37 protein-coding genes and 4 pseudogenes (1 of these 41 running past the window's edge) are annotated in these 57,671 nt (G+C 73.6%); 21 read left to right on the forward strand and 20 right to left on the reverse strand.

What is annotated here, in order from left to right; genetic code table 11:
- Positions 1–355 precede the first annotated feature (355 nt).
- Positions 356–544, reverse strand: coding sequence for a hypothetical protein (locus tag ACGF4F_RS26715; RefSeq protein WP_393081430.1), 189 nt, complete (start codon positions 542–544; stop codon positions 356–358).
- A 637-nt stretch (positions 545–1,181) separates the two neighbouring features.
- Here ACGF4F_RS26715 and ACGF4F_RS26720 point away from each other — a divergent pair.
- The 6 genes and pseudogenes from ACGF4F_RS26720 (at position 1,182) to ACGF4F_RS26745 (ending at position 6,520) form a co-directional block, all read left to right on the forward strand.
- Positions 1,182–2,132, forward strand: coding sequence for an NADP-dependent oxidoreductase (locus ACGF4F_RS26720; protein WP_393081433.1), 951 nt, complete (start codon positions 1,182–1,184; stop codon positions 2,130–2,132).
- Positions 2,133–3,503: 1,371 nt separating this feature from the next.
- Positions 3,504–3,782: a type II toxin-antitoxin system Phd/YefM family antitoxin gene (locus ACGF4F_RS26725; RefSeq protein ID WP_393081436.1), complete on the forward strand. Its 279-nt coding sequence runs from the start codon at positions 3,504–3,506 to the stop codon at positions 3,780–3,782.
- Positions 3,779–4,189: a type II toxin-antitoxin system VapC family toxin gene (locus tag ACGF4F_RS26730; RefSeq protein ID WP_393081439.1), complete on the forward strand. Its 411-nt coding sequence runs from the start codon at positions 3,779–3,781 to the stop codon at positions 4,187–4,189. The genes ACGF4F_RS26725 and ACGF4F_RS26730 overlap by 4 nt, the downstream gene beginning before the upstream one ends.
- A gap of 243 nt (positions 4,190–4,432) precedes the next feature.
- Positions 4,433–4,603: pseudogene (locus ACGF4F_RS26735) on the forward strand (GntR family transcriptional regulator); the annotation flags it as partial.
- A 122-nt stretch (positions 4,604–4,725) separates the two neighbouring features.
- A complete protein-coding gene (locus ACGF4F_RS26740) occupies positions 4,726–5,244 on the forward strand; it encodes an NUDIX hydrolase (RefSeq protein ID WP_393081442.1) in 519 nt (172 codons plus the stop codon).
- 31 nt (positions 5,245–5,275) lie between these two features.
- Positions 5,276–6,520: a hypothetical protein gene (locus ACGF4F_RS26745; RefSeq protein ID WP_393081445.1), complete on the forward strand. Its 1,245-nt coding sequence runs from the start codon at positions 5,276–5,278 to the stop codon at positions 6,518–6,520.
- 87 nt (positions 6,521–6,607) lie between these two features.
- Here ACGF4F_RS26745 and ACGF4F_RS26750 read toward each other — a convergent pair whose 3' ends face one another.
- From ACGF4F_RS26750 to ACGF4F_RS26800, 11 genes are all read right to left on the reverse strand, one after another.
- Complete coding sequence (locus ACGF4F_RS26750) at positions 6,608–12,100, reverse strand: amino acid adenylation domain-containing protein (RefSeq protein ID WP_393081448.1); 5,493 nt, start codon at positions 12,098–12,100, stop codon at positions 6,608–6,610.
- Entirely contained in the window at positions 12,100–15,219 is a 3,120-nt protein-coding gene (locus ACGF4F_RS26755; protein WP_357445588.1) for an amino acid adenylation domain-containing protein, read from the reverse strand. Before ACGF4F_RS26755 ends, ACGF4F_RS26750 begins: the two co-directional genes overlap by 1 nt.
- A 55-nt stretch (positions 15,220–15,274) precedes the next feature.
- Complete coding sequence (locus tag ACGF4F_RS26760) at positions 15,275–15,463, reverse strand: MbtH family protein (RefSeq protein ID WP_357445585.1); 189 nt, start codon at positions 15,461–15,463, stop codon at positions 15,275–15,277.
- 1 nt (position 15,464) lies between these two features.
- Positions 15,465–16,418: a TauD/TfdA family dioxygenase gene (locus ACGF4F_RS26765; RefSeq protein WP_393081452.1), complete on the reverse strand. Its 954-nt coding sequence runs from the start codon at positions 16,416–16,418 to the stop codon at positions 15,465–15,467.
- Positions 16,419–16,524: 106 nt separating this feature from the next.
- On the reverse strand, positions 16,525–22,014 hold the full coding sequence (locus ACGF4F_RS26770; RefSeq protein ID WP_357445578.1) for an SDR family NAD(P)-dependent oxidoreductase: 5,490 nt from the start codon (positions 22,012–22,014) through the stop codon (positions 16,525–16,527).
- 57 nt (positions 22,015–22,071) lie between these two features.
- Positions 22,072–25,575, reverse strand: a complete 3,504-nt coding sequence (locus ACGF4F_RS26775; protein ID WP_393081455.1) for an amino acid adenylation domain-containing protein — start codon at positions 25,573–25,575, stop codon at positions 22,072–22,074.
- Positions 25,572–27,869: a lantibiotic dehydratase gene (locus tag ACGF4F_RS26780; RefSeq protein WP_357445572.1), complete on the reverse strand. Its 2,298-nt coding sequence runs from the start codon at positions 27,867–27,869 to the stop codon at positions 25,572–25,574. Before ACGF4F_RS26780 ends, ACGF4F_RS26775 begins: the two co-directional genes overlap by 4 nt.
- Positions 27,866–30,937: a thioesterase domain-containing protein gene (locus ACGF4F_RS26785; RefSeq protein ID WP_357445569.1), complete on the reverse strand. Its 3,072-nt coding sequence runs from the start codon at positions 30,935–30,937 to the stop codon at positions 27,866–27,868. Before ACGF4F_RS26785 ends, ACGF4F_RS26780 begins: the two co-directional genes overlap by 4 nt.
- The gene (locus tag ACGF4F_RS26790) at positions 30,934–34,392 is read right to left on the reverse strand and encodes an AMP-binding protein (RefSeq protein WP_393081460.1); all 3,459 of its coding nucleotides are present in this window, start codon (positions 34,390–34,392) and stop codon (positions 30,934–30,936) included. The genes ACGF4F_RS26785 and ACGF4F_RS26790 overlap by 4 nt, the downstream gene beginning before the upstream one ends.
- 339 nt (positions 34,393–34,731) lie before the next feature.
- A complete protein-coding gene (locus ACGF4F_RS26795; RefSeq protein ID WP_357445563.1) occupies positions 34,732–35,127 on the reverse strand; it encodes a DUF2267 domain-containing protein in 396 nt (131 codons plus the stop codon).
- Positions 35,128–35,282: 155 nt separating this feature from the next.
- Positions 35,283–35,681: an NUDIX domain-containing protein gene (locus ACGF4F_RS26800; protein ID WP_393081464.1), complete on the reverse strand. Its 399-nt coding sequence runs from the start codon at positions 35,679–35,681 to the stop codon at positions 35,283–35,285.
- A gap of 60 nt (positions 35,682–35,741) precedes the next feature.
- Between ACGF4F_RS26800 and ACGF4F_RS26805 the strand changes: the two genes are divergently transcribed.
- Positions 35,742–37,913 (forward strand): molybdopterin-dependent oxidoreductase, encoded by a 2,172-nt coding sequence (locus ACGF4F_RS26805; protein ID WP_393081467.1) that lies wholly within the window; start codon positions 35,742–35,744, stop codon positions 37,911–37,913.
- Positions 37,914–38,037: 124 nt separating this feature from the next.
- On the opposite strand, the gene ACGF4F_RS26810 is transcribed toward ACGF4F_RS26805, so the two are convergent.
- From ACGF4F_RS26810 to ACGF4F_RS26820, 3 genes are all read right to left on the reverse strand, one after another.
- Complete coding sequence (locus tag ACGF4F_RS26810) at positions 38,038–39,405, reverse strand: hypothetical protein (protein WP_393081470.1); 1,368 nt, start codon at positions 39,403–39,405, stop codon at positions 38,038–38,040.
- Between the two features lie 76 nt (positions 39,406–39,481).
- Positions 39,482–40,300, reverse strand: a complete 819-nt coding sequence (locus ACGF4F_RS26815) for a sugar phosphate isomerase/epimerase family protein (protein ID WP_357445551.1) — start codon at positions 40,298–40,300, stop codon at positions 39,482–39,484.
- The gene (locus tag ACGF4F_RS26820) at positions 40,300–41,337 is read right to left on the reverse strand and encodes a zinc-binding alcohol dehydrogenase (RefSeq protein WP_357445548.1); all 1,038 of its coding nucleotides are present in this window, start codon (positions 41,335–41,337) and stop codon (positions 40,300–40,302) included. Before ACGF4F_RS26820 ends, ACGF4F_RS26815 begins: the two co-directional genes overlap by 1 nt.
- Positions 41,338–41,458: 121 nt before the next feature.
- On the opposite strand from ACGF4F_RS26820, the gene ACGF4F_RS26825 reads away from it, so the two are divergent.
- The 5 genes from ACGF4F_RS26825 (at position 41,459) to ACGF4F_RS26845 (ending at position 45,972) form a co-directional block, all read left to right on the forward strand.
- Positions 41,459–42,850: an ABC transporter substrate-binding protein gene (locus ACGF4F_RS26825; RefSeq protein ID WP_393081474.1), complete on the forward strand. Its 1,392-nt coding sequence runs from the start codon at positions 41,459–41,461 to the stop codon at positions 42,848–42,850.
- Positions 42,847–43,803 carry a carbohydrate ABC transporter permease gene (locus ACGF4F_RS26830; protein WP_393081477.1) on the forward strand — a complete coding sequence of 319 codons (957 nt, stop codon included), beginning with the start codon at positions 42,847–42,849 and terminating at the stop codon, positions 43,801–43,803. Before ACGF4F_RS26825 ends, ACGF4F_RS26830 begins: the two co-directional genes overlap by 4 nt.
- Entirely contained in the window at positions 43,803–44,669 is an 867-nt protein-coding gene (locus ACGF4F_RS26835) for a carbohydrate ABC transporter permease (protein WP_393081480.1), read from the forward strand. Before ACGF4F_RS26830 ends, ACGF4F_RS26835 begins: the two co-directional genes overlap by 1 nt.
- 181 nt (positions 44,670–44,850) lie before the next feature.
- Positions 44,851–45,456 carry a class I SAM-dependent methyltransferase gene (locus ACGF4F_RS26840; RefSeq protein ID WP_357445537.1) on the forward strand — a complete coding sequence of 202 codons (606 nt, stop codon included), beginning with the start codon at positions 44,851–44,853 and terminating at the stop codon, positions 45,454–45,456.
- A 24-nt stretch (positions 45,457–45,480) separates the two neighbouring features.
- Positions 45,481–45,972 carry a hypothetical protein gene (locus tag ACGF4F_RS26845; RefSeq protein ID WP_393081484.1) on the forward strand — a complete coding sequence of 164 codons (492 nt, stop codon included), beginning with the start codon at positions 45,481–45,483 and terminating at the stop codon, positions 45,970–45,972.
- A 3-nt stretch (positions 45,973–45,975) separates the two neighbouring features.
- On the opposite strand, the pseudogene ACGF4F_RS26850 reads toward ACGF4F_RS26845, so the two are convergent.
- Positions 45,976–46,687 (reverse strand): annotated as a pseudogene (locus ACGF4F_RS26850) (type VII secretion protein EccB); the annotation flags it as partial.
- 394 nt (positions 46,688–47,081) lie between these two features.
- Here ACGF4F_RS26850 and ACGF4F_RS26855 point away from each other — a divergent pair.
- Positions 47,082–47,845 (forward strand): annotated as a pseudogene (locus ACGF4F_RS26855) (replication-relaxation family protein).
- Positions 47,846–48,731: 886 nt separating this feature from the next.
- Here ACGF4F_RS26855 and ACGF4F_RS26860 read toward each other — a convergent pair.
- On the reverse strand, positions 48,732–49,073 hold the full coding sequence (locus ACGF4F_RS26860; protein WP_357445531.1) for a hypothetical protein: 342 nt from the start codon (positions 49,071–49,073) through the stop codon (positions 48,732–48,734).
- Positions 49,070–49,237, reverse strand: coding sequence for a multiple cyclophane-containing RiPP AmcA (gene amcA / locus ACGF4F_RS26865; RefSeq protein ID WP_357445528.1), 168 nt, complete (start codon positions 49,235–49,237; stop codon positions 49,070–49,072). The genes ACGF4F_RS26860 and amcA overlap by 4 nt, the downstream gene beginning before the upstream one ends.
- A gap of 356 nt (positions 49,238–49,593) precedes the next feature.
- Here amcA and ACGF4F_RS26870 point away from each other — a divergent pair, with 356 nt between their 5' ends.
- Both ACGF4F_RS26870 and ACGF4F_RS26875 read left to right on the forward strand, forming a co-directional pair.
- Positions 49,594–50,799, forward strand: coding sequence for a helix-turn-helix domain-containing protein (locus ACGF4F_RS26870; RefSeq protein ID WP_393081696.1), 1,206 nt, complete (start codon positions 49,594–49,596; stop codon positions 50,797–50,799).
- Positions 50,800–50,809: 10 nt separating this feature from the next.
- Positions 50,810–51,547, forward strand: a complete 738-nt coding sequence (locus ACGF4F_RS26875; RefSeq protein WP_357441435.1) for a 5-formyltetrahydrofolate cyclo-ligase — start codon at positions 50,810–50,812, stop codon at positions 51,545–51,547.
- A 231-nt stretch (positions 51,548–51,778) separates the two neighbouring features.
- Here ACGF4F_RS26875 and ACGF4F_RS26880 read toward each other — a convergent pair.
- A pseudogene (locus ACGF4F_RS26880) lies at positions 51,779–52,015 on the reverse strand (type VII secretion protein EccB); the annotation flags it as partial.
- Between the two features lie 255 nt (positions 52,016–52,270).
- Here ACGF4F_RS26880 and ACGF4F_RS26885 point away from each other — a divergent pair.
- The 6 genes from ACGF4F_RS26885 (at position 52,271) to ACGF4F_RS26910 (ending at position 56,718) form a co-directional block, all read left to right on the forward strand.
- The gene (locus ACGF4F_RS26885; protein WP_357441436.1) at positions 52,271–52,540 is read left to right on the forward strand and encodes a metal-sensitive transcriptional regulator; all 270 of its coding nucleotides are present in this window, start codon (positions 52,271–52,273) and stop codon (positions 52,538–52,540) included.
- Between the two features lie 126 nt (positions 52,541–52,666).
- On the forward strand, positions 52,667–54,067 hold the full coding sequence (locus ACGF4F_RS26890; protein ID WP_393081489.1) for a rhodanese-like domain-containing protein: 1,401 nt from the start codon (positions 52,667–52,669) through the stop codon (positions 54,065–54,067).
- Positions 54,068–54,158: 91 nt separating this feature from the next.
- Positions 54,159–54,749 (forward strand): rhodanese-like domain-containing protein, encoded by a 591-nt coding sequence (locus tag ACGF4F_RS26895; RefSeq protein ID WP_357441438.1) that lies wholly within the window; start codon positions 54,159–54,161, stop codon positions 54,747–54,749.
- Complete coding sequence (locus tag ACGF4F_RS26900; protein WP_357441439.1) at positions 54,746–55,657, forward strand: sulfite exporter TauE/SafE family protein; 912 nt, start codon at positions 54,746–54,748, stop codon at positions 55,655–55,657. The genes ACGF4F_RS26895 and ACGF4F_RS26900 overlap by 4 nt, the downstream gene beginning before the upstream one ends.
- A complete protein-coding gene (locus ACGF4F_RS26905) occupies positions 55,596–56,204 on the forward strand; it encodes a class I SAM-dependent methyltransferase (protein WP_357441441.1) in 609 nt (202 codons plus the stop codon). The genes ACGF4F_RS26900 and ACGF4F_RS26905 overlap by 62 nt, the downstream gene beginning before the upstream one ends.
- Positions 56,205–56,436: 232 nt before the next feature.
- Complete coding sequence (locus tag ACGF4F_RS26910) at positions 56,437–56,718, forward strand: hypothetical protein (RefSeq protein WP_393081494.1); 282 nt, start codon at positions 56,437–56,439, stop codon at positions 56,716–56,718.
- 18 nt (positions 56,719–56,736) lie between these two features.
- Here ACGF4F_RS26910 and ACGF4F_RS26915 read toward each other — a convergent pair whose 3' ends face one another.
- Positions 56,737–57,671, reverse strand: partial view of a zinc-binding dehydrogenase gene (locus tag ACGF4F_RS26915; RefSeq protein ID WP_357441640.1) — the 3' portion only. The gene runs 70 nt beyond the window's last position; only the last 935 of its 1,005 coding nucleotides appear in the window; the start codon falls outside the window, past its right edge; its stop codon occupies positions 56,737–56,739.

The raw sequence follows: 57,671 nt of genomic DNA on the forward strand, positions 1-57,671 counted from the left end.
TCCGGAAGAGCACGTGACCGCAGGCACGGAAATCTCATGTCCGCCAGCCCGGAGCAAACTGTCCGCCTACCCGGAGCATGCCGTGTCCGCTGGCAGACCGCTTTGTCGGTGTGAACGCGGGTACGGGACGTCGTCGGATCACGTCCGGTGTCGTCCTATGCCTCAGCACAGGGCGCGTCTGCTGCCTTGCGTCGCCTCCTGCCATCCGCTGGTGGTTGTCTCGTTTCTCTTCGCTGCTTCACCTTCGCTCTAGAGGGGCAGCCGCGCGTCGAGATGCACTTCGCGGGGACGGACGACCAGGTGTTGGTCGACGCCTCTTCCTGACCTGGTGACCCAGGGCCGGTCGGTCGCCGCGTCAACGACTGTCGCGCGGGTGCTGCGGCGGCGTTGGATCGTCCGGTGGTGGCGGTCGTAACTCTTCCAACACCTCGTCCGCCCGCTTCGGCTGCTTCGGGCCGAACGCGTAACGCACCAGCCAGAACACGATGAGCGCCCCAATGACGACGATCAGAAAGAAGCACGCTATCCCCCCGGTGATGCCCATATCGCGAAATTATCGTGTTGTGCACAGCGGGGATTCGGTTTCGAGGATGCTCGATCAGGTGGGCGGCGGCCTCGACCAAGGGTGACGACCTGGCCCGGCTGGGTGCGCGCGGATGATGGACTGGTTCGCCGTGTACGCGGCGGTGGTGATGGGTGGCGGCATCCTCCTCGAAGCGCTGACGAAGAACGGCAGGTGAAGCTGGACGGCACCGACGAGCTCGAGATCACGGCCGCTCTGTTGCTGGACGTCTGTAGCAGCTACCGCCTGGCTCCGGGGGCCAGCTGATTCGACCTACGCATTGCGAGTCAGCCCCCGAACGCTGGTCCACGGCCTGGTCCAAATGCCGGGCATGACGTCCCGTCCGCCGTCGTCCGCCCATGCTCGGTGGTTTGGCTGCTCGACGGGATCCTGCTCCTGTTCTGCCTCACGCCTTGGCTTCGCCGGCCGCCGCCACACGTCCGCCGCGTGCTGCTGCCCGGCGCCCCTGATCCAGCGCGCTTCTGCGCCGAAGGGGCAAGGGTTACGAAGTTCGACAGGTGCGCTGCCGAACCGCCAGATAATGCGGGAGTTCGCCTGCGGTTTATCCCCAGGGGCGGCCGGCGGGTTGATCGAAATGCGGGGAGGGAGCAGCACTCGGATGAGCACGATGCACGCCGTGAGAGCTCACACCAGAGGCGGGCCGGAGCAGCTCGTGTACGAGGAGGCGCCGCGGCCCGAGCCGGGGCCTGGTGAGGTGTTGGTGGCCGTGAAGGCTGCTTCCATGACACCCACTGAGCTCACCTGGCCGCAGACGTGGACGCACAGCTCAGACGGGTCAGGGCCTGAGCGCACTCCGATCATCCCGTCGCATGAGTTCTCCGGAGTCGTCGCGGCGTCCGGGACGGGGGTGGAGAGCCCCGCCGAGGGGGAGGCCGTCTACGGCTTGATCCCTTTCACCCGCGATGGCGCGGCGGCCGAGTACGTCGCACTGCCCGCGGCCGTCCTGGCGGCCAAACCCTCCACCGTTGACCACGACCACGCCGCAGCGCTCCCACTGGCGGCGTTGAGTGCCTGGCAGGCACTGGTGGACCACGCCGGCCTGCAGGCCGGCCAGCACGTGCTGGTGCAGGGCGGCGCCGGCGGCGTGGGGATCTTCGTGGTGCAGCTCGCGGCCGGTCTCGGTGCTCGTGTGAGCGCCACGGCGGCGGCGGCCGACCTGGAATTCGTCAAGGGTCTGGGTGCCGAGCAGGTTATCGACTATGCGCACGACCGCTTCGAGGATCATGTTCGCGACGTGGACGTGGTCGTTGATCTTGTCGGAGGAGCCACGCAGTCGCGGTCCTGGTCGGTCCTGAAACCGGGCGGTGTCCTCGTCACCCTCGTCACCCCACCCGACCAGCAGGAAGCAGCCCGGCATGGCGTTCGTGGGGTGTACTTCATCGTCGAGCCCAACCAGAACGCGTTGCGTTCCATCGCAGAGCTCGTCGATAACGGCCGGTTGAGGCCAGTGCTGGACCGCGTGCTGCCCCTCAGTGAGACGCGCTCAGGTTACGAGGCGCTCGAGACGGCCAAACGCCGCGGTAAGGTCGTCATCCACGTCGCTGACTAGTCACTGCCGTCGGTGCCGCTGTGGACGTGTGGCCCGTTGTTCGGTGACGGGGTCCAGTCGACCCGCAGGCCCGGACTACTCGCTTACAAGAGGAACATGCCGCTGGCGCGCCACCCCGGCTGCCTGGTAGTGGCCGATCTCCTCCATCTCGCACGCGCCTGCGCTACTTCCGTCTGAGCTCTGTGCGTCGCGTCCGCACGCGTCCGGCAACGGCTGCACGCTCGGAGCCTCGTCCATGCCAGCGCGCGTCAGCGTGCCGCCGTCCGGCCGCGTTGCTAATGTCAGCGTTGCTGTCGAAAGCCGTTCCGCCGGCGACCCCGGCCGACTCCCGCTAGGAGGTAGGGGGAAGCTGAGCCGCCGCCGTATCAGCGTGCCGAATCCCCACGGGCAGGCCGGGTTCGCCTGCCAGTCATCCATTCGCCCCGCGGGGTTCCTCCGGGGCATGGTGGTGTGCGACCGTGACCGGACGGGGTCAATCAAGCGGGCGGCCTCGCCGTCGGCCGACGGGGGCCAGACGAGGCACGGCCACGTCCGAACCTGCTCACGCCGCCGCCCGGGCCGGGCTCAGGGCACGGATGCGCCCGTCGCGCAGGCCGTAGTAGACGAGGGTGAGCAGTTGCGGGCCACCCCGACGGTGGCGAGGTTGCGTCCGCGTCGGTCAGCGATGCGGGCGCGGGCGTCGGTCAGCCAGCCGGCGGTGTGCCGAACGCCGTGCGCCGCCTCGACCGGCGCACCAGCGTGGAGCCTTGTTTAGTTATTTGACCGCGGTGCACAACCAGGTCGGACTCGCGGTGCCGTGGGGTGAGCCCGGCCTAGGAGGCCAGCTGCGCCGGACCGCCGAACCGGTCGACCTCGCCGATCTCGGCGGCGGAAGAGTGGGCCGGAGGTACCACCATGCGAACCACACCACCACGATCGCCGGTGACCCGCTACCGCTGAATCTGCCCAGCTCGCGCTCGTCGGGCGGTGCCCGATGATTCCGGCCCGACCAGCCGAACCGTCGGTCCGGTTCGCCGACGCCGAAGAGATCACCCTCTCAAGCTCCTCCTCGATCTTCACGACTCGCTCGAACTACGGCACCCGCCGGTCGACACCGCCTGGACCGCGTCGGCCCCACGCCGGCTTCCAGCCGACCTCCTTGTCCACCCGAGGAGCGGGCGGTGGTCGGTTGGGTTGCCGCATGGTGCGGGGAGCACCGGGTGGACCTCCTGATCGGCGCACCCGGACCGTCGGAACCCGTACGCGCTCACCGAACGGCCCGGAGTCGCAGTGGCCCTTTGCCTGGTGCCGCCGGTCTTGTTTCGGCGGGGAGGCAGCCCTGGTCACGCGAGCAGCTGGCAAGGTAGAACATTTAGTTCTACACTCTTGTCCATGGAACGCATCGGTGTCCGGGAGCTGAACCAGAACACGAGCCAGGTGTTGGCTCGGGTGAGCCGCGGCGAGACCGTCGAGATCACCGATCGTGGGCACCCGATCGCGCGACTTGTGCCGGTAGGCGACGACCGGTCGATGCTGGCCAAGCTGGTAGCTGCGGGACGGGCCGTTGCCCCGACCGGCGGCGGTCCCGTTCCGCTTCCACCGAAGCTCGGTGACGAGGATGTGGACGTGGCCGCCACGCTCGCCGGAATGCGAGACGAGGAGCGCTGGTGATCTACCTCGATTCCGCCGCCGTCGTCAAGCTGGTTCGGCAGGAGGCATGCACTGCTGACCTTGTCTCCTGGCTCAACACCCACGACGACGTGCCGCTGATCTCCTCCGCTCTCGTCGAGGTGGAGGTGCCCAGAGCGTTGCGCCGATCAGCTCCGCAAGCCTTGATCGGAGTGCCGGCGGCCGTCGGGCGGCTCTTCCGACTGGAGATCGACAGTACGATCCGCGCGACTGCAGCAGCGTTCGCCGAGCCGACGCTACGCAGCCTCGACGCCATCCACCTCGCCACCGCCCAGGTTCTGACCAACGAGTCCGGAACAGCACTCATCGCCTTCGTCACCTACGACCGGCGGCTGCTCGAATGCGCCAAGGCCGCAGGATTACCCGTAGCAAGCCCCGGCCAGAACTGACCCGCGACTCCCAAGGACGGGCCTCGGAAGGTGATCTCCCAAAGGCAGGCTTGTGGTGCGTGCGGCTGTCCCCTTGATGACCCCCTCCGTTTGGGTATCCGTTCGAGTGGGCCGCCAGGGACTCGAACCCTGAACCTATGGACTCTCGGCGAGCAGGTCGGGTCGGGCTTGATGCGAGGTCACGGGCGCTGAGGCGCTTCTCGGCTCGGTTCGGATGGCACGGTTGCTGTACTTCGATGCGGCGAGTGGCCACCCGGGCACAAGCGCCCTGGCGAGGTGACGCTGGCGCAGACGTACGACGTAGCGCGCGGCACCGTGCGGGCCGCGCTCGACGCGCTGCGCGAGGAAGGCCCGGTAGTAACCTTCACCGGGCGCGGGACGTTCGTCACGCCCGAGGATGACCGGAACCGTTGACACTTGACGGTCAGCTCCCCGGCCGGACCGAGCACCGAGCATTTGGAGCTGCCCGAGCCCGCCGCGACCGTGCACGATGGCGGCAACGCGGCCGGCCTCAATGAACAAGGCGGTGTGCACTGATGACTCCCGAGCTGCCCCGCGACCTGCCGGTGCTGGAACGCCGGGCGGTGCGGCTGGTGGTGCTCGACGCCGCCGAGCGGGTGCTGCTGTTCCACACCCGCGACCCGGAGCACCCCCGCCTCGGCGTCTGGTGGGAGCTGCCCGGCGGCGGGCTCGACGACGGGGAGACGTATCTCGACGCGGCGGTGCGGGAGCTGCGCGAGGAGACCGGCATCGTGGTCCCGCCGGCCGACGTGGGCGCGCCGACCTGGCGGCGGCGGGCCAGCTTCATCCACCGGCAGCGGCGCCACCTGCAGGACGAGGTGATCGTCCCGGTACGGCTGCCGGGGCCGGGACCGGACGTGGACGAGGCGCACCGGCTCGACTACGAGGTGGAGGACTACTTCGGGTTCCGCTGGTGGCCGGTCGCCGAGGTGGTCGCCGTCCGGCCGCGCTGCTATCCGGGGCGGCTGCCCGAGCTGCTGCCGGCGTTCCTGGCCGGCGAGGAGATCGACGAGCCGTTCGAGCTGTGGTCATGACGAATCCGCCGGCAACCGGCACAGTGGAGCGGTGAACCCTATCCACGGATCTCTCGCCCACTACGCCGAGCGGCTGCACCGTGCCGCCGGCGACGCGCACCACGTCGCCTCACCGCTCGGCGCCTGGCTGCTCCTCGCGCTCAGCGGCCCCGCCGCCACCGGTGACCTGCGCGGCGCGATGGAGGAGGCGCTCGGCACCGACGTGGACCAGGCCGCCGCGTTGGCCCACGCGCTGCTGTCGGCGCCGCACCCGCTGGTCGCCTCGGCCACCGCCCTGTGGGAGCGGACGCCCGCCGAGGGGCTGGCCGGCTGGCGCGCGACGCTGCCGGAGCGGACGCAGACCGGCCCGCTGCCGGATCAGCCGGCGCTGGACGCGTGGGCGCGGGAGCACACCGAGGGTCTGATCGAGCGGTTCCCGCTCACGGTCTCCCCGCAGACCCTGCTGATCCTGGCCAACGCCCTGGCCACCAGGGTGTCCTGGGCGGAGCCGTTCCAGGTGGCGCCCGCCGAGCAGCTCGGCGCGGGCAGCGCCTGGGCGGGCCGGCTGGAGCGGGTGCTGCGCGCCCCCGCGTACCGGCACTGGTGCGGGATCGCGACCACCGCCCGGGCCGGTGACGTGGCCGTGCACGCCGCGCCGGCCCGGCCGGTGTCCATCGCCGGCGGGGAGGCCGGCCTGCTGGTGGTGTCCGTCGCCGCCGACCCGGACGTGCCGGTGCCGGACGTCCTTGCCGCCGCCCAGGAGCTCGCCGCCGGTGCCGCCACCACCGGGGACGGGATCGGAGCGGGCCAGCGGTCGCTGTTCGACGTGCCGCTGGGCGACACGCCGCTGTGGACGATCCGGGAGGAGCCGGTGCGCACCTTCGCGTCCGACGGTCGGGAGGAGCGGGCGGGCGCTGTGCTGCCGTGCTGGTCGGCGGAGAGCCGGCACGACCTGACGCCGCCCGGGTTCGGCTTCGCCGTCGCCGCGCAGGCGCTCGGGGGGCTCATGGGGGTGGCGGATCCGCGGTACGAGGCGGCTCAGTCGGCGGTGGCCCGCTACGGGCGGTACGGCTTCGAGGCCGCCGCGGTGACCGCGTTCGCCACGCGGACGGCGCTGCCGCCGGAGGGCGTAGCCCGGGTGGCGGAGCTGCGGTTCGGCCACCCGTACGCGGTGGTGGCGGTGGCCACCGACAGCGCGGGCGGGCCGTGGCACGGCCTGCCGGTCTACTCGGCGTGGGTGGCGCAGCCGCAGGAACTGCCCGAGGACGAGCTGGCGGATCCGCCGGCACGGTGGTGAGCCCGGGGCCTCCGGAGGCCCCCGCGCGCGACGCGCGTAAGAAGGAAGGGCCCTTCTCCACTGGAGGCGTGGAGAAGGGCCCTTGTGTCAGGCCGCGACCGGCTCCCGTTCGGCGGCCCGGGCGGCGAGTCGGCGTTCCCGCTCCTGGGCGCCGATCAGGTCGTCCGGGAGCGAGTCATCCACCTCGAGGTCGAACCGGCGCAGCAGCCGGATCGCGAACCCGCCGAGGGTGACCAGCACGAGGGCCAGCCCGAAGCAGACGTACGCGAAGCCGATGCCCCGGCCGGGACCGGTGCCGATCACCGCGCCCACCGACCCGGCGAGCGCCCCGCCCGGGGCGAGCATCGGCTCGAACAGGGCGGTGGCGCCCGGCGCGAGCAGCACGAACCCGATGGGCAGGGTGGACCAGGCGATGGTCTGGTTGAGGCTGAACACCCGGCCGTGGAATCGCTGCGGCACCTTGACCTGGACGATGGTCGCGTAGATCGACTGCGCGGTGGTCATCGCCATGGCCAGCCAGCACATGCCGACGCAGATCATCACCAGCGAGGCGTCCAGGCCGATCAGCATGCAGCCGATCGCGGTGCCGAGGTTGGCCACGAGCACACCGATCATCCGCCGCCGGCGCGGGCCGCCCCAGAGCGACATGAGCACGCCGCCGGCGATCGCACCGACCGCCTCGGCCAACGCCACCTGGGCCACCTGGGTCGGGGTGCCGAAGGAGAGCACCAGCGGGGTGGTGAGCACCAGGGCGGGGGCCAGGAAGATGTTGCCCAGCGCGAAGTAGCCGAGCATCAGCCGGAAGCCCTTGTGCTGCCAGGAGTAGCGCAGGCCGTTGGCGATGGCCACCAGGAGCCGTTCCCGGGGCCGCCAGCCGAGCAGGTCGGGGAAGCGGACCACGGCCAGGGTGGCCACCGCGACCACGTAGCTGGCCACGTCGACGAGCAGGATGCCCTTCAGCTCGATCGCGGCGAGCAGGCCGGCCGCGAAGACCGGCATGAGCAGGGTGGCGACGCCGGTGGAGAGCTGGGTGATGCCCATCGCGTGGCCGAGGTAGCGCTTCGGCACCAGCTGCGGCACCGCCGACTGGAACGCGATCCGTTGGAACGACCCGGCCACGGAGCTGAGCGCCACCAGGAGGTAGATGTGCCAGAGGACCAGGTTGTCGGTCCACAGCAGCACGGCCAGGACCAGCTGGATCGATCCGGCGATGGAGCTGGCCAGCATCATGATCCGGCGTCGGCTGACCCGGTCGACGATCGCGCCGGCCACCGGGAGCATCAGCACGCCGCAGATCAGGGCGAGCGCCCAGAGCAGGCCGAGGTCGGTCACCGACCCGGTCCGGTTGAACAGCCAGATGGGGAGGGCGAACGCGGTCAGCGCGGAGCCGGTGCTGGAGACGAGCTGCCCGACGGTGACCGACAAGAAGCGACCCATGCTCGGCTTGACGGTGGCCTTGGCCGGCCCTTCCGCCGCGCCCACCCGCTGGTGGTCGAGGACCGCCCAGCCGGCGTCCTCGCCTAGGGCGTCGGGGGTGAGCGCCGTGACGTCCCCGGCGACCACCGCCGGGTGGACCCGGGTGACGATCTCGGCCAGCTCCTCGGCGCGGTACTTCAGGAAGAAGTGGCCGGCCTGGTCGAGGACCACCAGCCCGAGGGTGTCGCTGAGGAACTGCCACTCGGCGTACCGCTCGCGGTAGTAGTCGGTGACCGGGTCCTCGGAGCCGACGACCGAGACGATCGGGGCGCGCAGCTTCGTTGCCCGCTGGTCGAGCAGGCGGGTGAAGTACTCCTCGGAGGCGCGGGAGTCGGCGCGCATGTTGCTGATGATCCGGTCGGCCTGCTCCGGGTCCAGCTCGTCGGTGTCGACGCCCATCGACTTGAGCCAGCTCGCGTAGTGCTTGTTGCTGCGGAGCTGCTCCAGCCGGTTGCGCATGGTGGCGAAGAGGCCCTTGGGGCGGGCGAACGGGAACATCGCGCCGATGTAGACGGCCTCGAGGTCCCGCCCGGCCGCCTCGACCTTGCGGGCCACCTCGGCGACGATGGCGCTGCCGACACCGCAGTGGCCGTAGAGCGCGATCGGTCCGTCGACCCGCTCGAGGATCTCGTCGGCGACCCGGGTGGTCAGCTCGTCGAAGGGCAGCGCGTCCTCGCTGAGGCCGACGTCGTGGCCGGGGATGGCCAGCGACCACAGGGCGTGTCCGGCCGGCAGGGCGTCGGCGAGTGGCTGGTAGACGATGGCGCTGCCGCCGCCGTAGGGGACGCAGACGTAGGACAGCACCCGCTTGCCGGCGGGGATCGGCTTGGTCAGCTCGTAGAGCAGCCGGCGGGGCCCTTCCTCGCCGCCGTCGCCGGAGATGAACGCGGCGAGGTCGCGGATGGTCCGCTGCTGGAACAGGTCCATCACGCCGACCGGCCGGCCGCCGAGCTCGGCCTTGCGGATCTTCGCGACGACCTGGGTGGCGAGCATGGAGTGCCCGCCCAGGTCGAAGAAGTCGTCGTCGATGCCGAGGGTGTCGATGCCCAGCACCTCGGACCAGATGGCGGCGAGCGTCCGTTCGGTGTCGTCGCGCGGCTCGACCAGCGCCACCGACGCCTCGCGGGTGACCACGGGCGCGGGCAGCGCCTTGCGGTCGAGCTTTCCGTTGGGGGTCAGCGGCAGCGCGTCCAGGGTGACGAACGCGGCCGGCACCATGTACTCCGGCAGGGTGTCCTTGAGCGCGGTCTTCAGCGCGGTGTGCTCCGCGGGCCCGACGAGGTAGGCGGTGAGCCGCTTGTCGCCGGGGCTGTCCTCGCGGACGATCACCGCCGCCTCGGTCACCCCGGGCTGCTCGCGCAGCGCGCTTTCGATCTCGCCCAGCTCGATTCGCAGGCCGCGGAGCTTGACCTGGTGGTCGATCCGGCCGAGGAACTCGATGACGCCGGTCTCCCCCGCCGTGTCGGTCACCCAGCGGGCCAGGTCGCCGGTGCGGTAGAGCCGGGCGCCGGGCTCGCCGGAGAACGGGTCGGGGATGAACTTTTCGGCGGTCAGCGCCGGCCGGCGGTGGTAGCCGCGGGCCAGCCCGACGCCGCCGATGTGGAGTTCACCGGCGACGCCCACGGGGCATTCGTGGCCGGCCGGGTCGAGCACGTGCAGGCGCAGGTTGGCGATCGGCGCGCCGATCGGGACGCCGGTGAGCCCGGCCAGCCGTGCCGGGTCGCAGGGCCAGGCGGTGACGTCGATGGCCGCCTCGGTGGGGCCGTAGAGGTTGTGCAGCCCGCACCAGGGCAGCCGGGCGGTGAAGTCGACGGCGGAGGCCAGCGGCAGTTCCTCGCCGGAGCAGATGACCCGGCGCAGCGCGGTGGCCGCCTCGATGCCCTCCTCGGCGAGGAAGACGGTGAGCATCGACGGCACGAAGTGCGCGGTGGTGATCCGTTCGGCGACCAGCAGATCGCGCAGGTAGCCGGCGTCCTTGTGGCCGCCCGGCTTGGCCAGCACCAGGCGGGCGCCCTCGCGCAGCGGCCAGAAGAACTCCCACACCGACACGTCGAAGCTGGCCGGGGTCTTCTGCAGCACCGCGTCGTCGGCGCCGAGGCGGTACGTCTTCTGCATCCAGTCGAGCCGGTTGACGATGCCCCGGTGGGTGTTCGGCACTCCCTTGGGCCGGCCGGTGGAGCCGGAGGTGTAGATGACGTACGCCAGGTGCTCGGGGCCGGCGGACGGCTTCGGGTTCGTGGTGGGCTGGTCGGCCCAGGCGGACGGGTCGTCCAGGGCGAGGACGGTGGCGGCGGTGTCCGGCAGCACGTCGCGCAGGTGCGCCTGGATCAGCACCACGGGCGCGTCGGCGTCGGTGACCATGAAGGCCAGCCGGTCCGCCGGGTACTCCGGGTCCAGCGGCAGGTACGCGCCGCCGGCCTTGAGCACGCCGAGCAGGCCGGCGACCAGTTCGACGGAGCGTTCCGCGCAGACGCCGACCAGGGTCTCCGGGCCGACGCCGGCGGCGCGCAGCCGGTGCGCGATCCGGTTGGCGGCGGCGTTCAGCTCGGCGTACGTCAGGCTGTGCCCGTCGATGGTGACGGCGACCGCGTCCGGGGTGGCGGCGGCGCGCTCCTCGACGGGGCCGTGCAGGGTCTGTGTACGCGGGAAGTCGGCGGTGGTGTCGTTCCACGCCGCCAGCAGCGCCCGTTCCGGCGCGGGCAGCAGCTCCAGCCGGGAGACTGGGGTGTCCGGCGCGGCGACGATCGCGGCCAGCAGGGTGGTCCAGCGCCGGGCCATCCGTTCGACGGTGTCGCGGGTGAACAGGTCGGTGTTGAAGACCAGCTTGCCCCAGAGCCCGTCGACGGTCTCCACCGCGTGCAGCTCGAAGTCGAAGCGGGTGGCCCGCAGCTCCATCGGCGTCCACTCGAAGCTGACCTCGTCGGACCCGGAGACGCCGGTGAACCGGCCCATCTCGTAGTTCTGCAGGACGAACATGGCCTGGAACACCGGGGACCGGCTGACGTCCCGGGGCAGCCCCAGCTCGTGGACCACCTTGGCGAACGGCACCTCGGCGTGCTCGAAGCCGTCCAGCACGCTGCGCCGGGTGCGCTCCAGCAGCTCGCGGAAGGTGGGGTCGCCGGCCAGCTCGGCGCGCAGCGGCAGCATGTTGATGAACATGCCGACCAGGTTCTCCAGCTCCGGCGCGGAGCGGCCGGCCACCGACGCGCCGACGGCGAAGTCGTCCTGGCCGGCGTGCCGGGCCAGCAGCACCTGGTAGGCGGCGAGCAGCGTCATGAACAGGGTGCCGCCGCTGTCCCGGGTGAGGTCGTTGAGCCGTTCGGTGGCCGCCGGGTCGAGCTGGAACTCGACGAAGTCGCCCCGGTAGGTCTGGGTGGCCGGACGGGGCCGGTCCAGCGGCAGCTCCAGCGGGGTGATCGCGGCGAGCCGCTGCTTCCAGTAGTCGACGTGCGCCCGGGCCTGCGGGCCGTCCAGCTCCCGCGCCTCCCAGACCGCGAAGTCGCCGTACTGGACGGGCAGGGTGGGCGGTTCGCCGCCCCGGTACCGGGTGATCAGGTCCCGCAGCAGCACGTCCACCGACCAGCCGTCCCCGACGATGTGGTGCATGCCGAGGAAGAGCACGTGGTCGTCGTCAGCCAGCCGGACCAGCAGGGCGCGCAGCAGCGGACCGTGCGCCAGGTCGAACGGCTCGGCGGCGGCCGACTCGACCAGGGCCTGCGCGGTCGTCTCGTCCGGGGCGTCCACGATGGTCAGCGGCACCTCGACGGTCTCCTCCACCACCACGGTGGGGCGCCCGTCGGCGTCGGCCGGGAAGCGGGTCCGCAGCGACTCGTGCCGGGCGGTCAGCGCGGCCAGGGCGGCGCGCAGCGCGGCCACGTCGAGCGGGCCGCGCACCCGCAGCGGCACCGCGATGTGGTAGGCCGCCTCGCCCGGAGCGAGCTGGTCCATGAACCAGACCCGCTCCTGGGCGTACGACAGCGGCACCTCGGCGTCGGCGGGCCGGGGCGTGATCCGGGCCGCGGGGGCGGCCTGCCGGGCGCGCAGCCGTTTGGCGATCAGCGCCTGCCGGGCCGCCTCCCGGGTCGGATCCTTCAGGTCGGTCATCAGCTGCTTTCCTCTTCCGCCGCGAGCAGCGCGGCGACCTCGGTGTCGGAGAGCCCGTCGAGTTCGGCGGCGATCCGCTCCTCGATCTGGGCGGCCAGGTCCGCCACCACGGGGCTGCTGAACAGCGCCCGCATGGGCAGTTCGACGTCCACCTCGGCCCGGATGCGGGCCATCGCCCGCATGCCGCGCAGCGAGTTGCCGCCGAGGGCGAAGAAGTCGTCCAGGGCGCCGACCTTCTCCACCTGGAGGATCTCGGCGTACACCTCGGCGACCAGGGACTCGGCCTCGGTGCGCGGGGCGACGTAGCTGTCCTCGGCCGGGACGGCGGTGGCCGGGGCGGGCAGCGCGGCCCGGTCCAGCTTGCCGTTCGGGGTCAGGGGCAGCGTGTCGAGCCGGACCAGGGCCGCCGGGATCAGGTGGGTGGGCAGTTCCCGGGCCAGTTCGGCCCGGACGGAGTCCTCGTGGGCCGGGCCGACCAGGTAGCCGACCAGCATCGGTTCGCCCGAGTCGGTACGCACCGCCGCGGCGGCCGCCCGGACGTCCGGGTGGGCCAGCAGGGCCGCCTCCACCTCGCCCAGCTCGATCCGCATGCCGCGCACCTTGACCTGGTCGTCGCGGCGGCCCAGGTACTCCAGCGTGCCGTCGGGGCGCCAGCGGGCCAGGTCGCCGGTGGCGTACATCCGCTCCCCGGGCGGGCCGTACGGGCAGGGCAGGAAGCGCTCGGCGGTGAGGCCGGGCCGGCGCAGGTAGCCGCGGGCGAGCTGGGTGCCGGCGACGTACAGCTCGCCGACCACGCCCGGCGGGACCGGCTGCAGGGCCGCGTCGAGCAGCAGCGCCCGGGTGTTCCAGGTGGGCGTGCCGATCGGCACCGGCCCGGCCGGGACCGGCTCGCCCGGGGCGATCCGGGCGGCGACGCAGCCGACGGTGGCCTCGGTCGGGCCGTACTCGTTGATCACCGCGACGTCCGGGTGCGCGGCCCGCCACCCGGCGAGCTGCTCGCCGGTGAGCGCCTCGCCGCCGATCACCAGATCGACGGTGGGCGACAGCTCGCCGTCGAGCAGCGGCAGGTGGCTCGGGGTGACCTTGAGGAAGGTGGGCCGGCCGCCGACCCGGGCCGCCGGCTCGTCGATCGCGGCGAGCCGGACCGTCCCGCCGGCGGTGAGCGTGCCGAGCAGGCCGGTGACGGTGAGGTCGAAGGAGACCGGTGAGGGCAGCAGCGCCGTGCCGGCCAGGCCCGGGTAGGTGTGCCGGGCCCAGGCCAGGTAGGCGGTCACCGCCCGGTGCTCCACCACCACCCCCTTGGGACGGCCGGTGGAGCCGGAGGTGTAGAGCACGTACGCCGGGTGCTCGGGGCGCAGCGGGGCGAGCCGGTCGGCGTCGGTGAGGTCGTCGTCGGCCTGGTCCGAACCCACCTCCCCGTCCAGCACCAGCGCGCCGGCCGGCACCAGGCCCGCGGTCTCCGGGGTAGCCACCACGAGGGCCGGCTCGGCGTCGTCCAGCAGGTACGCGATCCGCCCGGCCGGGTAGGCGGTGTCCACCGGGACGTAGGCCGCACCGGACTTGAGCACCGCGAGGATGGCCACCAGCAGCTCGCAGGAGCGGGGCACGGCGAGCGCGACCCGGGCCTCCGGGCCGGCGCCCCGGGCCACCAGCAGCCGGGCCAGCCGGTTCGCGGCGGTGTTCAGCTCGGCGTAGGTCAGCGGCACGCCGTCGCAGACCAGCGCGGTGGCGTCCGGCGTGGCGGCGGCCTGCCGCTGCACCTCGTCGACCACGGTGGCCGGCGGCACCTCGTGCGCGGTGTCGTTCCAGGCGTCCAGCACCAGGTCCCGCTCGGCATCGGCGAGCAGCGGCAGCGCGGCGACCCGCCGCTGCGGGTCGGCGACGGCGGCGGCGAGCAGCCGGACGTACCGGTCGACGACCGCCTCGGCGGTGCCGCGGTCGAACAGCGCCGTGCGGTAGACCAGCCGGCTCTCGCCGGTGGTGATGTCGAACGCCAGGTCGTCCTTGGTGGTGCCCAGCTCCACCGGGTCCAGGCCGGAGTCGGGGATGAAGTTCAGCGCGGTCTGGAAGATCGGCTGCACGGACGGGTCGCGCTGCGGGTCGACCGCCTCGACGATCTTCTGGAACGGGGTCTGTCCGTGCTCCATCGCGTCGACCAGGCCGTCCCGCACCCGGCCGAGCAGTTCGGCGAAGGTCGGGTCGCCGGAGACGTCGCAGCGCAGCGCCACCGGGTTGACGAACATGCCGATCAGCGGGGCCAGCTCGGCGCTGTCGCGGCCGGCGGTGGAGACCCCGACCACCACGTCGGTGTCGCCGGAGATCCGGGACAGCAGCGCCGCGAAGCCGGCCAGCAGCACCATGTACGGCGTGGCCGCCGCGCCGGTCGCGAGGGCGCCGACCCGGTCGAGCAGCCCCTCGGGCAGGTCGAACCGCACCTCGTCTCCGGCGAAGCCGAGCTGGGCCGGGCGGGGCCGGTCCAGCGGCAGGCCGGTCACCGCCGGCGCGCCGGCCAGGTGGCCGGTCCAGAAGGCGAGCTGGCGGTCCAGCTCCGCGCCGGTGAGCTGGTCGCGCTGCCAGACGGCGAAGTCGGCGTACTGGATGGGCAGCTCGGGCACGGCGGGCTCGGCGTCGGTCAGCGCGGCCGCGCTGAACGCGCCGAGTTCCTGGTGGAACAGCACCGCCGAGTGGCTGTCGAAGACGGCGTGGTGCACCACGAACGCCAGCGCCCAGGTGTCGTCGAGGCGGATCAGCCGGGCCCGCCACAGCGGCGGGCCGTCCAGCGGGATCGGGTTACGCGCCAGCTCCGTGCGGATCGCCTCGAACGCCGCGAGGCGTTCGGCCTCCGGCAGGTGCCGCAGGTCGTCGGTGGGGATCGGGACGGGCTCGTGGGCCCGCACCACCTGCACCAGGGCGCCGTCGTCGACGCGCAGGTGGGTGCGGAGCGCCTCGTGCCGGGCCACCACCTGGTTGACGACGTGGGCTGCGGTGTCCGCGTCGATCCCGGCCGGGAAGCGCCACGGGACGGAGACGTTGTAGACCGGCGAGTGGGCGTCGAGCTGGTTGGCCACCCACACCCGCTCCTGGGCGAAGGAGGCCGGGAAGGTCCATTCCTGAGTCATCGCTGTGGTCTCCCGTTCGCGGCTGCGGGGCTCCGCTCCGCCGCACTCCTCGCGCTCACTGGTGGGCCTCGCGTACCGAGCGGGGGCGCATGTCGGTCCAGACGGTGTCGACGTGGGCCAGGCACTCCTCGCGGGTGCCGGCGAAGCCGGCGTCGTGCCAGCCAGCGGGGAGGTCCCGGTCGGCCGACCAGATCGAGTACTGCTCCTCGTCGTTGTGCACGACCAGGAATCGGGGTTCGGCCATGTCAGTTCGCTCCAGGGGTGTCGGGGGTGTGCGGCTCGGCCATCGCGACGGCGATCTTGCGGGGGCCGGTGAACGGCTCCCGGCCGTGGGCGGCGGTCATGTTGTCCACCACCAGCACGTCGTCGCGCTGGTAGTCGAAGCGGACGGTGGCCGCCCGGTAGGCGGCGCGCAGGTGGTCCATGACGTCGGCGGGGATCTCGCCGCCGTCGCCGTAGTAGGTGTTCGACGGCAGGCCGTCGGCACCGAACATGGCCAGCAGGCCCTCCTGGTAGTCCTTCGGCAGGGTGCTGAGGTGGAAGAACGTGGCGTGGTTGAACCAGCGGGGGGTGTCCGAGCCGGGCCGGTGGTGCACCACGTTCCGGACCGCCCGGGTGCGCAGGCCGTCCTTGCCGACCCACTCCACGGTGATCCCGTTCGCCAGCGCGTACGCCTCGACCTCGGCCCGGTTCTCGGTGTTGAACACCTCCTGCCAGCGGGTGCCGAAGTCGCCGTGGAAGTTGCGCACCAGCATCCAGCGCCGCCGGATGAACTCCTCACGCACCGCCGGGTCGATTTCCTGGTAGACCCGGCGCACGTCGGCGAGCGGGGTGGCGCCCTGCGTCTGCGGCGCGGTGATGCAGTAGAAGAACAGGGTCAGCGGCCAGCGCGCCTGGTACGAGTTCTCGTTGTGCAGGAAGATCTCCTCGTCCGGGGGGTAGTCGGTCGAGGTGTAGACCCGGCCCTTGATGGAGTGCCGGGGCGACGAGCGCTCCGTGTAGGTCAGCGGCTCGCCGGAGAGGGCGCGGACCACCCCGTCGAAGCCGTCCACCCCGCCGACGTCGAAGCCGCGGAAGAGCAGCCCGCCGTGTTCGACGAGGGCGGCGCGCAGCTCGGCGCGCCGGGCGTCGATCAGGTCGGTCAGGGCCCGGCCGTCGTTCTCGATGACCACCGGGAGTGTGGTGATCGTGTCGCTCATGCGGCCACCTCGCTTCGCTCGGCAGCCGCATGAGGCTCCAGGGCACTGTGCCTAATGATTCGCTCGCTGCGCTCGCTCATGGTGCGGTGTCTCCTGTTCGTCGTGGTCAGGCGCGGGGCAGTCGCGGGATGGCCGGGATGGCCGCCGGGGCGGCCGGCTCGTCGGCGGGCTGGCTGGCGCGCAGCTCCTCGATCCGGGCGGCCAGCCCGGCCACCGTGGGGGTCTCGAAGAGGCTGCGCATCGGCAGCCGTACCCCGGTGGCCTTGCGCATCGCGGCGATGAGCTGCACCGCGACCAGCGAGTTGCCGCCGAGGGAGAAGAAGTCGTCGTCCACGCCGACCTCGGTCACGCCGAGGCCGTCCCGCCAGACCTGGGCGATCACCTTCTCCAGGTCGGTCGAGGGCGCGGCCGAACCGCCGCCGGTGGCGGTCGGCGCGGAGACCGCCTCGGCCGCCACCTCCAGGCTGTCGGTGGTCACCCGGGCGGCCCGCCGGCGGATGTCCGCGACGGTGCGGGTGGCGATCACCACCTGCGCGCCGAGTCCGGCGGTGAGGCTGCGACGGAACGCCTCCGCCCCGTCCACCGGCCGGATGTCCTCGGTCACCGGAGCCGCGGCGGCGTCGGCCGCGGCGGCCGGGGTCTCGGTGAGGCCCCCGGTGACCGCGCCCTGGTCCACCCGCCGCAGCACGAAGTCGCTGATCGCGACGAGTTCCCGGCCGTCGGTGTCCAGCAGGGACAGGTCGGCGGCCACCACCTCGTCGGTGGCGCTGTCCCGGTGCCGCAGGTGGCTGAGGAAGGACGCCGGCAGCGCCCCGCGCACCACGATCCGGCCGTACGACAGCGGCAGGTAGGTGCCGGAGCCCTGGCCCCGGCCGAACGCGGTGGCCACGTCCAGCAGGGCCGGGTGCAGCCCCCACGAGGGCAGGTCGGCCAGCGCCGCGGCGGGGGCCTCGATCCGGGCCAGCTCCTCCCGATCGGCCAGGTGGTGCTCGGCGAGCGCGGCCCAGCGTGGCCCGAAGGTGAGCATGCTGGTCCGCCCCCGGCCGAACGACGCGTCGTCGTCGACCCGCCGGCCGGCGACGGTGGGCGTACCCGCCGGCGGGGCGGGTTCCGCGATCCAGCCGGCCGCGCCCCGGACGTGGGTACGCAGCTGGCCGGCGGCCAGGCTGGCGACGGTGAAATCCACCCCCTCCTCGGTGGGGGTCAGCTCCACCCGGTACTGGGCGACCGTGCCGTCCGGCACCGAGAACGGCTCCAGGAAGACCACGTCGCGCAGCTCCACCGCGGCCTGCGGGCCGGGAGCGGGCAGCGCGGCGGTCACCGCGGCGCGTACCGACTCCAGGTGGGCGGTGCCCGGCACCACCGGCACCCCGCCGATCCGGTGCTCGTCGAGCAGCCAGTGGGTGCTGGCGGAGACCAGGCCGTGCAGCACGATGCCGTCCGGGCCGGCCACCTTCGTGGTCAGCACCGGGTGGTCGACCGGGCTGGTGACGGTGTCCCGGCCGGCGGCCCGGAACGCGGCGGGCGCGTTGGTCTCCACGGCCATGCCGACCTCGGCCCAGCCGCCCCAGTTCTGCGCCACCACCGGCGCACGGAAGCCGACCCCGGCCCGCGCGAACGCGTCCAGGAAGTTGTTCGCCGCGCAGTAGTCGACCTGGCCGAAGCCGCCGATCACCGCGGTGATCGAGGAGCACAACGCCACGAAGTCCAGCGGCAGGTCGCCGAAGACCTGGGCGAGGGCGAGGGTGCCGGCCAGCTTCGGGGCGAGCACCCGCTCCGCCTCGGCCCGCTCCTTGATCTCCGCCATGCCGCCGCCGGGCAGGCCGGCCGCGTGCACGATGCCGTCCAGCCCACCGAAGTGGCTCTCGGCGGCCTCGCGTACCCGGCGCAGTTCGGCGGGGTCGGTGACGTCGGCCGCGAGCACCAGCACCTCGGCCCCGGCCGCCTCCATTCGGCGGATCGCCGCGATGGCCCGGCCGGCCCGGTCGGCGCCACCGTGCACGGCCAGGTGCTCGTCCCAGTCCTCCCGCTCGGGCAGGCCGGAGCGGGCCAGCAGCACCAGCTTGGCGCGTACCCGGCGGGCGAAGTCCTCGGCCAGGGTGATGCCGAGGCCGCCGAGGCCGCCGGTGATCAGGTAGCGTCCCTCCTCGCGCAGCGTGCCCGGCTCGCCCTCGGCGTCCACGGTGACCTGCTCGTACCCGGTCACCCAGCGCCGGTCGCGGCGCAGCGCCACCTCCGGGTGCTCCGGGTCGACCGGGCTGCGCAGCTCGGCGACCAGGGCGCCGGCGCCCCGCGCGGCGGCGTCCGCGTCGACCAGGCGCACGGTGAGGCCGGGCAGCTCCACCGGCAGCACCCGGGCCAGGCCGGCCAGGGTGGCGTGCTCCGGCCGGACCAGGTCGTCGCCGCGCACGTCGGCGGTGCCGGCGGTGACCAGGTCGAGGGTGCGGCCCGGCTCGTCACCGGTCAGCCCGGCGCCGGCAAGCGCCTGCACCAGGTGCAGCACGCTGAAGAAACCCCGGTCCTGGGCGGCCCAGGCGGCCTCGAGGTCCGTCCCGGCCGGCTCCCCGTCCAGGGCGAACGCGTGCACGACGCGCCGCGGCAGGTCCGCGCCGAGCGCGGCGACCAGGGCGTCGTGGTCCTCGCGGACGCCGGGGCGCAGCCGGAAACCGGTGGCCGTGGCGGCGAAGGCGTCGCCGGCGCGTACCTCGACCGGGTCGTCGCCGGCGGCGCGCAGCGCGGCGACCAGCGCCTCGCCGCGCGGGCCGTCGGCCAGCACAAGACACCGGCCCAGCGGGCTGGTGGTCCGGGCCGGCGCGGCCTGCCGCCACACCGGCACCGCGAACCACTCCGGCAGCGGCCGGGGCCCGGTCTCCACCGGCGCCGCCACCACCTGCTCCACCGGGTCCGGGTCGACCCAGTAGCGGCGGCGCTCGAACGGGTACGTGGGCAGCGGCACCCGCCGCGCGTCCGGGTCGACGGCCAGCCGCACCGGTACGCCCGCGCACCAGAGCGCGCCGGCGCTGCCGAGCAGGGTGGCCAGGTCGCCGGTGGACTCGCCCGGGCCGGGCAGGCTGCCCAGCGGGGTGAGCTTCCGCTGCGCCTCGCCGGCCTTGGCGACCTGCATCCGGGCCAGGTTGGCCAGCTGCTTGCCGGGGCCGCACTCGAGCAGCGCCCAGGTGCCCTCGGCGAGCAGGGTGGCCACGCAGGCGCCGAAGCGGACCGGCTGGCGCAGGTGCGCCGCCCAGTACGCCGGGTCGGTGGCCTGCGCCTCGGTGATCCAGGTGCCGGTCACGTTGGACAGGAACGGCACGGCCGGCGGCCGCAGCGGCACGGTGGCCATCAGCGCGGTGAACTCGTCAAGGATCGGTTCCATCATCGGCGAGTGGAACGCGTGCGAGGTGCGCAGCACCTTGCTCTTGCCCTTGAGGGTGGCGGCGAACTCCTCGACGGCCGCCGTCTCGCCGGCCACCACGCAGGTGCCCGGTCCGTTGACGGTGGCGATGGCGAGCGCCTCGGGCAGCCGGTCGGCGACCGCCGACTCGTCCAGCGCCACGGCCAGCATCGAACCGGCGGGCAGCGAGTGCATCAGCCGGCCCCGGGCGGCCACCACCCGCAGCGCGTCCGGCAGGCTGAGCACGCCGGCCATGGTGGCGGCGACGTACTCGCCGATCGAGTGGCCGATCATCGCGGCCGGGGTCACCCCGGCCCGCTGCCAGGCGGTGGCGAGGGCGTACTCGACGGTGAACAGGGCCGGCTGGGTGTAGCGGGTCTCGGTGAGCTTCTCCCCCGCCGCCGGGTCCCGGCCGAGGATCAGGTCGCGGATGTCCAGGCCCAGCTCGGGGCGGAGCAGCTCGGCGCACTCGTCCACGGTGGCCGCGAACGCCGGGTCCTCGGCGTAGAGCTGGGCGCCCATGCCGGCGTACTGGGAGCCCTGCCCGGAGAAGAGGAAGGCCACCCGCGGGGCGGGGCTGTCGGTGACGCCCCGGTGCCCCTTGCGGGCATCGCGCAGGGCAGCGGCCGCCGCTTGGGGGTCGCCGGCGACGACGGCGGCGCGGTGCGCGTACTCCTGGCGGCCGACCCGCAGGGTGTGGGCGACGTCGGCGAGCAGCCCGGCACCGCCTCCGGCGCTGCCGAGCAGGTCGGCGCCGCCGCCGTTCTCCAGGTGGTCGGCGAGCCGGCGCACCGCCGCGTCCAGTGCGGTGGGGGTCTTCGCCGACACCTGGAGCAGGTGCGCCGGGCGGACCGGCCGCCCGGCACGGTACGCGGCTGGCGCCTCCTCCAGTACCACGTGCGCGTTGGTGCCGCCGATGCCGAAGGAGCTCACCCCGGCCCGGCGCGGCGCCCCGTCGGTGTCCCACTTGGTCAGCGTGTTCGCCACGTAGAACGGGGTGTCGGCGAATTCGATCGCCGGGTTCGGGGTCTCGTAGTTGATGGTCGGCGGGATCAGGCCGTGCTCCATGGCGAGCACCGTCTTGATCACGCTGACGATGCCGGAGGGCTGGCTGAGGTGGCCGATGTTGGACTTCACCGAGCCGATGCCGCACCAGCCCCGGTCGTCGGTGTCCTTGGTGTAGACCGCGGAGAGGGCGGAGATCTCGATCGGGTCGCCCAGCGCCGTGCCGGTGCCGTGCGCCTCCACGTAGCTGATGGTGCGCGGGTCGATGCCGGCCATGCCGACCGCCTGGGCGACGGCCTCCATCTGGCCGTCGATGCTGGGGGCGGTGAAGCCCACCTTGCCGGCGCCGTCGTTGTTGATCGCGTTGCCGAGCACCACCGCGCGGATGGTGTCGCCGTCGGCGATGGCGTCGGAGAGACGCTTGAGCAGGGTCACCCCGACACCGCTGCCCCACACCGTGCCGTTGGCGCCGGCGTCGAACGGGCGGCACCGGCCGTCCGGGGAGGTGAAGCCGTCCATGCCCAGGTAGCCGACGTGCGGCAGCTCGATGTTGACGCCGCCGGCGAGCGCCATGTCGCACTCGCCGTTACGCAGCGCCTCGCAGGCCAGGTGGAACGCGACCAGCGAGGTGGAGCAGGCGGTGTGCACGGTCAGGCTCGGCCCGCGCAGGTCCAGCCGGTACGACACGTTGGTGGCCACGTAGTTCGGGGAGTTGCCGGTGGCGAGGGAGACCGCGCCGTGCGGGTTGCCGCCGACCCGCTTGTTGCGCAGCACGAACTTGTGCAGGTAGGTGTTGCCGCCGGTGCCCGCGTACACGCCGACCGAGCCGTCGTAGCGGGCCGGATCGTAGCCGGCGTCCTGCAGCGCGGTGTAGCAGCTCTCCAGGAACAGCCGGTGCTGCGGGTCGGTGATCTCGGCCTCGCGGGCGGTCATCCCGAACAGGCCGGCGTCGAACTCGTCGTAGCCGTCGACCAGCGGGGCCCGGTTCACCCAGCCCGGGTCGTCGACCTCCTCGGCGGAGGCGCCCCGGGCGAGCTGCTCCTCGCGGGTCAGCTCGGTGACCGACTCCACGCCGTCGACCAGGTTGCGCCAGAACTCCGCGAGGTCGGCGGCGCCGGGCAGGCGGGCGGCGAGCCCGACGATGGCGATCGGTTCGATGCCGTCGTCGGTGGGGTGCTCGGTGGCGATGTCGTTGTTCATCGGGGTCGTCCTTTTGTCACGCGGGTGCCGGGGTGGCCGGCGGGGAGGGTTGCGGCGTCACTGGTGCGGTCGTCGGGGCGGGGTACGCCGGGCCCGGCCACGGCGGGCGGCGGCGCGCAGTGCGGCGCGGGCCAGTTCCGGCCGGTCGGCGGTGCCGTCGAGGCTGGCGGCGAGGGCCCGTACGGTCGGGTGGCGGAACAGGTCGAGCATGGTGATGGAGCGGCCGGTGGCCGCGGTGAGCCGGGCGTGCACCGCGGCGAGCGCCATCGAGTGGCCGCCGATGTCGAAGAAGTTCTCACCGACCCCGACCCGGTCCTTGCCGAGCACCTCCCGCCAGATGCCGGCGATCAGCTCCTCGGTTTCGGTGAGCTCGTCGGGCCCGACGGGCAGCGTGGCCCGCGCCGGCTCGGCGGCGGCCACGGTCATCGCGCCGAGGGCCGACACCCGGACCGCCGGCCGCGGCAGCTCGGCGGCGACCCGGTCGGCAGGCGCGTGCGGATCGGCGGCCAGGGCGCCGACCAGGGCGGCCAGGTCGGCCAGGAGCCCCTCGATCCGGTCCGCCTCGAACAGGTCCGGGTTGTGCACCACCTCGACCCCGGCCCGGCCGGCCCGTTCCACCACATAGACGGTGATGTCGAAGGGCGAGCCGGGCTTCGGCACCGGCACCGGCTCGACGGTCAGGCCGGCGAGGGCGAGGCGGGGCGGCACGAAGTTGAGCACGTTGAACAGCACCTGCACCAGCGGGGCGCGGGAGGTGTCCCGGCCGACGCCGAGCGCCTCGACGATCCGCTCCAGCGGGGCGCCGGGGTGCGTGGTGACCTCGTGCAGTTCGGCGGCGCAGCGGTCCACCAGCTCGGCGAAGCTGGCGCCGCCGCTGCGCACCCGGACCGGCACGGTGTCGATGAAGAAGCCGATGACGTCGTCGAACGCGGCCAGCCGCCGGTCGGCGACGATCGCGCCGAGCACGTGGTCGTCGGCCCCGGTGAGCCGGCGCAGCAGCTCACCGAAGCCGGCCAGCAGCACCGCGGCGACCGTGGTGCCGCGCCGGGCGGCCAGCTCGCGGACCGCCCGGTCAGCGTCCGCGGCGAGCACCACCGCCGCCTCCGCGCCGGCGTACGTCTGCACCGCCGGGCGGGGCCGGTCCCGGGGCAGGTCGAGCACGGTCGGCGCGCCGGCCAGGTGCTCGGTCCACCAGGCCAGGTCGGTGGCGCCCCGGCGGCGGTCCCGGTCGGCCCGCCAGACCGCGTAGTCGGCGTACGTGGCGGGCAGCGCGGGCAGGGCCGGTGGCGCGCCGGCGACCGCGCGGGCGTACGCGGTGGCGAGGTCGTCGTAGAGCAGCGCCTCGGACCAGCCGTCGAAGACCGCGTGGTGCATGGTCATGGCGAGGACGTGCTCGTCGGCGCCGACCCGGTAGACGGTCAGCTGCCAGGGTGGCCCGGTGGCCAGGTCGAACGCGTGCCCGGCCCCGGCGGCCAGCAGGGTGGCCAGCTCCGCCTCGGCGTCGGCGGCACCGGTCAGGTCCACCACCGGCACGGCCACGTCGGTCGGTTCCTCGCACACCGCGTACGGCACGCCGCCGGTCTGCGGGATGCGCCAGCGCAGCACGTCGTGGCGCTGCACCACGGCGCGCAGCGCCGCGCCGAGGGCGGCGGTGTCCAGCGGCCCGCGCAGCCGGTGCGCGACGGCGATGTTGTAGGGCGCGCTGGACGGGGCGAGCTGGTCCATGAACCACAGCCGCCGCTGCGGCGGGGAGAGCGTGGGCGGGTTGCCGGTGGTGAGCCCGTCACCGCCGGCGGAGGCGGCGGCACGGACCCGGTCCACCAGCGCGGCGAAGGTGCGGCCGGTGAACAGGTCCCGGGTGTCGACCTGCCGGCCCAGCTCGGCGCGGAGCGCGGCGACCAGCCGCATCGCGGCGATCGAGTTGCCGCCGGCGGCGAGGAAGTCGCTGTCCGGGTCCGGGTCCGGGGCCGCGCCGAGCAGCCGGGCCCAGAGCCGCCGGACCGTAGCCTCGACCGGGTCACCGCCGGCGACCTCGTCCACCGGGGTGTCCGCGGACCGGGCCAGCGCGCGCAGCGCCGGCCGGTCCAGCTTGCCGGTGGTCGGGCTGACCGGCAGTGCGGCCAGCCGCACCGTCCGGGCCGGCAGCATCGCGGTGGTCAGCCGGGGTCCGGCGTACGCCCGCAGCGCGTCGTCGTCGGGGGCGTCGGCCGGGGTGAGGAACGCGACCAGCTCGGTGCCGGCCGGTCCGGGCACCGCCTCCACGGCGACCCGGTCGACGCCGGGGTGCCCGGCCAGCACCGCCTCGACCTCGCCCAGCTCGATGCGTTGGCCGCGGACCTTGACCTGACGGTCGGCCCGGCCCAGGTAGACGATCCGGCCGTCGAGCGCCTGGCGGACCAGGTCGCCGGTGCGGTAGAGCCGCTCGCCGGGCCGGTCGCCGAACGGGTCGGGGACGAACCGCTCGGCGGTGAGGCCGGGCCGGTTGAGATAGCCGTCGGCCAGGCCGGGCCCGCCGATCAGCAGCTCGCCGGTCTCCCCCGGCGGCACGGGGCGCAGCTCGGCGTCCACCACGTACGCCCGGTGGTTGGGCAGCGGGAGGCCGATCGGCACCGGGTCGGCGTCGGCGGCGGTGAGGTCGCCGCTGACCGCCAGCACGGTGGTCTCGGTGGGGCCGTAGCCGTTGAGGAACCGCCGGCCGGGGGCCCAGCGGGCGACCAGCTCGGCGGGGACCGCCTCGCCGCCGCAGAGCACCACCCGCCAGGACGGCACGTCCGCCGGGTCGAGCAGGGCGAGCACGGTCGGGGTGATGAATCCCCAGGTCACCTCGTGCGCGGCGAGGAACCGGGCCAGCCGGACCGGGTCGGAGCGGTCGTCGGCGCCGAGCAGCTGCACCGCGCCGCCGAGCAGCAGCGGCACGAACAGGTCCATGGTGGCCGCGTCGAAGCCGAGCGAGGCGATGCCGAGGCTGCGTACGCCGGCGTCGGCGCCGGTCAGCGCGGTGACCCCGGTGACGAACTCGACCACGTTGCGGTGGGTGGTGAGCACCCCCTTGGGGCGGCCGGTCGACCCGGAGGTGAACAGCACGTACGCCGGGTCGCCCGGGCGCGCGGGGCAGGGCGCGAGCGGGGCGGGGCCGGGCAGCCCGACCGTCTCGACGCCCGGCTCGTCGCCGAACTCGGTGGCCGCGGCGTCGCCGGCCACCACCCGGACGCCGGCGTCGCGGGCGATCTCGCGCAGCCGCTCGCGCGGGCCGCCCGGCTCCAGGGGCACGTAGCAGCCGCCGGCCAGGAGCACCCCGAGCACGGTGACCACCAGGTCGGGGGTGCGGGTGCCGCAGACGCCGACCCGGTCGCCCCGGCCGACGCCCCGCTCGCGCAGCGCGGCGGCCACCCCGGCGGCCCGGCCGAGGAGTTCGGCGTAGGTGAGCCGCTCGTCCCACTGGCGGACGGCCACCGCGTCGGGGGTGCGGGCCGCCTGCGCGGTGATCAGGTCGGCGAGGGTCGCGTCCGGCCAGGGCAGGGCCTCACCGTACGCGGCGCTGGCGGTCAGGATGTCGGTCACCGGTGGTCTCCCGTGGCTGGATCGGTGATCTGCAGGCGCAGTTCGCTGACGTGGCCGCGCCCCTGCGCGTCGGTCACCCAGGACTCGGCCGGGGCCGGCAGCAGCTCGCTGACCACCACGGGCACGTCCGGGCTGATCCGGTGGGCGGCGTCCACCATGGCGCACAGCGACTGCGCGTACAGCGGGCCGGTCAGGTCGACATAGCAGGGCTTGATCTCGGTGCCGACCTTCACGAACACCCGCTCGGGCAGGCCGGTGGCCGCCCGCCACCGGCGTACCGCTAGGTAGCGGGCGGCCTCGTCGGCGTGCCCGGCCAGCCCGCAAGCGCCCGCCGTGGTGCGCCAGGTACGCCGGGCCACCACCAGCCGGTCGATGGTGATCCGGGGCGTGTGCGGCGCCGGATCGAGCAGCTTGAAGGCGTCCAGCAGCAACGAGTCGAGCAGGCTGGCGAAGACCTCCATGAGCGGCCAGCGGGTGCCGTCCGGGAAGACCGCGGTGAACTGGTCACCGGCGCGCTCCACGGTGACCGCGGTGGCCGGCACCAGCCGGTCGACGTCGGCGCCGTGCGCGGTGTCGATGCCGAGTTCGCGGTCCTCGGGGCCGGTCAGCGCGTACGTGGTGCGGGTGGTCCGCCGGGGGAAGCTCTCCGGCCAGAGCACCCGCAGCCGGGCCGGGCCGAGGTCGGCGTCAAGGGCGGCCCGCAGCGCCGCCGGGTCGGGGTGGAACAGGCCGAAGACGGCGCTGTCGTAGGCGATGTGGGCCGGGTGCAGCTCGCCGAGGACGAGCAGGAAGTCGCCCCGAGCAACCGCATCGAGGGAGGCCGCGCTGAGCTGAACGTCCGGGTTGTGCAACCGGGCCGACGGCCAGCCGGGCCGCGCCGCGGGAAACAGCTGCCGGACCCGCTCGGCCAGGTCGTCGGCGCGCAGCCGCAGCTCCACCTGGTCGGCGGGCAGGTCGCGCAGGCCGAACAGCTGCGTCCACCGCTCGGTGAACGCCGCGCCGGCCCGGCCGATCGGGCCGTCCGGGGCGATCAGCGTGCCCTGGGCCAGCAGCCAGAGGTCGGCCAGCCGCACCGGGCCGTCGGCGGCCAACTCGTCGTGCAGCTCGACGAAGAGCTCGGCGCACCGGGCGGCGACCTCCACGGTGAACCACCGGGCCGTCTGGAGCACCACAGCGAGCGGGGCGGCCAGCGTGTCCAGGACGTCGGCGCCGATGCTGAACTCCAGGTCCCGGGTGGTCTCCTCGTAGCAGACGGTGCGGCCGGCGTACATCTGTCCGCTGTGCCGGGTGGCGGGTCGGCCGGTGACGGCGGTGAACTCGGTGTTCAGCGCGGCCAGGGCGGCACCGAGCCGGTCCGGGTCGCCGGCGGAGGCCGACACCTCGTCCCGGGCCGCGCGGAGCCGGTCGAAGCCCGCCCTCACCTCGGCCCGCACCCGGTCGTCGCCGATGACCGCGATCCGCTCGGCGAGCACCCGCTCCGCGTCCGGGCTGACCGGCAGGTTCGCGCCCCAGCTGAGCCGGCCGCGGTCGACCCACCGGTCGAGCAGCAGGTAGACGTCGTCGGCGCCGTGCACCTCGCCGGCGGCGCGCATCCGCTCGGCCAGCTCGACCGCGGGGGTGCGGCCGTCGCAGGCGGCGAGCAGCCGGGCCTCGGTCGGGGTCAGCGCGATCGGCGGGTGCAGCGGCCAGCGCAGCTGCCGCCCCTCGACGCTCAGGTGGGGTTGCAGCGCCGGGGCCCACCAGCGGCGCACCGCCAGATCGTCGGCGAGCCGGTCGGCGTACGCGATCAGCGCCCACGCCTCGAAGACCACCTTCCGGCGGTCGACCAGCGCCGGGCCGGGCGACAACCGGACCGTGGGCTCCTCGGGGTCGACGGTCCCCCAGCAGACCGGCCCGAAGAACCCGATGGTCTCGGCCTTGCCGCAGTACCGCTGCCAGTAGCGCAGGAGGGCGATCTCCCGCTTGCGGCGGGGCTTGTTGCGCACCGCCGGGTCGGTCCGCAGCAGGCCGTCGAGGGCGACCAGCATGTCCGGGTTCTGCCAGGTGACCGCCTCGCGCAGCAGCGGGTCGGCGGCCAGCTCGGAGGCCACCGCGGAGGACTCGTCGAACGCCTCGCGCAGCGTCTTGTGGAAAAGTTCGGGGCTGCTCGTGCCGGCGAGCAGCGTGTCGGCGGCGGCGGCCGCCTCGGGCGCGGCGAACCGGTCGAGTCCGTCCGCGGGGAAGCCGGCGGTGCGCAGCACCACGTCCCGCCAGACCGACCAGCCGGTCTGCCCGAGCGGCAGCAGGTGGCTCACGCGTCCTCCCCGGGCGTGTCCACGATGTGCAGTCGCAGCTCGCTGAAGTAGCGGTGGCCGGCGGCGTCGGGCACCCAGGCCTGGTCCGGCGTGGGCAGCATCTCGCTGACCACCAGCGACACGCCGTCGCCGCCGTCGACCCGGGCGGCCCGGACCATGGCGCAGAACATGTTCGCGAAGGCGGGGCTGCCCAGGTCCACGAAGCACGGCTTTGTCTCGGTGCCGAGCTTGACGTACACCTGCTCGGGCAGGCCGAGCCGGCGGCGCCAGTCCCGGACGGCGAGGAACCGCTGCCGCTCGCCGGTCGCGGTGGCCAGGCCGCTCTCCTCCACCGTGGTCCGCCAGGTCTGCCGCGCCACCACCATGTTGTCGAGGGTGATCCGGGGCGTGTACGGGGCGGCGGCGACCAGCTTGAACCCGTCCACCGCGTGCGCGCTGAGCAGCTCGGCGAAGATCTCGGTGAGCGCCCAGCGCTGCCCGTCGGAGGCGGTGGCGACGAGCTGCCCGTCGACGTCGGTGACGGCGAGGTCCACGGTGGGCAGCACCCGGCCCGGCTCGCCGCCCGGGGCCGCCTGGAAGGCGAGGTGCCGGTCGGTCGGGCCGGTCAGCGACTCCGAGGTGCGGCTGGTCCGGCGCGGCCAGTCGGTCGGGAAGAGCAGCCGGATCCGCCGCGGGCCCAGGTCCTCGACCAGCGCCGCGCGCAGCCGCTCGACGTCGGGGTGGGACGGGGTGAAGACCGCGCAGTCGAACGACGACCAGGCGGCGTGCAGCTCACCGAGGACGACGGAGTATTCGCCCCGGCGCAGCGCCTCCGCGTCGGTGGCGCAGATCTGCAGGTCGGGGCTGTGCATCACGGCGTTGGACCAGTCCGGCCGGGTGCCGGGGAAGACCTCGTCGACGCGGTCGGCCAGGTCGGCCACCCGCAGCCGCACGTCGGTGGTGCCGGGGGGCAGGGTGTCCAGGCCGAACAGCCCGGCCCAGCGGGCGGCGAAGTCGGCGGCGACGTCGTCCACCGGCCGTTCCCCGCCACCCCAGAACATCCCCTGGGCCAGGAACCACATGTCGGCCAGGGCGACCGGGCCGTCGCCCGCCTCGGCGCGCAGCTCCTCGTAGAGCCCCCGGAACACCTCCCCGTACGCCTCGGCCAGTGCGTTGGCCATCCAGCGGGCGGCGCGCAGCAGCACGTCCAGCGGGGCGGCGAGCTCGGCCAGCAGCGGCGCGCCGAACACCACGGCCAGGTCGCGGGCGGTGTCCTCGTAGCAGATCGTCCGGCCGGCGTACATCTGCCCGGCCCGGCGGTTGGCCGCGGCGCCGGTCAGCTCGGTGAAGGTGGCGTCGAGGGCGTCGAGGGCGGCGCGCAGCCGGTCCGGGTCCCCGGCCGCGGCGGCCACGGCGTCCCTGGCCGCGCGCAGCCGGTCGAACCCGGCCTGGGCGGCCGTGCGGGCGGCCGGTTCGCCGATCGCCGCGATCCGGTCGGCGAGCACCTGCTCCGCGTCGGGGCTGACCGGCAGGGCGGCGTCCCAGGTGATCAGCTCCCGTTCCACCAGGCGGTCGAGCAGTGCGTACCCGTCCTCGGGCCGGCGCAGCCCGACGGCCGGGTCGGCCACCAGGTCGGCGGCGGACCGGTGGCCGTCGGCCGCGGCGAGCAGCGCGGCCTCCACCGGGGACAGCGGCAGCGGCGGGCGCCCGGGGCGCAGCACGGTCCGGTCGTGGACGGCGAGCTGCGGCAGCAGCATCGGGGGCCACCAGCGGCGCACCGACAGGTCCGCGCCGATCCGGTCGGCGTACGCGGCCAGCGCCCAGGATTCGAACCACACCCAGCGGCGGCCGGTGAGCTGCGCGCCGGGGCGTACCCGCACGGTCTCCGGCTGCTCCGGGTCGAGGGTGACCCAGCAGCTGGGCCCGAAGAAGCCGACCGTCTCGTTCTTGCCGCAGTAGCGCTGCCAGTACTTGAGCAGCGCCCGTTCCCGGTCCCGGCGCCGCACGTTGCGGGACGCGTCGCCGCCGCCGCGGACCAGCCCGTCCAGTGCCACCAGCGCGCCCCGGTTCTGCCAGGTCACCGCCTCGCGCAGCAGCGGGTCGGCGGCCAGTTCGCTGAGCCGGTGGGCGGCGGCGCGGACGGCCTCGTCGAACTCCTTGTCGTAGCGGTCCTCGCCGGACCCGGTGGCGAGCAGCTCGTCCGCCGCCGCGACGGCCCGGGGGGCGGAGAACAGGTCGAGGCCGGTGGCCGGGAAGCCGGTGGTACGCAGGATGGCGTCGCGCCAGACCGACCAGCCGGTGTCCCCGAGCGGCACCCGGTGCGCGCCCGGGGCAGCGTCGACTGCCGGTATGTCGGTGGTCGGTGCGCCGGCCAGGTCGGCGCGGATCGCGGCCAGCACCTCGGGGAGCTGGTCGTGCAGGAAGAAGTGCCCGCCGTCGATCTCCTTCAGGGTGAACCCGGCGGCGGTGTGCTCCGCCCAGGCGGCACTGTGCTCGCGGGTGACCGCCCGGTCGTGGGCGCCGCTGAACGCGACGATCGGCACCGGCAGCGGCTCGCCGGGCACGTACCGGTAGCTGTCCACCCGGCCGAAGTCGGCCCGCAGCAGCGGCAGCAGCAGCTCCACCAGCTCGGGATGGTCCAGCAGTTCGGCGGGGAGGCCACCGCCCTCGCCGAGGCGGCGCAGCAGCTCCTCGTCGTCCACCCGGGACAGCCCGTCGAAGAGGCTGGGCGCGTCGACGTGCGGGGCCCGGGCGCCACCGACGTACAGACGCAGCGGCAGCGGCCCGCCGGACCGGCGCAGCTCCCGGACCACCTCGAAGCCGACCCGGCCGCCCATCGAGTGGCCGTAGATGGCGTACGGGCGGTCGGCCCGGGACGCGATGGCGGCGGCCACGTCGGCGATGTCGAAGCGCGGATCCTCGCTGATCCGGTTCTCCCGGCCGGGCAGTTGCACCGGCAGCACCTCGACGTCCGGGCCGATCCCCTCCTGCCACCGCCGGAACGCGCTGGCGCCGGCACCGGCGTAGGGCAGGCAGAACAACCGCACCGGCGCCTGGGGTCGGCTTCCGGCGGAGACGAACCAGTTCACCGCGGACCTTTCTGCACGGGGTCGATCCAGTACCGCTGGCGCTGGAACGGATAGGTGGGCAGCCCGGTACGCCGGACCGTGCCCTCGGGATGCAGGGCGTCCCAGTCGACGTCCCGCCCGGCGACCCAGTCGGCCGCCAGCTCGCGCAGCGGGCCACCGTCGCCGGCGATCCGGGCCTCGGTGTCGAGCAGCACGTCCAGCGCGGCGAGCGCGCCCGGCAGGTCGGCGGCGACCACGGCGGCCCGGTGGGCGAACGCCCGCCGGCCGAGCGCCAGGGTGGCGGCGACCTCGGGCAGCGCCGGGGCGGCGCCGGCCAGGTGGGCCCGCAGCCGGGTCAGCGCGGCCCGCAGCGCCGCCGGGGTACGCGCGGACACTGGCAGCAGCCAGGGGCCGTCGCCCGGGGCGTCGAGCGGCTCGTCCGGCGGGGGCTGCTCCACCACCACGTGCGCGTTGGTGCCGCCGAGCCCGAAGGCGCTGACCCCGGCCACCCGGCGCGGGCCCTGCGGCCAGTCCCGCGCCTTGGTGGGCACGTAGAACGGGCCGGCGGCCAGGTCGATCTCCGGATGCGGGCGGGTGAAGTGCAGGTTCGGCGGGATCACGCCATGCCGCACGGCGAGCACCGCCTTGATCAGCCCGGCGATGCCGGCGGCGGCGTCCAGGTGGCCGATGTTGGTCTTCACCGAGCCCAGCGCGCAGGAGTCGGCGGGCGCGGCGCCGGCGTACACCTCGTGCAGCGCGGCGACCTCGATGGCGTCGCCGAGGGGCGTGCCGCTGCCGTGGCCCTCGACGAAGCGGACCTCGCCGGGGGCGACCTCGGCGGTGGCGAGCGCGTTGGCGACGGCGGCGGCCTGCCCGGCCGGGCCGGGGACGGCGAAGCCGGCCCGCTCCGCGCCGTCGTTGGTGATCGCCCAGCCGGGCAGGACGGCGTAGATCCGGTCGCCGTCGGCCTGCGCGTCGGCGAGCCGGCGCAGCGCGACCACCCCCACCCCGGAGCCGAAGCCGGACCCGTTGGCACCCTCGTCGAAGGCGCGGCACCGGCCGTCCGGCGAGGCCAGCCCGCCCGGGGTGTGCCGGTGCCGGGGCCAGGTGACGGTGACGCCGCCGGCGAGGGCGATGTCGCACTGGTAGTCGGCGAGGCTCTGTGCGGCGAGGCAGACCGCAACCAGCGAGCTGGAGCAGGCGCTCTGCGCGGCGAGGGCGGGCCCGGTCAGCCCGAGCCGGTACGCGACCTGCCCGGGCAGGTGGTCGGTGAACTGCCGGCCGATCAGCCGGGCCTCCCAGTCGTCCGGGTCCACGTCGCCGGCCACCGCGGGGTTGTCGAGCAGGTGGAAGAGGAAGTACCGGTTGGCGGAGGCGGCCGAGTAGACGCCGATCAGGCCGGGGAACCGCGCCGGATCGTGCCCGGCGTCCTCCAGCGCCTCCCAGGCGGTCTCCAGGAAGAGGCGGTGCTGCGGGTCGGTCCGGGCGGCCTCGTCGGCGCCGAAGGAGAAGAAGTCGGCGTCGAAGTCGGCCACCCCGTCGAGCCGGCCGACCGCCCGTACGTGCCGCGGGTCGTTGCGCAGCCCCGGCCCGATGCCGAGCGCGGCCAACTCCTCGTCGGTGTGGTCGTGGACGGAGTCGACGCCGGTGCACAGGTTCCACCAGAAGGTGGCCACGTCGGGGGCGCCGGGGAACCGGCCGGCGAGCCCGACCACGGCGATCTCGTCGCCGGTGTACTCGCGGGCCGCGGCGGCCGGGGCGGCCGGCACGGGCAGCACCGGCGCGCGCACCGCCTCGGGTGGGGCGTCGAGCAGCGCCGCCTGGGCGGCCACCGTGGGGTGGTCGAACAGGCGCAGCAGCGGCAGCCGCACCCCGAAGTGCTCGGCCAGCCGCTGCTGCACCTGGCCGAGGAGCAGGGACTGCCCGCCCACGTCGAAGAAGCTGTCGGTCCGGGCGACCGCGTCCCGGCCGAGCACCGCGCACCAGATGTCGTGCACGATCTGTTCGGTGTCGGTGGTGGGGGCGGCGTCGGCGGGCACCTCGCGGGCCGGGTCGGGCAGGGCCCGCTCGTCCACCTTGCCGGTCACGGTCAGCGGGAACTCGTCGAGCACCACCACCGCGCGGGGCAGCGCGTACGGGGGCAGCGCCGCGGCGAGGGCGGCCCGCAGCTGCGTCGCGTCCGGCCGGGTCCCGTCGGCCGGTCGGGCGTACGCCAGCAGTTCGCCGTCGCGGGCGATCGCCCGTACGCCGGCCACGCCGGGCTGGGCGGCGAGCACCGCCTCGATCTCGGTCAGCTCGACCCGGTGCCCGCGTACCTTGACCTGCCGGTCGAGCCGGCCGAGGCAGACCAGCTCGCCGCCGGGCAGCCGCCGACCAAGGTCGCCGGTCCGGTACCCGCGCACCCCGTCGGCGTCCAGCGTGAAGCGGTCACTGTCCTGGTTGAGGTAACCGGGGGCGAGGTGCCGGCTGCGCACCACGATCTCGCCGGTGTCGGGGGCGAGATCCACCTGGTAGCCGGGGAACGCGCCGCCGATCGGCAGTGGACCGGTGGCACCGGGGTCCACCTCGGACAGTCGCAGCGCGTACCGGGCGACGAAGGTCATCTCGGTGGCGCCGTAGCCGTTGACCAGCTCGCAGTCGGGCGCGAACCGGTCCCGGCCGCGGGCCGCGTCGGCGTACGTGGCCTGCTCGCCGCCGAGCAGGACCACCCGGACCGCGTCGAGCCGCCGGTCGCCGAGGGTGTCGAGCAGGAACCGGTAGACCGTGGGCGTGCAGTGCAGCACGGTCGCCCGGTGCCGGTCGAGCTGCTCGACCGCGTACGCGAGCCCCTGCCGGCGCAGGTCGACCGGGACCACGGCGGCGCCGGTGAGCAGTGCCGGGTACAGGTCCGGGATGGCGGCGTCGAAGCTGAACGAGGCGAGCAGGCTGAGCCGGTCGGTCGGGCCGATGGCCAGCGCGGCGATCTGGTTGTCGACGACGTGCGCCAGGTTGCGGTGGGTCTGCCCGACCGCCTTGGGCACCCCGGTGGAGCCGGAGGTGAACAGCACGTACGCGAGCGTGTCCGGGTCGACCGGGACCGGTCGCAGCGGGGCGGGCGGCACGTCGTCCAGCGGCACCACAGTCCGGCCGTCGGCGAGCCCGCCGGCCAACTCCCGGTGCTCGGCGGCGCAGGCGATCGCGTCGACCCCGGCGGCGGCGAGCATGTGGCGCAGTCGCTCGACCGGGAACCCCGGGTCCAGCGGCACGTACGCGCATCCGGCCGCGAGGGCGCCGAGGAGCGCGGCGATGGTCGGCACGCCGTGCGCGGTGAGCAGGGCGACCCGGTCGCCGGGTCGGACGCCGGCGGCGGCGAGCGCGGCGGCGTGGCCCCCGGCAGCGCCGGCCAGCTCGGCGTAGCTGACCTCGTGGGTCTCGCCGAGCAGGGCCGGACGATCACCGTGCCGCGCCGCGACCTCGCCGAAGCGATTGATGATCATAGAATTTGCCATGTCAGGGGTTTGACGTTTCCCCACGGATGGCAGGCGCGCAGCGATCCACGCTTGTGATCATGATCCCCCCCAGGACTTCACAATGGATGCAGAATAAAACTCAATCTCTCGATGGGAAGGGGATCGATGGAGGTCGAGCCGAAGGGTGGACGGGGGGCTGGAACCTCGGACGGCGGAATTCGTCCGATCATCCCTCTAGCGCGAAGACGATTTTCAGCGTAGAGAGCTACTCGCAAGTTATTTTCCGGTGAAAGTACTTCCGAACCGTGGAATCTTCGGTCAAGCGGTGCACTTGCGGAGCTCAACCCGGTCTACCGGGGAGCGTCCTCACATATCGTACGGCGGACGCGGGATCGGGTCCACCATGGCGTCGAACCCCCTCGGCAGCTGCGCCAGCAGATCCTGGAACTCGCCGACCGTCACCGCCTCGCGCAACGTGATGAGCACCGCCCGGGTGCCCACCTCGGCGACCGCGGGGTCCACCTCGGCCCGCTCGGCCACCCGCTGCACGAAGGCGACCGCTCCCCCGCCCCCGGCGGGCCCGACCGGCGCGGAGAGATAACTGCCCAGCTCGTCCGGCAGTTGCGCGGCCAACTCCGCCGACTCGTTGCCGGTCACCCGCTCGGCGAGGGTCTGCAGCACCGCCCGGGAGATCGTGGCCGCCTGCTCGGTGGGCAGCTCGGCGCGGCGGGACACCGCCTCGACGAATCGGGGAAACCGCACGCCGCCCTCCTGTCGTCGCCGGCCCGCCGCCGGGTTGCCGACGACCCCAGTTCAACCGGCTGACGACCGGCGACGACCTGGAGCCGCCGGTGGGTACCCGCGACCCGGCGGGACAAACGGCGGACGTTCGCCCCGATGACCGCCCGGCCCAGGGGTCAGCGCAACGCGCCGGTCGACCGCAGGTGCTCGAAGACGAGCTGGTTGGCCGGGGAGACCTGGTGCCGGTCGGCGTAGCCGAGCCAGGCCAGCTCCTCGATCTCGCTCGCCGGCCGCAGCGTGCCCCGGTAGTCGGCGGCGTAACAGGTCATCCGCACCAGCGTCCCGGCGGCGCGCCCGTGCGCCTGCGCGGTGAACGTGCCGGCCGGCACGGCCGACTCCGGCACGATCGCGACACCCAGTTCCTCGGCGATCTCCCGGGCCAGGGTCGCCAGGTCGGTCTCGCCCGGCTCCCGCTTCCCGCCCGGCAGGTACCAGACGTCCTTGCCCCGGGACCGGGCGCAGAGCACCCGGCCGTCCTCGATCCGGATCCAGGCCACCTTGTCGATCTCACGCACGGCACTCTCCCGGCTCGGCTGCCGCACGAGGTTATCGGACCTGCTCTGTAGGCTGCCCGCATGGCCCGCACCATCCACCCCGGCGCCTGCCCGCTGGACTGCCCGGACACCTGCGTCTGGCAGCTCACCGTCGAGGACGGCCGGGCCGTCGCGCTGCGCGGCGACCGCGACCACCCGTTCACCCGGGGCGCGCTCTGCGGCAAGGTCAACCGCTACCTCGACGCGGTCAACGGGCCCGACCGGCTGACCACCCCGTACGTCCGGACCGGGCCGAAGGGCGTCGGGCGGGTCGCCTACCGCCCGGCGAGCTGGGACGAGGCGGTCGAGCGGGTGGCCGCCGGGCTGCGCGCCAGCATCGACCGGGACGGCCCGGAATCGGTCCTGCCCTACTACTTCGCCGGCACCATGGGCCATGTGCAGGGCTGGACGATGGGTCCCCGGCTCTTCGCGTACCTGGGCGCGTCGCGGCTGGACACCACCATCTGCACCGGCGCCGCGCGGGCCGCGCAGGGCTCGATCTACGGCGGCTCGGTCGGCTTCGAGCCGGAATCCATCGTGGACGCCCGGCTGATCGTGCTCTGGGGCGCCAACCCGCTCGCCACCAACCTGCACCTGTGGCCGTTCGTGCAGCAGGCCCGGGAGCGCGGCGCCCACCTGGTGACCGTCGACCCGCTGCGCACCGAAACCGCGGCACGCAGCGACGAGCACGTCGCGCCGTTGCCCGGCACCGACGCGGCCCTGGCGTTGGGGCTGATGCGGCACGTCCTCGACGCCGGCGCGGCGGATCAGCAGTGGCTGGCGGCGCACACCGTCGGCTGGCCGGAGCTTTCGGCCCGGCTCGGCGAGTGGCCGGTGGAGCGGGCGGCCGCCGAGTGCGGCCTGCCGGTCGAGGTGGTACGCCGCCTCGGCGAGCGGATCGCCACCACCCGGCCGACCGCCGTCCGGGTCGGGCTGGGCCTGCAACGGCACCACGGCGCGGGCCAGGCGATCCGGGCGATCTGCGCGCTGCCCCTGGTCACCGGCGACTTCCGGTACCCGGGCGGGGGCGCGCTCGTCTCGACCAGCGGACACCACCCGATCGACGAGGGACCGGTGATCCGGCCGCCGGACATGCCCGCCCCGCGGGCCAGGTCGGTGAACATGAGCCGGCTCGCCGCCGTGCTCACCGGCGAGGCCGACCCGCCGGTGACGTCCCTGGTGGTGTTCAACGCCAACCCGGCCGCCACCGCCCCCGACCAGACCCGGCTGCTCGCCGGCCTGCGCCGCGCCGACCTGTGCACCGTCGTGCTGGAGCAACGCTGGACGGACACCTGCGACTTCGCCGACGTGGTGCTGCCGGCCACCATGCAGCCCGAGCACCTCGACCTGCACTCCTCCTACGGGCACCACTACACGACGCTCAACCTGCCGGTGACCCGGGCGCCCGGCGAGGCGCTGCCGAACACCGAGATCTTCCGCCGGATCGCCGCCGCGCTCGGGATCGACCATCCCCGGCTGCGGGACAGCGACGAGGACCTGGCCCGGCAACTCCTGCGCGGCACGCCGGTCAGCTTCGAGGAGCTGCGCGCGCGGACGTACGCCCGGACCAGCGGGGTGGCGGTCGGGTCCGCCCCGTACGCCGACGGCGGCTTCCCCACCCCGGACGGGCGGGCCCGGCTGCACGACCCGGCGCTGGCCCGGCACGGGGTGGATCCGGTCGTCGGCTACACCCCGCCGATCGAGGCCGCCGACCCGGCGCTGGCCCGCCGGTTCCCGCTGGTGCTCATCGCCCCGGCCGGCCGGTACCTGATGAACTCCACCTTCGCCTCGCTGCCCTGGCACGCCCGGCGGACCGGGCCGCCCCGGGTGCACCTGCACCCCCACGACGCGGCGGCGCGCGGCCTCGCCGATGGGGACGCGGTGCGGGTGCACAACGACCGGGGGGCGTTCCTGGCAGCGGTCGCCGTGGACGACGCGACCCGGCCCGGGCTGGCGTTCACCTACAAGGCGTACTGGGCGCGGCTGAGCCCGGGACGGGCCACCGTCAACGCGGTCACCGCGGTCCGCGACGCCGACCTGGGCGGCGCGCCGACCTTCCACGACTGCCGGGTGGAGGTCGAGCCGGTGCCGGCCGAGCTGCTGACGGCGCAGCCGCCCCAGGACGAGGAGGCCGCGCCACCGCCACCGCGCGAGGCGACGGAGGACCCAGCCGGGCCGGCGTCACGATCGCCGGAGGCCGTGCCGGCCGGATGAGGCGGCGGGTGCGGCTCGGCGGGTACACCGTCGTTCACGCCGGCCAGCACCCGGTCGGCGTCCTCGGGGCGCATGGCCCGGACCCGTCCGTCCGCCATGAGCCGCCGGATACCAGCGGGGCAGCTCATCCCTCGGCGAGGGTGTCCAGCAGCAGGGCGGCGGTCCAGCTGAACGCCGGCGAGCCCAGCCCCGCCCCGGTGTCCGGGTGGAAGTACTCGTGGCAGCCGCTGCGGGCGACCAGCGCCAGCATGGACTCGCGCAGCCCGGCGGCCAGGTCGGGGCGGTGGTGGGTGAGCAGCCCGCGCCACAGCAGCCAGCTGGTGTTCAGCCAGCTCGGGCCGCGCCAGTAGCGCAGCGGCTCGAAGTCCGGCGCGGTGCGGTCGTAGGTGGGCAGCGGGCGGTCCATCCGGGCGGCGAGGCCGAACCGGGGTGAGCCCGCCTCGGCGAGCACGGCCTGTACCTGGCGGGCCGGCAGGTCGGGCAGGACGAGCGGCATCAGCCCGAGCACCGTGCGGGCCGGGATCAGCCGGTCGGCGCGTACGTCCCGGGGATGGAAGGTGCCGGTGGCCGGGTCGTACAGCCGGTCGACCAGGGCCTCGGTGATCCGGGCCGCCCGTTCCCGGTGCGGCCCCGGGTCGGCGCCGACCACGGTGGCGATCCGGGCCAGCGCGTGCTCGGCCAGCCCGAGCGCCGCGTTGACCAGCGGGCACTCCACCAGGAACGGGTGCCGGCCGAGCAGCCCGTCGTCCCGGTAGCGGCCCGCCCGGTAGGCGTCGACGAGCGCCACGTAGCGCGCGTAGTCCAGGTCCGTGGGGCGGTGCGCCGCGTCGGCGTGCGCGGTGTCGTGCCGGCGGTACGCCCGCATGATGTCGGCGTCGGCGGGCACCGCGGCCAGCGGGGCGTCCCAGGCGGGGCTGTTGTCCAGCCCGGACTCCCACGGGTGGACCACGGCGGCCAGCCCGGCGCCGCCGACGTCGCGCCGCCCGGTCAGGTAGCGCTGCTGCGCGACCAGCCGCGGGTAGAGCTCGCGCAGCGCCCGCACCGACACCTCGGAGGGGGCACGGCGGTGCACCAGCCAGGCGGCGGGGGCGTGCACCGGCGGCTGGACGATCCCGGAGGTGGCCGCGGCGGGGGCGCCGTCGGCGCGGGTCGAGTCCCAGAACTCCGGTCCGGGGAAGTACGAGCCGGCCCGCAGCGCGGGGTTGAAGACGATGTGCGGCACCCGCCCGTCGGCCCACTGCGCGGCGAGAAGGGTGCGCAGCTCCCGCCAGGCCCGGTCCGGGCGGAAGTGGGCCAGCCCGACCGCGATGAACGCCGAGTCCCAGCTCCACTGGTGCGGATAGAGGGTGCGCGACGGCACCGTGTGGTCGTGTTCCCAGTTGGCGTCGAGGGTGGTGATCGCCAGCCGGCGCAGCGCGGCGGCACGTTCCGCACCGGACACCCGAGCCGACGGATCCCCCACGCGCAACTCAGCAGGTGTTCCGGCACTCATGCGGCCACCTCGCTCCGCTCGGCAGCCCCATGAGACTCCCCGGCACTGCGCCCGATGATTCGCTCACTGCGCTCGCTCATGCGGCGGCCTGCCGGGGGCGGGCCCGGGCGAGCACGGCGGCCGCCTGGCGCAGGGCGGCGACGGGCTCGCCGCGCAGCCGGCACTCGACGGCCAGCCAGCCGGCGTAGCCGAGGTCGTCGAGGGTACGCAGCAGCGCCGGCCAGTCCAGGTGGCCGGCGCCGGGCTGGTACCGGTTGGAGTCGCTGACCTGCACGTGCCCCAGGTATGGCGCGGCCGCGCGCAGCGCCGCGGGCACGTCGTCCTCCTCGATGTTCATGTGGAAGGTGTCGGCGACCACGCGCACCGAGGGCAGGCCGACCGCCCGGCACAGGGCGACCGCCTCGTCGAGGCGGTTGACCATGTGGTCCTCGTACCGGTTGAGGGGTTCCAGGAAGAGGGTGACCCCCTCGGCGCGGGCGTGCTCGCCCAGCTCGCCCAGGGCGTCGACGAGCACCTGCCGGTCGCCGTCGGGCGAGCGGGGCGGCTCGAACGGCGGCAGCCGGCGGGAGAACATCCCCCAGGCGGCGGGGGTCATCGCGCCGATCCCGCCGATCTCGGCGATCACCGAGAGCTGGGAGCGGAGGTTGCGCACCGCGTCCCCGGCCCGCTCCGGGTCGAAGTCACCGATGAAGTGGTCCATCTCGACGCAGACGGTGGGCAGCACCACGCCGTCGGCGCGGGCCCGGCGCAGCTCGGGCAGCCGCCGGGCGAATGCCAGCTCGCCGCGGCCGCGCAGCTCGATGCCCTGGTAGCCGAGCGAGACGGCGAGGGCGTACTTGTCGGACAGGCTGGCGCCGGGGAGCAGCTGCTCCTGGCAGGCGAGTCGAATTGCCATCAGAACCTCAGCACGACTTGGAGGACGGCATCGTCACCGCGGTCGAGCAACGCCAGCGCGTCGGCCACCGCGCCCGCGTCGACGACGTGGCTCACCAGCGGCAGCGGGTCGACGCTGCCCTCGGCCACCAGATCCATGAAGGTGCGGGCGATCCTGGGCCCGGTCCACCGGCCGGCCGTGCCGGGCGCCGGGGTGGGCCCGGAGACCTGGGCCGCCACCAACTGGATCCGGTTGTGGTGGAACTCCTCGCCGAGCCCCAGCCCGTGGGCGTACCCCTGGTAGAAGCCGGCGGCCACGACGCGGCCGGCGTGGGTGGTGGCGCGGATGGCCTCGTGCAGCGCCGGGTACGACCCGGACAGCTCCAGGCAGACGTCCGCGCCGCGGCCGTCGGTGGCCGCGTGCAGCACGGCGGCGGCCGAGTCGACGGCGACGTCGACCACCCGGCGGGCGCCGAACGCGGTGGCGTGCGCCAGCCGGGCCGGCACCCGGTCGACCGCGACGACCCGGGCCCCGGACAGGACGGCGAGCCGGGTGCCGAGCAGCCCGATCACCCCCTGCCCGAAGACCCCGACCCAGTCGCCGAGGTGCAGGTCGCCCGCGAGCACGGCGGTCAGCGCGATGGCGCCCGGGCGGGCGAAGACCGCGGCGAGCGGGTCGAGGCCGGGGGCGAGCGGGGTGACCGTGGCGGCCGCCACCACCGCCTCGGCCCGGTGCCCCCAGATGCCCCAGACGAGCTGGCCGGGCCGGCGGTCGGCGACGTCCGGGGCCACCTCGACCACCTCGCCGACCTCCTCGTAGCCGAAGCCGACCACCGGGTACGCCGGCGCGGCCTGCCGAGGCACGAACATGCGGGTGGCGTCGTCCCAGTCCTTGCTGAGCCGGGGGTTGCTGCCCCGGTAGAGGGTCAGCTCGGTGCCGGCGGAGATGCCGGAGTAGCGGGTGCGGACGCGGACCTGGCCGGCGCCGAGCGGGTCCGGGGGGCAGGGCTCCAGGCTGACGCGTCGGGGCCCGGCCAGAGAGACAACCCAGTTGGCCATGGCGTCGCTCCGAGGGAAGTGCCGGCCCCGATTCTAACCGAAAAAATCGGCATATGTGGTTCGATTGATCAATCGATGGGTATTGAAGGCACGCTGTGCTCTTTCGAGAGGAGTGCCACCGATGCCATCACCCTCGAGGCGGCTGCTGGCCACCAGTCTGATCCTGGCACTTGCCGGAACCGGGCTGCTGGCCTGCAGCGACGACCAGCAGAAAGACGACAGTTCCCGGCTGACCGTGTGGAGTCTGGAGGACGTCGCCGACCGGGTCAACGCGACCAAGGCGATCATCGCCGACTACACCGCGAAGACCGGGGTCAAGGTGGACCTGGTCACCGTCAACGAGGACCAGTTCCCCTCCCTCATCGCCTCCAGCGCCGCCGCCGGCGAGCTGCCCGACGTGGTCGGGTCGCTCCCGCTGGCCGGCGTCCGGACCCTCGCCGGCAACGAGCTGCTGCACCTGGACGCCAACGCGGCGATCGTCGACAAGCTGGGTCGGGACACCTTCTCGCCGCGCGCACTGGAGCTGACCGCCGAGGACGGCACACAGCTCGCCGTCCCCAGCGACGGGTGGGGGCAGCTGCTGATCTACCGCAAGGACCTGTTCGCCGCCGCTGGCCTGCCCGCCCCCGACACGTACGAGAAGATCGCCGCCGCGGCGGCGAAGCTGAACACCGGCGGCGTCGCCGGCATCACCGCGGCCACCGCCCCCGGTGACGTGTTCACCCAGCAGACCTTCGAGCACCTGGCGCTGGCCAACAACTGCCAGCTCATCGACGACTCGGGCGCGGTGCAGCTGGACTCCCCGGAGTGCGTCGAGGCGTTCCGCTTCTACGGCGAGCTGATGCGCGACCACTCGGTCAAGGGCGCGCAGGACGTGGACACCACCCGGGCCACCTACTTCGCCGGCAAGGCGGCCATGCTGATCTGGTCGCCGTTCATCCTCGACGAGCTGGCCGGGCTGCGCAACGACGCCAAGCCGACCTGCCCGCAGTGCCAGCGGGACCCGGCGTTCCTGGCGAAGAACAGCGGCTTCGTCACCGCGATCAAGGGCCCGAACGGCACGGAGCCGGCCCAGTACGGCGAGATCAGCTCGTGGGCCGTGCTCGACGGCGCGGCCGACCCCGCGAAGTCCTTCGTGGAGTACATGCTCTCCGACGGCTACCCGCGCTGGTTCGGGATGTCCCCCGAGGGCCGCTTCCCCGTCCGCAAGGGCACCGGCGACGACAAGGAGAAGTTCCTCACCGCCTGGAACACCAGCCAGGCCGGCGTGGACACCAAGAAGCCACTGGCGCAGGTGTACGGCGAGGACGTGCTGGCCACCCTGCGCCGCAGCCCGGACACCTTCGAGCGCTGGGGGCTCACCCAGGGCCAGGGCAAGCTGGTCGGGGCGATCCTCGGTGAACTGCCCGTGCCGAAGGCCCTCGCCGACGTGGTCGCCGGGAAGTCCGACCCGGCCGGTGCCGCCAGGCGGGCGAAGAAGGACGTCGAGGCGATCAAGGCGGGCGTCAATTGACCACCACCGCACCGGAGGCCGGCCGCTCCCCCACCCGGGAGCGGCCCCGCCCCGGCCGACGCCCGCTCACCCTGCGCCGCCGCGAGTCCCGCGCCGGGCTCGCGCTGGTCACCCCGACGCTGCTCGTCGTGGTGGCGGTGATCGGCATCCCCATCGTCTGGACGATCGTCCTGGCCTTCCAGCGGGTACGCCTGGCCACCCTGCGCAAGACCGGCCTGTTCGGCGAGCTGACGCTGGACAACTTCGACCGGGTGCTGCACACCCCCGGCTTCGCCGGGACGCTCTGGACCACGCTGGTCTACAGCGTCGGCGGCACCGCCGGGTCGATCCTGGTCGGGCTCGTCGCGGCGCTGGTGGTCCGCCGCCCGTTCCGGGGCCGCACCGTGGTCCGGGCGTCCATGCTGCTGCCGTACGTGGCGCCGGTGGTCGCGATGACCTTCGTCTGGCAGGTGATGCTCGACCCACAGCTCGGCATCGTCAACGACTGGGGACGGCGGTTCCTCGGCTGGGACACGCCGATCCCGTTCCTCTCCCAGGACTCCACCGCGCTCTGGACGGTCATCGCGTTCGAGGCGTGGCGCTACTTCCCGTTCGCCTTCCTGTTCCTGCTGGCCCGGCTGCAGGCCGTACCCGGTGAGCTAGAGGAGGCGGCCCGGGTCGACGGGGCCACCCCGACCCAGCGGTTCCGGCACATCCTGCTGCCACAGCTGTTGCCGGTGATCGCGCTGCTGGGGGTGCTGCGGTTCATCATGACGTTCAACAAGTTCGACGACGTCTACCTGCTCACCGGCGGCTCGGCCGGCACCGAGGTGGTCAGCGTCCGGGTCTACCAGTTCCTCACCGCGCGTACCGACATCGGCGCCGCGGCGGCGCAGGCGATCGTGCTGGCCGTGGTGCTGATCGTCTTCGTCGCGATCTACCTGCGCTTCTTCGCCCGGCGAGGGGAGGCGTGATGGACCGGGACCGGATCGAGACGGTCAGCCTGCGCTGGCTGCGCCGGCTGGTGATCGCCGGCTTCCTGCTGGTCACCCTGCTGCCGTTCTGGTACATGCTGGTGCTCTCGGTACGCCCCATCGAGCGGCTGCTGCTCGACCCGGGTTCGCTGCTGGTGCCGGCCGGCGAGCTGACCGTCGCCACGTACGTCGAGGTGCTCAAGGCCACCGAGGACGGCGGGCAGGGCTTCCTCGCGTTCATCCGCAACAGCGGCCTCGTCGCGCTGGCCGCCACGGCGCTCACCCTGCTGGTCGCCATCCCCGGCGCGTACGCCGTGTCCCGGCTGCGGTTCTTCGGCCGGCGGCAGGTCCACGCGCTCTTCCTCGCGGTGTACCTGTTCCCGTCGATCGTCATCGCGATCCCGCTGTTCGTGGTCTTCACCCGGGCCGGGCTGCGCGGGTCGCTGGTGGGGCTGGTGCTGGTCTACCTCTCCCAGACGCTGCCGGTCTCGGTCTACATGCTCAAAAACTATTTCGAGACCATCCCGGTCAGCCTGGAGGAGTCCGCCGCGATCGACGGGGCCGGTCGGCTCGGCGTCATCCGCCGGGTCAGTCTCCCCCTGTCCGCGCCGTCGGTCATGGCGGTCGCCCTGTACGACTTCATGATCGCCTGGAACGAGTTCCTGTTCGCGCTGCTCTTCCTCGTCGACCGGCCGAACCGGTGGACCGTGTCGCTGGGCCTGTCGCTGCTCTCCGACGGGGTCGAGGTCCCGAAGACCGTGCTGATGGCCGGGTCGGTGATCCTCACCCTGCCCATCGTGGTGCTCTTCTTCGCCAGCGAGCGGCTGCTCACCGAGGGGCTCACCAGCGGCGCCGAGAAGGGCTGACCGTCCCGCCGCCGGGCGCCCGGATCTCACCCCCGCGCCTGGCGGCACCGCCCGTCCCGCCCGGATCATCCGATTCTCGGCCTGTTCCCGGAAAGCGCTGGCCAGCCGGGCGATAGTGGCCACTCTCTCGGTGAATCTGTGCCCTGCCGGGGCCGCTCACGAGATCAGTTACCGTGGCGGCATGGGCAAGCCGACCCGCTGGGTGACCGACACCCAGCCCGGACACTCGCAGTGGTACATCGACCGGTTCCGCCGGCTCGCGGCCGAAGGGGCGGATCTGGCCGGTGAGGCGCGGCTGCTGGACGCGCTGGTCCCGCCGCACGCCCGCATCCTGGACGCCGGCAGCGGCACCGGCCGGGTCGGCGCCGCACTCGCCGCCCGCGGCCACCGCGTCGTCGGGGTGGACGCCGACCCGGCGCTGATCGAGGCGGCCCAGGCTGACTACCCCGGGCCGCGCTGGCTGGTCGGCGACCTCGCCGAACTGGACCTGGCCGAGCAGGGCGAGCCGGAGCCGTTCGACGCCGCCCTGTGTGCGGGCAACGTGATGACGTTCGTCGCGCCCGGCACCGAGCGGGCAGTGCTGAGCCGGATCGCGGCCCACGTCCACCCGGACGGGCTCGTGGTGGTCGGCTTCGGCACCGACCGCGGCTATCCGCTCGCCGACTTCGACGACGACGCGGTGGCGTCCGGGCTCCGGCTGGAGCACCGCTTCGCCACCTGGGACCTGCGTCGGTGGCAGGAGGACGCCGACTTCGCGGTCAGCGTCCTTCGCCGCCCCGCCGGCTGATCCATTTGCCCCTATGCTGCCGGGATGTCTGACGACCCGGTTGCCCCGGCCGCTCCGGCCCGCCTTGTCCGCCCGCGAAAGGCCCTCCGCCTGGTTGCGGCTGGGCTGCTGGTCGGACTGGTGACGCTCGGTGTCGCGGTGGCGGCAGCCCTGGCTCTCGCCAAGCTCGCCGAGCGGGAGCCGGCATCCTGCGCCGAGGATGCGCCGTGCCTGCCCGACCTCGGGCCCGTGATCCTCGCCATCCTGTCCGTGCCGGTCCTGATGGCCGTCGTCGGCCCACTGGCCGCGCGGATCCTGCGGCTGCCCGCACCAGGGCTGTTCGCGATGCCGGCGGTCTGGGCCGTGGTGGTCGCGTGCGTGTTGCTGGGGCCGGCGGACCGGCGGCAGCACTGGCCGTTCGACAGCCCCGTCGGGCTAGGGTTCACCTTCCTGCTGCCCTACGCCGGGCTGGCGCTGTGGGCGGGCCACCGCCGGGGCGGCACCTCGCCCGACACCGGCGCCGGCCGATCGGGCTGATCATCAGGCCGGGGCCGCGGCCGGGTCGAGCGGGCCGCCGGCCGGCACCAGGCTGACCAGGCTGGCGGGCGGACGCCGGCGTAGCGGCGCCGGACGCGGCGACGGACTCGACCACCGCGCCGCGCCCCGGTTCGACCACCAGGTGGTCGCCAAGGCCCTTCGCCCGGTCGGCGTACCCGGGGCGGCCGAGAGGTCCGGCGGGGTGGCGCCCACCCGCACGTCGCGTACGCCGGTGTCGTCGCCGACCGGGGCGCAGAGCGCCCCGCCGTCCATGGCGGCCAGCCGGGGCGGCACCGCCGGCGGGGCGGTGGGCCCGACGGGCACCCGGTCGCGGAGCTTGGGCAGGGCGGCGAAGCGGCCGAGGGTGATCGGCTTCGGGGCGCCCTGGCCGGTGCCGGCGAGCAGCAGGGCGGCCGGGAGTTCGGTGTCTCCGGCCAGCCGTCCCGCTCGGCCACCGCGTACTGCCGGCCGCCGCCGGAGTTCCGGACGAGGTAGACGTCGCCGACGGTGGCGCCGGCGACCCGGTCGGAGATCGCACCGAGGCCGGGTACCGAGGGCGGGGCCCGGTCGGCGCCGGCCGGCACGGCGTGCAGCAGCGCCGGGGCCACCGGCACGGCCCCCGTTCCCGGGTCGCGGCAAGCGCGGCCAGCACCCGGTCGGTGTCGCGGAGCAGGTAGCGCCGGTCGTGCCAGAGCAGGTGCAGCCGCACCGACGGCGAGCCGCCGCTGCAGCAGCTCGCCCGCACGGCGATGAAGCGGCACATGAACTCACGCGGCCGCTGACCCCTTCGCTCGTTCGAGGGCTCGGTTGGGTGCGGCACTGGGGACTCGTTTGGGGGTGTTCACGAGACGAGACCCCACACGAGCCCCCTCCATCCGGCCTGTCAGGCGCCTGACCTGCCCAAACCCGGCCGACAACAGCACCGAACGCAAGATCAATTCATCCAGACTCCCTACGGGATTCTCTCTCCAGGGGTGAAACACACCTATGCCGCCACCGCGCTCTGCTGGCCTGCTAACCATCTACCCGCACATCATCACCGCGACCGCCTGGTGCTCCAACTGCTCGACTACCACCAGGGCCTCACCACCGACCAAATCCACCACATCGTGTTCCACGCCCGCCGGACCTGCCAGATCCGGCTCGGCGAATTGGCCGCCCTGGGCCTGCTGGACCGGTTCCGGTTCGCCCGCGACGGCGGCGGCACTGGACCCTCGGCCACAACGGGCGCCGGTTCCAAGCCGCCGCCGACAACCGGCCCGAGTCCACCGTGCGCGCGAGCCGCCAGAGGGTGCAGCGGCTGTCGGCCAACCCGCACCTGACACACCTGCTCACCGCCAACGAGTTCTTCGTCCGGCTCACCGCACACGCCCGCCAGCACGGCGAAGCCCGGTTCGACCGGTGGTGGTCCGAGTCGACGACCACCAAGCAGTTCCGGACCATCACCGCCGACGGGCACGGCCTGTGGAGCGTCGGCGACACCCTCGTGCGGTTTTGGTCGGAGGCCGACGCCGGCACCGAACCCCTGGTCCGGATGGTGGCCAAGCTCGACCGGTACGCCCCACTCCCCCACCGCGGCGGACCCCGCCGCCCGGTGCTGTTCTGGGCTCGGCAGCGAGCAACGCGAGGAACACCTTCACCGGCTCCTGCGCAGCTGGCGCGGCGATGCCCCATTCGCGACCGCCACCCACGCCACCGACCCCGCCGCAGCGGTCTGGTTCGCTGGCGGCGCCACCTGCCGGATCCGGCTCGCCGAGTTGCCCAGCGACCACGGCCAGCCCGTGGCGGACAACCCGAACTACGACGACGGCGTATTCGTGCTCTGACAAGCCCTGACGAATCCTGTCAGCCCAGGTCAGAGGCATGGTCGTGATTCCTGACAGGAGCGGTGCTGTCAGGTCACGAAGGTACGGTGAAGATTGCTTTCTTTCCCCCTCCCGCCGATCGTCGCCCGGTCGTCTGGGATCTCGCGATGCAACGCCGACGCCCGCTCCCAGCGGCCCTGGACCCGCAGGCCGAGCCACAGCCGGGCCGCCCGACCGAGCCCCCGGAGCCTGTGGAAAACCGGGCGGAAGCTGACTTCCCCCCGGCCGGGGACCGGGGGGAAGTGCAGTACCAGACGGCCGGAAGTGTGGTACCGAACGGCCGGAAGCGTGCTTCCGCCGAACCGTCCTTAACCGTCAATAACCAACAGGGCCCGCGCGCGCTTCGCGGCGCAGCCCTCCCCCCTCACCCGCCGCCGCGCATGCACACGCCACCGGGGCTCTCCAGCCGGCAACTGTGGCCCCTGTCGGTCTGAAGCCCTCGCTCGTGACCGACCGCCGCCTACGCCCTCGCCGCTGTCCTCCTCGGCGGGCCCACCGTCTTGGCCGCCTCCCATCGCCGATGCTGGCCACCTGGTCGACAGGCACCGAGGAGGCCGAGCCCGATCATCCGCGCCGCCGGCCGCGGCGATGCCAGTCCCGCCGCCGTCCGGTCCGAAGACGCCCCGGCCGGCTGGTCGCCCGAGACCGGGGCCGTGGCCGGGTCTGTCTTCTGGCCGGTCGCCCTGTTCGTGGCCGTGGAGATCCTGGCCCGAACCGCACGGCCGCCCGGCCGCCGATGGGCCGCCCTCCGGTTCGGTGGCCTCCTCCCAGTGGCAGCCGTGGTCGCCCTCGTCTCCTACCGACACCTGTCCGGCCCTCCTCGGCCACGCCATGGGTCGGGCCGGGCAGCGCGCGTGAGACCCAGGCCGGCCGGCTGGCGGCATCGGCGACCAGTCACGGTTCCTCGATTTCCATGCCCCTCGTGGTGGTCACACGGTAGGAGTTGGTGTGGCGGGAGGGCCAGCCGAGGAACCGGTCGAACATGTCAGCGGCGCTGCCCGTCTCGCTGGGGTTGAGCCGGTGCAGATCGTCGATCGCGTCGTGCAGGCAACTGGCCAGGTAGAGGAACAGGCTCACCGGGCTGCCGTGGTACTCGGCGAGGAGAGCGAGTTTCGCCGCCCCACAGGGCCACGGCTGCCCGCACCGGCGACACAGCCACAGCGGGCGCAGCGGCAGATGCTCCACAGGCTTCTCCGCTATTGGATGCCCCAAGACGCGGCGCTGCTTCCCCATCATCGGCGATCGCCTTTTGGGGCCTGCTGCTCAAAGAGCCGACGCCATACATGGGTGAGCAACGGCGGATCAGCGGGCCGCGTCTGGTGCCTCGCGGGAACGTGCGCAAGGGTTTCAGATCGCCAGGACTGGTCGTTCCTCGCGTTACGCGAGATGTACACGGTCATGCCGGCACCTCCATCCGAGTCGGTGAGCGGTGGGCTCGCCGGAGGAAAGGCGAGCCCACCGCCGCACCGCGGCGGCTGGGAGCAATCCGCCGGTCACCCACCCACGCAGCCCTCTTGGCAGTACGCAGGCGGGGCATCACCCGTACGTGAGCGGACATGCGGCGCGGCGGCAGCAACCCATGCGTGAGGCTGGCCTCGGATCGCCCTAGCTCTTCGGAACCCACCGCGCACCCCCACTCGAAAGTCGGGCTTAGTCGCCGCCCGCGTCTCCAACCAACCGGCGAGGGCAGGCGGTTCCCAGGGCGGCAATGACGCAGAACTGACGCATCCTCATTGCGCTACGCCGCGTGAGCTGGATGAATGGATTCGTGATGGTGAGCGGCGGAGGAGGGCAGCGCGTCGGCAAGCGCCGGTATCGGCTGGCCGAGCGCCGCAAGGCGATCGGCTTGAGCCAGGAACGCCTTGCCGAAGTTCTTGGCGTCGACCGCTCCACTATCGTGCGGTGGGAGCGGGCAGAAACTGATCCGCAGCCTTGGCATCGACCGCGCTTGGCTGCGTCTCTCAAACTGTCGGTTGAGGAGTTGGCTGACCTGTTGGTCGATGTCGGCCAGCCGCCGTCGCCGCCCAACGAGCGTCTCAACTATGTGCTGCGGAACCCCCGCCGCGTCGACCTGATCACCGTCGCGTACCTACGGGAGCGCGTACAGCACCTTGACGAGCGCTACGACCGGACACCTTCGACGCTTCTACTCGCCGAAGCGGGGCAACTGCACGGTCAGGCAACCTTCCTCCGTCAGCACGCCAGCGATGGCTTGGTTCAGCGTGAACTGGCCGCTGCAGTCGCCGAGTCCGCCACGCTGATGGGTCAGCTCGTGTGGGACACCTCTCAGCGTCATGACCACGCCGCCAGCGCCGCATACTTCGACCAGGCCATGCGCGCCGCGCAGGACACCCACGACGCGGTCACCGAGGCCAACGCGCTGCTCCGCAAGAGCTACCTCGCTCTATACGGCACCAAGCAGCCGACCGCTGGCATTGCACTGACCGCGCGCGCCGCCGCCGTAAGCCGCAACGACAGCCACGTGGTCGCGGGCCTCGCCCAGCTACACCGTGCCGAGGCACACGCGATGCTCGGCCAGACCCGGGAATTCTCCGATGCCCTTGGTGCCGCTGAAGACCACTTCGCCTCGGTAGATCGTCAGGATCCCGCCTCTGCCCTTTTCTGTCCCAGCCATCATGCGCGGCTCGCGGGCTCTTGCTGGCTGTCGCTGAGCAAGCCGGCGGACGCCATCACAGCCTTGGAGAAGGCCCGACAACTCATCGCCGCACGCCGCAAGTCGACCGCTGTCGTCCTCGGCAATCTCGCCCTCGCCAGCATCCTTCATCGTGACGTCGATGCCGCCACGTCCTACCTGCACCAGACCATCGAGGTCATCGAGCGAACGCGCGCGGGTGGTGGCCTCAACCTCGCCTTCGCCGCGGCCCGCCAGCTGCGTCCCTGGCGCGACCTGCCCTCGGTCCAGGACGTCAACGACCGACTGCTTACCCTCATGACGCCATAGGAGCAGCAGCGTGACCAGCATCGACCATGCCAAGCAGTCCGTTCGGCGGCGCGTCTGGGACCTCCTTGAACGCGAAAGCGCCGCACCACCCGGCGTTCATGGCCACATCCCCGACTTCACCGGCAAGGAAGACGCCGCCACCCAACTTGCCACGTTGGATGTCTGGAAGCAGGCACGAGTCATCAAGTGCAACCCGGACCGAGCCCAGCTACCCGTCCGAGTACGCGCCCTCCAAGAGGGCAAGCTGCTCTACATGGCGGTCCCGCGACTCGCCACACCGAAGCCCTTCTACCTGCTTGACCCGGCCGTTCTGACGGTCCCGTTCGAGACTGCCGCCACCGGCACCAGCGCACCGGACAACACCCCCACAGTCGCCCCCGACGACATGCGCCCCGTAGACCTGATCATCTGCGGCAGCGTCGCTGTCAGCCGGCGGGACGGCGTACGGATCGGCAAGGGTGCCGGCTACTCCGACCTCGAGATCGCACTCCTCACCGAGGCCGGACTCGTCACCAAGGGCACCGCCATCGCCACCACCATCCACCACACCCAACTCCTCGACGAGCAACTACCCCACGCAAGCCACGACTTCAACGTCGATCTCGCGATCACCCCCACCGAGGTGCTCACCTGCACGACTGATCGAGATCGACCGGCAGGCATCATCGGAAGAGACCTCCGTCAAGATCAGCTAGACAACATCCCTATTCTGCGCGGCGCAAGCTGGCACGACGCGCACAACCGGTAGTCGGGCCGGTCGGAACGAGTGGTCTCAGGTGTCAACGCTGGCTTGACCATCGGAACCTGCACCTCGAGCAGACGGCTGGGTCGAACCCCAGTTGCTGCGGGTCGCCGAGAGAGGCGATCACGCCGGTCGCGTGTGGACGTTGCGAACCGACGGATCCGCGGAGAAGCCCGTTACCGGCTTCACCGCCGGCGGGCCTCCTACCTGCTTAAGTTGAATGGGCAATACTTGGATCGAACCAGTAACCTCTTCGGTGTGAACGGTGGGGTCGCGCCAGGAACCGCCCCAGCCAGCGAATAGGCCGTGCAGGGCGACGCCACCGAGCGCGATCACGGCGACCAGCACACAGGCGAGGCCGGCGCCGGCCAACCGCCGGAACGGCGACCGCGCGGGCCCGTCTTCCACATCACCAGCGCGGCGACGCCCAACTGGACGATGAACTGGTACGAGCTGGTCCTGCCGCAACGGCATCGGGCCCCTCCGGGTGGATCGTCGGGGCACAGCGCTCCGTTGATGCCTCGGGACCCTCCGTGGCTACGGTGGCCGCAGACCCGGTCGAATCCGGCACCGGCCCCGTCCCGGGACGGCCGGTCGATTTCCGCCAGTGAATCGCGCCGCAGGACCCCGCGGACCCGGGGCGGGCCACCGACCGGGTGAGCGACCACACGACCGCGCGGTGGCAAGCGGGTACCCCCGGGGGTATGTTGGGAGCCGGGAGGTAACGCGATGAAGCTTCGGCCCGAGATGACCAGTGAGGCTCTGACCCGGCTCAAGCGGGCCCGGGGCCAGCTCAACGCCGTCATCGAGATGATGGAGAACGGCGAGGACTGCCGAGCGGCGTTGACCCAGCTCGCCGCCGTGTCCAAGGCGATCGACCGGGCCGGCTTCAAGCTCATCGCCTCCGGGATGCGGCACTGCGGCACCGCCCGCGACCGGGGCGAGCAGCCGGAGATGACCGAGGAGGAGCTAGAGAAACTCTTCCTCGCCCTGGCCTGACAAAAGAATTCGACGCCCACGCCGCCTCAGCGCGGCGTGGGCGGGTAATCGCGCCCGTAACCCGGGCCGAAGTCTGCCTCCCATATACCCCCGGGGGTATAAGAGGATGGGGAAGGAGAACGGCAAATGGCAGTCGAGGTGTCCGTCGTGGCGACGTCCTCGCTCGGCGACCGCAGCTACCTGGCCTCCGACGGACGGGTCGCAATCGCGGTCGACCCGCAACGGGACATCGACCGGATCCTGTACCTGGCCGGGGCGAAGGGGGTGCGGATCACCCACGTGATCGAGACGCACATCCACAACGACTACGTCTCCGGCGGGCTCGAACTGGCCCGGTTGACCGGCGCCCGCTATCTGGTGGCCGCAGCCGACGAGGTCGGCTTCGACCGGGTGCCGGCCTCCGACGGCGACGTGGTGCCCATCTCGGACGCCCTGCGCCTCCGAGTGGTAGCCACGCCCGGCCACACCTTCCACCACCTGTCGTACGTCCTCGACGAGGCCACCGACGGCGGTTGGCAACCGGCGGGGGTCTTCACCGGTGGTTCCCTACTGTTCGGCACGACCGGGCGCACCGACCTGCTCGGCCCGGAGCACGCCCACGAACTGGCCCACCACCAGCACGCCTCGGCGAAGCGGCTGGCCGACCTGCTGCCCGACGGCGCCCAGGTGTGGCCCACGCACGGCTTCGGCAGCTTCTGCTCGGCCGCCCAGGCCGACGCACCCGACTCGACCATCGGCCGAGAGAAGCAGGCGAACCCGGTGCTGCGGCTCGCCGCGGACCAGTTCGTCACCGAGACCCTGGCCGGACTCGACGCCTACCCGGCGTACTACGCCCACATGGGGGTGGCCAACCTCGCCGGGCCGGCCCCGGTGGACCTCACCCCGGTGACCCGGGCCGACCCGGCACAGTTGCGCGAGCGGATCGCCGCCGGCCAGTGGGTGGTGGACCTGCGGCACCGCAAGGCGTACGCCGCCTCGCACCTGGCCGGCACGGTCAGCCTCGGGCTGGACGGGCCGATGTCGACCTGGCTCGGCTGGCTGATCGACTGGGGAGTGCCGATCACGCTGCTCGCGGAGACGCCGGAGCAGGTCGCTGACGCCCAACGCGAGTTGGTCCGGATCGGCATCGACCGGCCTGCCGCCCAGGCCACCGGCACGCCCGAGCAGTGGGCGGCCACACCCGACCAGCTCCGGGCGCTGCGGACGGCCGACTTCTCGGCATTGGCCGCGGCCCACGCGGGCAACACGCCCGCCGGCCTGCCCGCGCCGGACGTGGTCCTCGACGTGCGGATGACCTACGAGTGGCAAGCCGGCCACGTCGACGGCGCGGTGCACATCCCGCTGCCCGACCTGCCCCGGCGGCTCACCGACGTACCGACCGGCGTCGTCTGGGTGCACTGCGGCTCCGGCTACCGCGCCACCGCCGCGGCGTCGCTGCTGGCGAACGCCGGCCGCGAGGTCATCGTGATCAACGACAGGTTCGACCGGGCCGCTACGGCCGGCGTGGCCATGGCCGGCAACGCCTGACCCGTACCCGAATCCGGCCGGCGCGTCCTGGCGCCGGCCGGTGCCCCACCCTGCCGCCAACCCATGGCGATTTGCCCCAGAACGAGGAGAGATGAGCGCTTCCGAGACCACCCGCCCGGCCACCCTGGACGCCGCCACGCTGCGCGAGCTGATCGACTCCGGGCGGTCTCCCCGCCTGCTCGACGTACGCACCCCGGCCGAGTTCGAGACCGCCCACATCCCCGGCGCCTACAACGTCCCGCTGGACCTGCTCCGGGAGCACCGTGCGGAACTGCGCAACCACCTGGCCGAGGAGGTGGTGCTGATCTGCCGCTCCGGCGCCCGCGCCGGGCAGGCCCACCAGGCGCTCGCCGAGATCGGCCTGCCGAACCTGAAGGTCCTCAACGGGGGCATGCTCGCCTGGCAGGCGACGAACGCGCCGATCAAGCAGGGTAGGCAGCGCTGGGACCTGGAGCGCCAGGTCCGGCTCGTCGCCGGCTCGATCGTGCTGCTCAGCGTCCTGGGTTCGGTGCTGGTGCCGGGTCTGAAGTGGGTCGCCGGGTTCATCGGCGCCGGGCTGACCTTCGCGGCGCTGACCAACACCTGCGCGATGGGCATGCTGCTGAGCAAGCTGCCGTACAACCGGGGCGCGAGCTGCGACCTGGACACCATCGTCGGCAAACTGCGCGACACCCGGTCATGACCGGCACCGTCGTCCTCACCGTCGGCCTCGCCGTCCTGATCGGGGTCAGCCTCGGCCTGCTCGGTGGCGGCGGGTCGATCCTCGCCGTGCCGCTGCTGGTCTACGTCGCCGGCCAGCCGGCGAAGGAGGCGATCGCCACGTCCCTGCTCGTGGTCGGCGCCACCAGCGCCGTGGCCCTGCTGCCGCACGCCCGGGCGGGACGGGTCCGTTGGCGGACCGGGCTGGTCTTCGGTGTCGCCGGGATGGCCGGCGCCTACGCGGGCGGCCGGTTGGCCGCGTTCGTCCCTTCGGCGTTCCTGCTCACCGGGTTCGCGCTGATGATGCTGGCCACCGCCGTCGCGATGATCCAGGGCCGGCGCGCCGCCGCGGGGCGGCCGGTGCCGCACGAGCTGCCGGTGCTCCGGGTCGTCCTCGACGGGATCGTGGTCGGGCTGGTCACCGGCCTGATCGGCGCCGGCGGCGGCTTCCTGGTGGTGCCCGTCCTGGCCCTTCTCGGTGGGCTGCCGATGCCGGTGGCGGTCGGCACCTCGCTGGTGGTGATCGCCATGAAGTCCTTCGCCGGCCTGGCCGGGTACCTGTCCAGCGTGCGCATCGACTGGGGGCTGGCGGTCGCGGTGACCGTCGCCGCCGTGCTCGGCAGCGTCCTCGGCGGCCGGCTCGCCGGACGCGTCCCGGCCGACCTGCTGCGCCGGGCCTTCGGCTGGTTCGTCGTGGTGATGGGCGTCTTCGTGCTCGCCCAGCAGCTCCCGGCGAAGCTGGGACCGGCGGTGGCCGCGATCGGGGCGCTCACGCTGGCCGGTACGGTCACGGTGGCGGTGGGGCGACACCGCCGAAGGAGGGGACACAGTGGACAGCAGCGCGTGGGACGCGCGGTACGCCGACACGCCGGATCTGGTGTGGGGCGCTGAGCCCAACCGGTTCGTCGTCGAGTCGGTCGACGGGCTCACCCCCGGCAGCGCGCTCGACCTGGCAGCCGGCGAGGGACGCAACGCGGCCTGGCTGGCCGAGCGCGGCTGGCGGGTCACCGCGGTGGACTTCTCGCCGGTGGCCGTCGAGCGGGGTCGCGAGCTGGCCGCCCGCCGGGGCGTACCGGTCGAGTGGCGGGTGGCGGACGTGACCACGTACCGGCCGGTGCCCGGCAGTTACGACCTGGTCCTGATCAGCTACCTGCACCTGCCCGCCGAGGACCTGGCGCGGGTGCTCGACGCGGCGCGGCAGTCGCTGCGTCCCGGCGGCACTCTGGTCGTGATCGGCCATGACCGGGCCAACCTCACCGGCGGCACCGGCGGCCCGCAGGACCCGGCCATCCTGCTCACCCCGGAGGCGGTGGTCGACGGGCTGGCCGGGCTGCGCATCCAGCGGGCCGAGACCGCCCGCCGCCCGGTGCCCACCGACGACGACGGCAGCGTCGACGCCCTCGACACGGTCGTCGTGGCGACCCGACCCGACGCCTGATCCGCACCGCCGGCCCGGCGGCTAGCGTCGGGTCATGGACGCCGACCGGCCGCCGATCCGGCCCGCCCTACCCGATCAGGTCCGCCCGGCGGGCGCCCCGGCCGCGGCTGGGACGACCGACGGCCCCATGCCGGGCGGCCCGGCGCCGAGGGAAGCCGGCACTACCCGTGCCCCCTCGGAGGCCCAGCCGAACGACGGCCGACCGGCGTCCTGGCGGCGACCACGTCTCGTCGTGGACGCAGTGGCGCTGCTGGCGGCCGTGTTCGCCGTGCTGGGCTTGATCGGCGTCGCCTGTGGTGGCTGGATGGCCGTGGACGCGTGGAACAGCCCCGAGGGCATGGCCGGGCTGGCCGCGTACGTCATGCTCATGCTCTCCGGCATGGTGGCCGTGGGGGCCACGACCGTCGCGGCGGTCGCCCTGTACGCGCGCGGGTCGAACCGCGTCGCGGCCGCTCTCTGCGCGCTCGTGATCGCCGGCGTGGTCGGGCTCTTCCTCCTGCGGTTGACGGCGTGAGGGCGGCGTCTCCCGGGTTCACGGGCGCAGGATCAGGCGGATCGGGTTGCCCTGCTTCTCCTGGACCCGGCGCACCGCCTCCGGCGCGTCGGCCAGCGACAGCACGTCGCTGACCGACGCGGACAGGTCGAGCCGGCCCAGCCCGGTGAGTGTCACCAACTGCCCGACGTGCTCGGCCTCGGAACCGTAGTGGCCGAGCACCGCCTGCCGGTTGTAGGTGAACCGGCTGTCCGACGGGATGCTGATCGGCTGGTTGGCGATGCCGGCGAGCACGAGCCGGCCGTGCCGGCCGAGCACGGTCAGGGCCTGTTCGCGGACCGCGGGGACGCCGGCGAAGTCGAACGCGACGTCGAGCCCCCGGGTGCCGACCAGCTCCAGCATGGCGTCCTTGAAGCCGCCGTCCTTCGGGTCGAGGGCCAGGTCCGCGCCGAGGGCGAGCGCCCGGTCCCGGGCCGCCGGCAGCGGGTCCACGGCGATCACCGGTGCCGCGCCGACCAGCAGCAGCAACTGCACCGCGTGCGCGCCGAGGCCACCGACGCCCCACACCGCGGTCGCCTCCGCCGGTCGGACCCGCCCGGTGTCGGTCACCGCGGCCCAGGGCGTGGAGACCGCGTCCGGAATGATGCATGCCTGCTCGAACGGGAGCAGGTCCGGGACGGGGACCAGGGTGTCCTCGCGGGCCAGGGTGTACTCGGCCCAGCCGCCGTCGTAGTCCACGCCGCGGGTGAGCACCAGGCCGAAGCGGTCCCGCTCCCCCGCCTGGAGCAGCACCCGCTGGCCCGGTTCCCAGCCCCGCACCCCCTCACCGAGCGCGTCCACGGTGCCCGCGACCTCGTGGCCGAGGGTCACCACGTCGCCGGGCAGGTACAGCGGGGTGAGGGTGCCGTCGATCAGATGCACGTCCGACAGGCATACCCCGGCGGCGGCGACCCGGATCCGGACCTCGCCGCGTC

This window comes from Micromonospora sp. NPDC047740 (genome assembly GCF_043204735.1).
In the GTDB taxonomy this organism is placed as follows: Bacteria; Actinomycetota; Actinomycetes; order Mycobacteriales; family Micromonosporaceae; genus Micromonospora.

What these genes read in the sequence shown, in the direction of transcription:
- ACGF4F_RS26715 (WP_393081430.1), bottom strand. Translation starts at nt 544, where the DNA reads ATGGGCATCACCGGGGGGATAGCGTGCTTCTTTCTGATCGTCGTCATT.
- ACGF4F_RS26720 (WP_393081433.1), top strand. Translation starts at nt 1,182, where the DNA reads ATGAGCACGATGCACGCCGTGAGAGCTCACACCAGAGGCGGGCCGGAG.
- ACGF4F_RS26725 (WP_393081436.1), top strand. Translation starts at nt 3,504, where the DNA reads ATGGAACGCATCGGTGTCCGGGAGCTGAACCAGAACACGAGCCAGGTG.
- ACGF4F_RS26740 (WP_393081442.1), top strand. Translation starts at nt 4,726, where the DNA reads ATGACTCCCGAGCTGCCCCGCGACCTGCCGGTGCTGGAACGCCGGGCG.
- ACGF4F_RS26750 (WP_393081448.1), bottom strand. Translation starts at nt 12,100, where the DNA reads ATGACCGACCTGAAGGATCCGACCCGGGAGGCGGCCCGGCAGGCGCTG.
- ACGF4F_RS26755 (WP_357445588.1), bottom strand. Translation starts at nt 15,219, where the DNA reads ATGACTCAGGAATGGACCTTCCCGGCCTCCTTCGCCCAGGAGCGGGTG.
- ACGF4F_RS26760 (WP_357445585.1), bottom strand. Translation starts at nt 15,463, where the DNA reads ATGGCCGAACCCCGATTCCTGGTCGTGCACAACGACGAGGAGCAGTAC.
- ACGF4F_RS26765 (WP_393081452.1), bottom strand. Translation starts at nt 16,418, where the DNA reads ATGAGCGACACGATCACCACACTCCCGGTGGTCATCGAGAACGACGGC.
- ACGF4F_RS26770 (WP_357445578.1), bottom strand. Translation starts at nt 22,014, where the DNA reads ATGAACAACGACATCGCCACCGAGCACCCCACCGACGACGGCATCGAA.
- ACGF4F_RS26790 (WP_393081460.1), bottom strand. Translation starts at nt 34,392, where the DNA reads ATGATCATCAATCGCTTCGGCGAGGTCGCGGCGCGGCACGGTGATCGT.
- ACGF4F_RS26805 (WP_393081467.1), top strand. Translation starts at nt 35,742, where the DNA reads ATGGCCCGCACCATCCACCCCGGCGCCTGCCCGCTGGACTGCCCGGAC.
- ACGF4F_RS26810 (WP_393081470.1), bottom strand. Translation starts at nt 39,405, where the DNA reads ATGAGTGCCGGAACACCTGCTGAGTTGCGCGTGGGGGATCCGTCGGCT.
- ACGF4F_RS26815 (WP_357445551.1), bottom strand. Translation starts at nt 40,300, where the DNA reads ATGGCAATTCGACTCGCCTGCCAGGAGCAGCTGCTCCCCGGCGCCAGC.
- ACGF4F_RS26820 (WP_357445548.1), bottom strand. Translation starts at nt 41,337, where the DNA reads ATGGCCAACTGGGTTGTCTCTCTGGCCGGGCCCCGACGCGTCAGCCTG.
- ACGF4F_RS26825 (WP_393081474.1), top strand. Translation starts at nt 41,459, where the DNA reads ATGCCATCACCCTCGAGGCGGCTGCTGGCCACCAGTCTGATCCTGGCA.
- ACGF4F_RS26835 (WP_393081480.1), top strand. Translation starts at nt 43,803, where the DNA reads ATGGACCGGGACCGGATCGAGACGGTCAGCCTGCGCTGGCTGCGCCGG.
- ACGF4F_RS26840 (WP_357445537.1), top strand. Translation starts at nt 44,851, where the DNA reads ATGGGCAAGCCGACCCGCTGGGTGACCGACACCCAGCCCGGACACTCG.
- ACGF4F_RS26845 (WP_393081484.1), top strand. Translation starts at nt 45,481, where the DNA reads ATGTCTGACGACCCGGTTGCCCCGGCCGCTCCGGCCCGCCTTGTCCGC.
- ACGF4F_RS26860 (WP_357445531.1), bottom strand. Translation starts at nt 49,073, where the DNA reads ATGATGGGGAAGCAGCGCCGCGTCTTGGGGCATCCAATAGCGGAGAAG.
- amcA (WP_357445528.1), bottom strand. Translation starts at nt 49,237, where the DNA reads ATGACCGTGTACATCTCGCGTAACGCGAGGAACGACCAGTCCTGGCGA.
- ACGF4F_RS26870 (WP_393081696.1), top strand. Translation starts at nt 49,594, where the DNA reads ATGAATGGATTCGTGATGGTGAGCGGCGGAGGAGGGCAGCGCGTCGGC.
- ACGF4F_RS26885 (WP_357441436.1), top strand. Translation starts at nt 52,271, where the DNA reads ATGAAGCTTCGGCCCGAGATGACCAGTGAGGCTCTGACCCGGCTCAAG.
- ACGF4F_RS26890 (WP_393081489.1), top strand. Translation starts at nt 52,667, where the DNA reads ATGGCAGTCGAGGTGTCCGTCGTGGCGACGTCCTCGCTCGGCGACCGC.
- ACGF4F_RS26895 (WP_357441438.1), top strand. Translation starts at nt 54,159, where the DNA reads ATGAGCGCTTCCGAGACCACCCGCCCGGCCACCCTGGACGCCGCCACG.
- ACGF4F_RS26900 (WP_357441439.1), top strand. Translation starts at nt 54,746, where the DNA reads ATGACCGGCACCGTCGTCCTCACCGTCGGCCTCGCCGTCCTGATCGGG.